This is a genomic window from Lysobacter sp. ISL-50, from assembly GCF_018612875.1.
Classification (GTDB): domain Bacteria; phylum Pseudomonadota; class Gammaproteobacteria; order Xanthomonadales; family Xanthomonadaceae; genus Lysobacter.
In genome coordinates this window covers 57,672-112,178 of sequence record NZ_JAGGRI010000038.1, presented here as the reverse complement: position 1 = coordinate 112,178, position 54,507 = coordinate 57,672, and the positions used below count along the sequence as shown (strand labels likewise).

Annotated in this window: 43 protein-coding genes and 1 pseudogene (1 of these 44 cut by a window edge); 18 read left to right on the top strand and 26 right to left on the bottom strand. The window is 65.8% G+C overall.

Translation table 11 applies throughout. The features are described from left to right. The 5 genes and pseudogenes from J7J50_RS20375 to J7J50_RS20355 all read left to right on the top strand — a co-directional run. Nucleotides 1-268, top strand: a pseudogene (locus tag J7J50_RS20375) (hypothetical protein); the annotation flags it as partial. Beyond that, nucleotides 265-1,788: a hypothetical protein gene (locus J7J50_RS20370; RefSeq protein WP_215057103.1), complete on the top strand. Its 1,524-nt coding sequence runs from the start codon at nucleotides 265-267 to the stop codon at nucleotides 1,786-1,788. The pseudogene J7J50_RS20375 and the gene J7J50_RS20370, both read left to right, overlap by 4 nt. Before the next feature lie 57 nt (nucleotides 1,789-1,845). Next, entirely contained in the window at nucleotides 1,846-2,415 is a 570-nt protein-coding gene (locus tag J7J50_RS20365; RefSeq protein ID WP_215057104.1) for a relaxation protein, read from the top strand. A gap of 268 nt (nucleotides 2,416-2,683) precedes the next feature. After that, entirely contained in the window at nucleotides 2,684-3,181 is a 498-nt protein-coding gene (locus J7J50_RS20360) for an SRPBCC family protein (protein WP_215057105.1), read from the top strand. Continuing rightward, entirely contained in the window at nucleotides 3,181-4,044 is an 864-nt protein-coding gene (locus J7J50_RS20355; RefSeq protein WP_215057106.1) for a sterol desaturase family protein, read from the top strand. Before J7J50_RS20360 ends, J7J50_RS20355 begins: the two co-directional genes overlap by 1 nt. A 9-nt stretch (nucleotides 4,045-4,053) precedes the next feature. Here the strand turns inward: J7J50_RS20355 and J7J50_RS20350 are convergent, their stop codons facing one another. The 3 genes from J7J50_RS20350 to J7J50_RS20340 all read right to left on the bottom strand — a co-directional run bounded on the left by J7J50_RS20350 (nucleotide 4,054) and on the right by J7J50_RS20340 (nucleotide 6,853). Further along, nucleotides 4,054-4,527, bottom strand: coding sequence for a hypothetical protein (locus J7J50_RS20350; RefSeq protein ID WP_215057107.1), 474 nt, complete (start codon nucleotides 4,525-4,527; stop codon nucleotides 4,054-4,056). A 156-nt stretch (nucleotides 4,528-4,683) separates the two neighbouring features. Next, nucleotides 4,684-5,301: a glutathione S-transferase gene (locus J7J50_RS20345; RefSeq protein WP_215057108.1), complete on the bottom strand. Its 618-nt coding sequence runs from the start codon at nucleotides 5,299-5,301 to the stop codon at nucleotides 4,684-4,686. A gap of 58 nt (nucleotides 5,302-5,359) precedes the next feature. After that, a complete protein-coding gene (locus J7J50_RS20340; protein ID WP_251044054.1) occupies nucleotides 5,360-6,853 on the bottom strand; it encodes a M20/M25/M40 family metallo-hydrolase in 1,494 nt (497 codons plus the stop codon). A 143-nt stretch (nucleotides 6,854-6,996) separates the two neighbouring features. On the opposite strand from J7J50_RS20340, the gene J7J50_RS20335 reads away from it, so the two are divergent. Both J7J50_RS20335 and J7J50_RS20330 read left to right on the top strand, forming a co-directional pair. Next, nucleotides 6,997-7,473: an Lrp/AsnC family transcriptional regulator gene (locus J7J50_RS20335; protein ID WP_215057109.1), complete on the top strand. Its 477-nt coding sequence runs from the start codon at nucleotides 6,997-6,999 to the stop codon at nucleotides 7,471-7,473. 94 nt (nucleotides 7,474-7,567) lie between these two features. Then, on the top strand, nucleotides 7,568-8,611 hold the full coding sequence (locus J7J50_RS20330) for a pyridoxal-phosphate dependent enzyme (RefSeq protein WP_215057110.1): 1,044 nt from the start codon (nucleotides 7,568-7,570) through the stop codon (nucleotides 8,609-8,611). 81 nt (nucleotides 8,612-8,692) lie between these two features. Here J7J50_RS20330 and J7J50_RS20325 read toward each other — a convergent pair whose 3' ends face one another. After that, the gene (locus J7J50_RS20325) at nucleotides 8,693-9,607 is read right to left on the bottom strand and encodes a LysR substrate-binding domain-containing protein (protein WP_215057111.1); all 915 of its coding nucleotides are present in this window, start codon (nucleotides 9,605-9,607) and stop codon (nucleotides 8,693-8,695) included. Between the two features lie 119 nt (nucleotides 9,608-9,726). Here J7J50_RS20325 and J7J50_RS20320 point away from each other — a divergent pair, with 119 nt between their 5' ends. Continuing rightward, nucleotides 9,727-10,431, top strand: coding sequence for a glutathione S-transferase family protein (locus J7J50_RS20320; RefSeq protein ID WP_215057112.1), 705 nt, complete (start codon nucleotides 9,727-9,729; stop codon nucleotides 10,429-10,431). Nucleotides 10,432-10,673: 242 nt separating this feature from the next. Here J7J50_RS20320 and J7J50_RS20315 read toward each other — a convergent pair whose 3' ends face one another. Together J7J50_RS20315 and J7J50_RS20310 are read right to left on the bottom strand one after the other, a co-directional pair. After that, nucleotides 10,674-11,813 carry an acyl-CoA desaturase gene (locus J7J50_RS20315; RefSeq protein WP_215057113.1) on the bottom strand — a complete coding sequence of 380 codons (1,140 nt, stop codon included), beginning with the start codon at nucleotides 11,811-11,813 and terminating at the stop codon, nucleotides 10,674-10,676. Between the two features lie 7 nt (nucleotides 11,814-11,820). Continuing rightward, complete coding sequence (locus J7J50_RS20310) at nucleotides 11,821-12,927, bottom strand: ferredoxin reductase (RefSeq protein WP_215057114.1); 1,107 nt, start codon at nucleotides 12,925-12,927, stop codon at nucleotides 11,821-11,823. A gap of 125 nt (nucleotides 12,928-13,052) precedes the next feature. Here J7J50_RS20310 and fabR point away from each other — a divergent pair, with 125 nt between their 5' ends. Further along, a complete protein-coding gene (fabR, locus tag J7J50_RS20305) occupies nucleotides 13,053-13,706 on the top strand; it encodes an HTH-type transcriptional repressor FabR (RefSeq protein WP_215057210.1) in 654 nt (217 codons plus the stop codon). A 116-nt stretch (nucleotides 13,707-13,822) separates the two neighbouring features. Here fabR and J7J50_RS20300 read toward each other — a convergent pair whose 3' ends face one another. Beyond that, entirely contained in the window at nucleotides 13,823-14,293 is a 471-nt protein-coding gene (locus tag J7J50_RS20300) for a hypothetical protein (RefSeq protein WP_215057115.1), read from the bottom strand. 135 nt (nucleotides 14,294-14,428) lie between these two features. Further along, on the bottom strand, nucleotides 14,429-15,250 hold the full coding sequence (locus J7J50_RS20295; protein WP_215057116.1) for an ATP-grasp domain-containing protein: 822 nt from the start codon (nucleotides 15,248-15,250) through the stop codon (nucleotides 14,429-14,431). A gap of 586 nt (nucleotides 15,251-15,836) precedes the next feature. Here J7J50_RS20295 and J7J50_RS20290 point away from each other — a divergent pair. After that, entirely contained in the window at nucleotides 15,837-17,486 is a 1,650-nt protein-coding gene (locus J7J50_RS20290) for an alkaline phosphatase (RefSeq protein ID WP_215057117.1), read from the top strand. A 29-nt stretch (nucleotides 17,487-17,515) separates the two neighbouring features. Continuing rightward, a complete protein-coding gene (locus J7J50_RS20285) occupies nucleotides 17,516-18,220 on the top strand; it encodes a hypothetical protein (RefSeq protein WP_215057118.1) in 705 nt (234 codons plus the stop codon). Between the two features lie 57 nt (nucleotides 18,221-18,277). Here the strand turns inward: J7J50_RS20285 and J7J50_RS20280 are convergent, their stop codons facing one another. After that, the gene (locus tag J7J50_RS20280) at nucleotides 18,278-18,745 is read right to left on the bottom strand and encodes a hypothetical protein (RefSeq protein WP_215062854.1); all 468 of its coding nucleotides are present in this window, start codon (nucleotides 18,743-18,745) and stop codon (nucleotides 18,278-18,280) included. A gap of 207 nt (nucleotides 18,746-18,952) precedes the next feature. Here J7J50_RS20280 and J7J50_RS20275 point away from each other — a divergent pair, with 207 nt between their 5' ends. Beyond that, nucleotides 18,953-19,336, top strand: a complete 384-nt coding sequence (locus J7J50_RS20275) for a VOC family protein (RefSeq protein WP_215057120.1) — start codon at nucleotides 18,953-18,955, stop codon at nucleotides 19,334-19,336. Nucleotides 19,337-19,413: 77 nt separating this feature from the next. On the opposite strand, the gene J7J50_RS20270 is transcribed toward J7J50_RS20275, so the two are convergent. The 4 genes from J7J50_RS20270 to J7J50_RS20255 form a co-directional block, all read right to left on the bottom strand. After that, the gene (locus tag J7J50_RS20270; RefSeq protein ID WP_215057121.1) at nucleotides 19,414-20,112 is read right to left on the bottom strand and encodes a hypothetical protein; all 699 of its coding nucleotides are present in this window, start codon (nucleotides 20,110-20,112) and stop codon (nucleotides 19,414-19,416) included. 295 nt (nucleotides 20,113-20,407) lie between these two features. Continuing rightward, nucleotides 20,408-20,863 (bottom strand): hypothetical protein, encoded by a 456-nt coding sequence (locus J7J50_RS20265; protein WP_215057122.1) that lies wholly within the window; start codon nucleotides 20,861-20,863, stop codon nucleotides 20,408-20,410. A 235-nt stretch (nucleotides 20,864-21,098) separates the two neighbouring features. Beyond that, nucleotides 21,099-21,890 carry a hypothetical protein gene (locus tag J7J50_RS20260; RefSeq protein WP_215057123.1) on the bottom strand — a complete coding sequence of 264 codons (792 nt, stop codon included), beginning with the start codon at nucleotides 21,888-21,890 and terminating at the stop codon, nucleotides 21,099-21,101. Between the two features lie 130 nt (nucleotides 21,891-22,020). Next, entirely contained in the window at nucleotides 22,021-23,718 is a 1,698-nt protein-coding gene (locus J7J50_RS20255) for a M28 family metallopeptidase (RefSeq protein ID WP_215057124.1), read from the bottom strand. A gap of 1,101 nt (nucleotides 23,719-24,819) precedes the next feature. Here J7J50_RS20255 and J7J50_RS20250 point away from each other — a divergent pair. Continuing rightward, a complete protein-coding gene (locus J7J50_RS20250; RefSeq protein ID WP_215057125.1) occupies nucleotides 24,820-25,266 on the top strand; it encodes a hypothetical protein in 447 nt (148 codons plus the stop codon). A 19-nt stretch (nucleotides 25,267-25,285) separates the two neighbouring features. Beyond that, a complete protein-coding gene (locus J7J50_RS20245) occupies nucleotides 25,286-26,821 on the top strand; it encodes a S1 family peptidase (RefSeq protein WP_215057126.1) in 1,536 nt (511 codons plus the stop codon). A 230-nt stretch (nucleotides 26,822-27,051) separates the two neighbouring features. Here the strand turns inward: J7J50_RS20245 and J7J50_RS20240 are convergent, their stop codons facing one another. Next, nucleotides 27,052-27,894, bottom strand: coding sequence for a LysR family transcriptional regulator (locus J7J50_RS20240; RefSeq protein ID WP_215057127.1), 843 nt, complete (start codon nucleotides 27,892-27,894; stop codon nucleotides 27,052-27,054). Between the two features lie 329 nt (nucleotides 27,895-28,223). Here J7J50_RS20240 and J7J50_RS20235 point away from each other — a divergent pair, with 329 nt between their 5' ends. Further along, on the top strand, nucleotides 28,224-29,774 hold the full coding sequence (locus tag J7J50_RS20235; RefSeq protein WP_215057128.1) for an MFS transporter: 1,551 nt from the start codon (nucleotides 28,224-28,226) through the stop codon (nucleotides 29,772-29,774). 15 nt (nucleotides 29,775-29,789) lie between these two features. Here the strand turns inward: J7J50_RS20235 and J7J50_RS20230 are convergent, their stop codons facing one another. After that, a complete protein-coding gene (locus J7J50_RS20230; RefSeq protein ID WP_215057129.1) occupies nucleotides 29,790-30,701 on the bottom strand; it encodes a hypothetical protein in 912 nt (303 codons plus the stop codon). A 157-nt stretch (nucleotides 30,702-30,858) separates the two neighbouring features. Between J7J50_RS20230 and bla the strand changes: the two genes are divergently transcribed. Next, entirely contained in the window at nucleotides 30,859-31,755 is an 897-nt protein-coding gene (gene bla / locus J7J50_RS20225; protein ID WP_215057130.1) for a class A beta-lactamase, read from the top strand. Nucleotides 31,756-31,918: 163 nt separating this feature from the next. Continuing rightward, complete coding sequence (locus tag J7J50_RS20220; RefSeq protein ID WP_215057131.1) at nucleotides 31,919-34,021, top strand: NHL repeat-containing protein; 2,103 nt, start codon at nucleotides 31,919-31,921, stop codon at nucleotides 34,019-34,021. Nucleotides 34,022-34,122: 101 nt separating this feature from the next. Here the strand turns inward: J7J50_RS20220 and J7J50_RS20215 are convergent, their stop codons facing one another. Further along, complete coding sequence (locus J7J50_RS20215; RefSeq protein ID WP_215057132.1) at nucleotides 34,123-34,914, bottom strand: QsdR family transcriptional regulator; 792 nt, start codon at nucleotides 34,912-34,914, stop codon at nucleotides 34,123-34,125. A 76-nt stretch (nucleotides 34,915-34,990) separates the two neighbouring features. Between J7J50_RS20215 and J7J50_RS20210 the strand changes: the two genes are divergently transcribed. Further along, nucleotides 34,991-36,793: an acyl-CoA dehydrogenase gene (locus J7J50_RS20210; protein WP_215057133.1), complete on the top strand. Its 1,803-nt coding sequence runs from the start codon at nucleotides 34,991-34,993 to the stop codon at nucleotides 36,791-36,793. A 980-nt stretch (nucleotides 36,794-37,773) separates the two neighbouring features. On the opposite strand, the gene J7J50_RS20205 is transcribed toward J7J50_RS20210, so the two are convergent. The 10 genes from J7J50_RS20205 to J7J50_RS20160 form a co-directional block, all read right to left on the bottom strand. Next, nucleotides 37,774-38,937: a hypothetical protein gene (locus J7J50_RS20205; RefSeq protein WP_215057134.1), complete on the bottom strand. Its 1,164-nt coding sequence runs from the start codon at nucleotides 38,935-38,937 to the stop codon at nucleotides 37,774-37,776. A gap of 258 nt (nucleotides 38,938-39,195) precedes the next feature. Next, nucleotides 39,196-42,330: an efflux RND transporter permease subunit gene (locus J7J50_RS20200; RefSeq protein WP_215057135.1), complete on the bottom strand. Its 3,135-nt coding sequence runs from the start codon at nucleotides 42,328-42,330 to the stop codon at nucleotides 39,196-39,198. A gap of 15 nt (nucleotides 42,331-42,345) precedes the next feature. After that, nucleotides 42,346-43,515, bottom strand: coding sequence for an efflux RND transporter periplasmic adaptor subunit (locus J7J50_RS20195; protein WP_215057136.1), 1,170 nt, complete (start codon nucleotides 43,513-43,515; stop codon nucleotides 42,346-42,348). A gap of 11 nt (nucleotides 43,516-43,526) precedes the next feature. Further along, nucleotides 43,527-45,554, bottom strand: coding sequence for an acyltransferase family protein (locus J7J50_RS20190; RefSeq protein WP_215057137.1), 2,028 nt, complete (start codon nucleotides 45,552-45,554; stop codon nucleotides 43,527-43,529). An 84-nt stretch (nucleotides 45,555-45,638) separates the two neighbouring features. Further along, complete coding sequence (locus tag J7J50_RS20185) at nucleotides 45,639-46,829, bottom strand: hypothetical protein (protein ID WP_215057138.1); 1,191 nt, start codon at nucleotides 46,827-46,829, stop codon at nucleotides 45,639-45,641. Beyond that, nucleotides 46,804-48,225 carry an MBOAT family O-acyltransferase gene (locus J7J50_RS20180; protein WP_215057139.1) on the bottom strand — a complete coding sequence of 474 codons (1,422 nt, stop codon included), beginning with the start codon at nucleotides 48,223-48,225 and terminating at the stop codon, nucleotides 46,804-46,806. The genes J7J50_RS20185 and J7J50_RS20180 overlap by 26 nt, the downstream gene beginning before the upstream one ends. Before the next feature lie 84 nt (nucleotides 48,226-48,309). Continuing rightward, nucleotides 48,310-49,716 carry an NAD(P)/FAD-dependent oxidoreductase gene (locus tag J7J50_RS20175; protein WP_215057140.1) on the bottom strand — a complete coding sequence of 469 codons (1,407 nt, stop codon included), beginning with the start codon at nucleotides 49,714-49,716 and terminating at the stop codon, nucleotides 48,310-48,312. Next, entirely contained in the window at nucleotides 49,713-50,516 is an 804-nt protein-coding gene (locus tag J7J50_RS20170; RefSeq protein WP_215057141.1) for a DUF6875 domain-containing protein, read from the bottom strand. The genes J7J50_RS20175 and J7J50_RS20170 overlap by 4 nt, the downstream gene beginning before the upstream one ends. 131 nt (nucleotides 50,517-50,647) lie before the next feature. Next, on the bottom strand, nucleotides 50,648-51,979 hold the full coding sequence (locus J7J50_RS20165) for an MFS transporter (RefSeq protein ID WP_215057142.1): 1,332 nt from the start codon (nucleotides 51,977-51,979) through the stop codon (nucleotides 50,648-50,650). A 64-nt stretch (nucleotides 51,980-52,043) separates the two neighbouring features. Then, on the bottom strand, nucleotides 52,044-54,507 hold the 3' portion of the coding sequence (locus tag J7J50_RS20160; protein WP_215057143.1) for a non-ribosomal peptide synthase/polyketide synthase. The gene runs 12,743 nt beyond the window's last position; 2,464 of the gene's 15,207 nt are visible here — the last part of the coding sequence; its start codon lies off the right edge, out of view; it ends in the stop codon at nucleotides 52,044-52,046.

The window sequence follows — 54,507 nt, the reverse complement described above, 5'->3', positions numbered from 1 at the left end:
CCGCTGGAAATTGATGCAAGCGCGCGCCACTCTGAAGGCGACGGGTGCAAAGGGCGAAACGCGGTTCGTTCCGAATATTTATCCTGAAAAGCTAGTCGCGCAGCAGGCTGAAATCACGTACTTCGCGAAAGCTAGCTATTTGGATGATGAAGTCACCACTCTGGACAATCCGGTGAGCTATGGTCGAACCGACCGTTCAAAAATGACCCACCTCCGGGATGACGAGTTGTTCACCATCACTCTCACGCCCAAGGCGGCTACGCCATGACCATCCCAACCCAGCAGTACGCCAATCTGGCGGAGCAATCCTACGGCGACGATATCAATGGCCTAAAAGGCCAATGGCAACATCCGATCGATCAAGTGTTCGAACTGGAGGGTGTGAAATACAAAACGTTGGAATACATGGACCGTCCATCCGGCTACCAAGGCGCAATCTATCAGCGCGTGGACACCGGCGAGATCGTAGTTGCCCACCGCGGTACCGAGTTCGACCGTGAAGCCAAGCAGGATGGACTCATCTCGGACGGCGGCATGGTGTTTAAAGGCGTCAACGCCCAGGTTAACGATGCTATGGCATTGACCAGACATGCACTGGATCATGCCAAGAAAAGTGCTCACGATTATGGCTTCGCACCCGAAGTCACCACCACCGGCCACTCCTTAGGCGGCGGCCTGGCCCAGATCACCGCGCACAAATTCGGCCTGCGCGGCGAAGCCTTCAACCCTTACGGCGCCGCCAGCCTCGACTACGGCGTGCCCGAAGGCGGTAACCGTTTCGTCAATCACGTCATGGCCGGCGATGCGGTCAGCGCGGCGAGCCCGCACTACGGCCAGGTGCGCGTCTACGCCAAGCCGGAAGAAATCAACAGCCTGAAAGGCGCGGGCTACAACAACCATGAAGGCCTTTCGACCGACGCACTGCATCGCGCTCCGATCGTGGCGGCGGTGCTGTCCGGAACCAAGGGCACCTCGCACAACATGGATAACTTCCTCAACACTAATGGCGACCAAAAGGTGGACGTGTCCGTACTCAGAGATCCCAGAACCCAGGCCTTGGCGAAGCAATACGAGCCGATGATCGACAAGTACCGGGATGATGTTCGCCACCTGCGCGGCGGCATTACCACGACGATCGAAATCGGCGAGAAGGTGGTCGATCTTCACGAAAAGGCCGCCAAGAGAGCGGTCGAGGCCGGCGCACAGACCGGCAAGGCGGTCGTCGACACCGGCGAGAAGATTCTTGAGCTGCACGAGAAAGCCGGCAGAAAAGCCGCCGAGGTGGGCGTGCAAGCCGGAAAGAAAGCCGTCGAAACCGGCGAGAAAGCGGTCGATCTGGGCGTTCATGCCGGCAAGAAAGCCATCGAGGCGGGCGAGCAGGTCGGCAGGAAGGTCGTCGAGATCGGCGAAAGCGTCGGCCGGAAGGCCGCGGAGGTCGGGGAGACCGTCGGCAAGAAGGCGCATGAAGCGGCCGACGGCATCGGCGACTTCCTGCATTCCAAGGCCGCCGCTCTCGGCGCGGGCACCGCGCTGCTCAGCAAAGACCCCTTGGCCTTCGTCAAACAAATGACCCAGGCGCATGCCTCCGGCGATCAGGACACCTTCCGCGCGATGACCCAGTCCGCCGCGAACCACGGCGCCGGGCAACAGCTACGCCAACAGGCCATCGCCACCGTCGATCGGCAAGAGCAGCAGGCGGCCGAACACCTGGCCGCGCAACAGCGCGAACAGCAGCAACGCGAACAGCAGCAAGCCGCACCGCACAGCCACGGCGGCCGCTCGCGCTGAGCAGCCCGCCATCGCTGGCAATTGCCGTGACCGTTCGTCAAAGGAGCAACACCCCGTATGGACCAGCAGGAAATGACCCAGCTGATCAGCGCGACCGCCACGCTGATGGAACAGTTCGAACGCAACTGCACTCAGATCGAACAGCAGCAACGTGCGTTGTCGCAACAGTTGCAAACGCTGTCGCTGCAGCTCCCGCAGGCCGTCCGGCAATCGGCCGACGCCACCTTGAGCCATCTGCCCGGCGCACTGATGGGCAAACTGCAAAGCGGCCTGGAACAGCCGGTTGACGACTATCAAAAGCGCTTGAGCCAGGCCGGCGCGCTTTTGGGCAACGGGTCGCAGGCGCTCGCCCAGCAATTGCAGCGCATGGAAGCTCTGCACAAGAACCTGCTCTGGAAAACGTCCGCCGTGCTTATCGGTTGCATCGGGCTGCTGCTGGTCGGCGGCGCCTGGCTGTCGATGCACTATGCCGGCGTGATCCGCGACAACCAGATCGCGGCCGACAAACTCAAAGCCATCAACAACGCCGATATCACCCTGTGCGGCGGCCGTCTGTGCGCCAACATCGATCGCAAGGCCCAGGGGTACGGCGACAGGCGTCAGTACCTGCCGGTGCAACAACGATAATCGACGACACGGCCGCTACTTCGCCCCGATTGGGAAGCGGACAGGCAGTGGTGCTGATCGCATGTAACGCACGGCAGATGGGTTCGCGGGCATGACCGCATTCCGGAGTGTCCGCGGCAACCTACGAACACCCGCCCACATCCAGACAGCGGCGGCGACTAACCTGACAAGAGCAGCGGATCGCACCGATCGCGCAGAACCGGCTGGCCCGCCCCAAAACATACGCAAGCGTGTGGACAACCCCCTGAGCCGCTCCTAGACTCCGGCCATGCGCCTGTCCCTCACCGCCGAACGCAGCATCGCCGCCGCGCCCGAGGCGGTGTTCGCCCTCGCCCTCGACAGCGAGCGTTTCCCGGCGCTGTTCGACGGCTACGGGCCGATTCCCGGACTCAGGCGCATCACGCCGCTGGCGCCGGCCGCGGTCGGCAGTCTGCGCGCGCTGGAAAACCGCGACGGTTCGAAGTTGATGGAGCGCATTACCGCGCTCGATCCGCCGCGCCGGCACGCCTATGTGCTCAGCGGCTTGCGGCCGCCGCTGTCGTGGCTGGCGCGCGAAGGCCACGCCGACTGGCGCTTCGAAGCCGAGCACGGCAACGGCAGCGAAGCGACGCGGGTGGTGTGGCGCTACGAATTCGAACTCACCAGCGTGCTGGCGTGGCCGCTGGCCGCGCCGCTGCTGCGCGGCTTCATGCGCGCGGCGATGCGGCGCTGCCTGGACCGCATGGCGCAGAGCCTGGAAGGCGCATGGCGCAGGGAGCGCGACTGATGCAGGACTGGATTCTGCTGGCGCTGGCGCCCGTGTTCTTGTTGCTGATCGCATTGGAGGCCTGGTATTGGCGCAAGCGCCGCCCCAACCAGTACAGCCTGCGCGACACCTTGTCGAACGCGGCGCTGGCGCTGATGCACCAGGCCAGCGACGCGGTCGCGTGGCTGATCGTGATCGGCATCTACTACGCGGTGTACGCGCACCGCTTGTTCGAACTGCCGCCGGCCTCGCTGTGGACCATCGCCACGCTGTTCGTCGCGCAGGATTTCTTCTATTACTGGTTCCATCGCGCCAGCCACCGCATCCGCTGGATGTGGGCCTCGCATGTCACCCATCACTCTTCCGAACGCCTGAACCTGTCCACCGCGTTCCGCCAGAGCCTGACCTACCCGATCTCGGGCATGTGGCTGTTCTGGTTGCCGCTGGCCTGGATCGGCTTCGAGCCCAAGCACATCGTCGCGGTGGTGGCGATCAATCTGGCCTTCCAGTTCTTCGTCCACACCCAGGCGGTGGGCAAGCTGGGCTGGCTGGAGAAAATCTTCAACACGCCCTCGCACCATCGCGTGCATCACGCCCGCAACGCGCAGTACATCGATCGCAACTACGCCGGCGTGCTGATCGTCTGGGACAAGTGGTTCGGCACCTATGTGGAAGAAGACGAGCAGGTGCCGTGCGAGTACGGCATCGTCGGGCAGGTGCACGGGCACAATCCGATCCGGCTGACCTTCCATGAATGGATCGCGATGTTCCGCGATGCCTGGCGCGCGCGCGGACTGCGCGGCGTGTTCGGGCAGTTGTTCGGGCCGCCGGAACGCTCGCTGTCGCATCTGGATGCGGCCGCGGGAAACGAAGGCGGCCGCTAGGATCGGCCGCTATTCGCGACTATCGCCGCGGCCGGCGGATGGGCTCAGACCGAAATAGGCATAGGCCGCCGACACCGCCAGCCCCAGCCAGGCCTGGCCGTGCGTGGTCAGCACCGGCAGCGCGGTCGGGTGATACAGCCCGACCAGGAACGCGGTGAGTCCGGCGCCGATCCACACCAGCACGAACAGCACCGACACCACCGTTACCGTGCGCACCGCGCCGGTGGAGGCATCGCTGTCCAGCACGCGCGCGCCCGGCGCCTCGCCGGGCTTGGCCAGGGCCAGCTCGGCGATGACCAGCGCCGAGATCAGGCCGCCGATCACCGACAGCGCCTGCGCCATGCCGTCGTTGAAATAGGCCGCCACGTAGGTCTTGCAGCCGACGGCGCCGACGCAGTTGGCGACGTTCACCGCCACGTAGATCAGATGCACGTAGATGCCCAGCAGGATTACCGAAACAAATCCTCCGAAGATCTTCTTCATCTCGCCCTCTGGCATGGCCCGGTTCGCGGATCCTACGCAGGAACGGATACAACCGCGATCGTTCGCGGACGCGCATCCGTCGCTGTCGTCTGGTTCAACGCGGCGCAGGCGGCCGGCAGGACAGCGCCGGCCCGTTACGAGGGGCGCGGGCCCGCCTCAGTCCTGGGTTTCGCCCGACAGCGGCGTCGCCCGCATCGATTCGCGGCGCTCGAACGCATCCAGCCATGCGCTCAGCCGCGGCCGGCCGGCGCGGAAATCGGGCAGCTCGCGGAACTCCAGCCAGCTCAGCGCCGTCGCCACCGCGATATGGCCCACGTGCACGGCCGCGTCGGTGTCGAGCTCGCGTTCCAGCCAGTCGTAGCTTTCGATCAGCTTTTGCGTGTAACCCGCGCGCAGCGGCTCATAGCGCAGCGCTTCGGGCCGGCGCACGGTTTCCCAGCGCACCTTGATGCCGAAGTCGGCCAGGCCCTGCGCCAGCGCCTGCAGTTGCAGCACGTGCCAGCGCGCTTCGCCGTCGCGCGGAATCAGCGGCGCGCCATCGTGCAGCGTGTCCAGATAGGCGCAGATCACGTCCGAATCGAAAATCGGCGTTTGCCCGGAGCGAATCAGCACCGGCACCTTGCCGAGCGGATTTTGCGCGTAGACCGTTTCGTTGCGCAGGGTCGGGCTGGTCTCGTGATGCACGACTTCGATGCGATCGGCCAGACCGGCCTCGTGCGCGAACACCAGCGCCTTGCGCGCATACGGCGAGTGGGTTTGATAGAGCAATTTCATGGCGGGCCTGTGGGTGTGCGAAAACGTAAAGGTGGACGCGAACGATCGCGGCGAGGCGCTACGCGACAACGCTCAGGCTATCGGTTCGCGCCGCGTCGTGGGCGATATGCGCCGCGTCGTGCAACAGCTGCGCCAAGGCCGCGGTGAGCCGGCGCGCGGTGGGCAGGTGCAGGAATTCGTTCGGCCCGTGCGCGTTGGATTGCGGACCCAGCACGCCGGTGACCAGGAACTGCGCGCGCGGATAGCGCTCGCCGAGCATGGCCAGGAACGGAATGCCTCCTCCTCCGCCGATCAGCGCGCTGGCGCGGCCGAAGGCGCGTTGCGAAGCGCGCTCCAGACTCTCGGCCAGCCACGGCGCCGCCTCCGGCGCATGCCAGCCGCGGCTGGCGAAATCCAGTTCGAAGCGCACTTCGCTGCAATACGGCGGATCGGATTCGAGCAAGGCCTGCAAGCGTTTGGCCGCCGCGTCCGGGTCCAGGGTCGGCGGCAGGCGCAGGCCCAGCTTGAGCGCGGTAAACGGCTGCATCACCGCGGCCGCGTCGACCACGCGCGGGACGCCGTCGATGCCGGTGATCGCCAGCTGCGGCCGCCAGGAACGATTGAGCGCGAGTTCGCACAAGTCGTCCTGCACCGGCCGCGTCTGCGCGTGGAACGGAAAGCTATCGAGCAGCCCCTGCCCCAATGCGGCCGCCGCCACGGCGGCCTGTTCGCGCCGGTGACGCGGAATCTCGGCGTGGAAGTCGGCGACGATCTCGCCGGTCGCGGGATCTTCCAGCCGCGACAACACCTGCCGGGCGATGCGGAAACTCGACGGCACGATCCCGGACGCATCGCCGGAATGCACGCCTTCATCGAGCACCCGCACCGTCAGCGTGCCGGCCACCTGCCCGCGCAGCGAAGTCGTGGTCCACAGCTGCTCATAGTTGCCGCAACCGGCATCGAGCGCGACGATCAGCGCAGGCTCGCCTAAACGCGGCGCGAGTTGCTCGATATAGGCCGGCAGATCGACGCTGCTGGATTCTTCGCTGGCCTCGATCAGAATCTGGCAGCGCGGATGCGCCAGCGACTGTTCACGCAAGGCCAGCAATGCCGCGATCGCGGCGAAGATCGCATAGCCGTCGTCGGCGCCGCCGCGGCCGTAGAGGCGATCGCCCTCGAACACTGGCGTCCACGCATCGCGTCCCGGCGCCCAGCCCGGCATCGGCGGCTGTTTGTCCAGGTGGCCGTAGATCAGCACCGGCGCGTCGGCCGCGGCGCGGCCATGCGCCGGGATATCGATGAAGATCAGCGGCGTGCGGCCGGGCAGATGCAGCGCTTCGACGCTGGCGCCGGTCACCGCGGCCAGATGCTCGCGCGCCCAGGCGGTCATCAGGTCGACCGCCTGTTGCATATGGCCGTGCGCGGCCCAGTCGGGATCGAAGGCCGGCGACTGGCAGGGAATGGCGATGTAGTCGCACAGCGCCGGCAGGATCCGCACCTGCCAGACGCTATCGACATGGCGTTGCAGCGCGGCGAAATCCAACGCGGCGGAATCCAGCTTGGGAGCATCCATGACGGCACCTCGGGGGGAGGCGGAAAGGCTAACGGCGCCGGCGCGCGTTTGCGCCGCATAGCGACAGCGCCGGACGCGGTTTTTCCGCGACTGCCGCCCGCGCCGGGTGATTTTTCGCCGACGCCTGGATTTAAGATGCGCGCATGAAACTCGACCGCTTCGATCGCCAACTGCTCAATCTGGTGCAGGAAGACGCCGGCCAGACCGCCGAGCGCCTGGCCGAACAGGTCGCGCTGTCGCCCTCGGCGATCCAGCGCCGCCTGCGGCGCATGCGCGAAGACGGGGTGATCGTGCGCCAGGCGGCGCTGCTCGACCCCAGGCAAGTCGGCAAGCCCACCTTCTTCATCGTCTCGCTGCAGGTCGAGCGCGAACGCCCGGAACTGCTGGCGCAACTGCGCCGCTGGCTGTCCGCGCAGGATCAGGTGCAGCAGGTGTTCTACGTCACCGGCGAGGCCGACTTCGTCCTGGTGGTGACCGCGCCGGATACGGAGAACTTCGACGCGTTGATGATCCGCATGGTCGAAGACAACCCCAACATCAAGCGCTTCACCACCAATGTCGCGCTCAGCCTGGTCAAGCGCGGGCTGACGATTCCGGTGTCGCTGGACGAAGACGACTGAGCCGCGCGCACGGCGGCGCGATCGCGCGGTTTTTCCGCATCGCGTCGCTCATGGATGCGGCGCAAGCGCGCGGCCGCGCCGCCACACTTTCGGCATGAACGACTCCTGGCTTACCGACCCGGCGCAACTGTGGCCGGATTACCGCCCCACTTCGCTGCTCGATCTGCCCGAACTGGCGCGGCGCTGCGGCGTGCGGCGCGTGCTGGCCAAGGCCGAGAACGAACGGCCGCTGGGTAATTTCAAAGTCCTCGGCGGCATGGTCGCCGGCCTGCGCGCGTTGAGCCGGCTGACCGGCGCGCGTTCGCTGGAGCAATTGCGCCGGGCCTGCGGCGACAGCGCGGCGAGGCCGCGATTGATCTGCGCCAGCGACGGCAATCACGGCCTGTCGGTGAGCGCGGCGGCGCAGCGCGCAGGCGCGGCGGCGCGCGTCTACTTGCCCGCGGCGGTGTCGCCGGCGCGCGCCGCGCGCATCCGCGCGCTCGGCGGCAAGGTGGTGCGCGTGGACGGCAGCTACGACGACGCGGTGTTGGCCGCGCACGCCGCGGCGGCACGCGGCGACGGCGTGCTGATCGCCGATACCAGCGCCGACCCGGCCGATCCGGTGGTCGCCGACGTCATGGCCGGTTACGGCCTGATCGCGCGCGAACTGCATGAACAGCTGCGCGAGCGCGCCCACGAACCACCCAGCCACGTCTTCGTGCAGGCCGGCGTCGGCGGACTCGCCGCGGCGATGGCCGAAGGCTTGCATGCGCAGCTGCGCGCGCCCGCGCGCATCGTCGGGGTCGAGCCGCGATCGGCCGCCTGCGTCACCCGCGCTTTGGCGACGGCGGCGCCGGTGCGGATCGACGGCGACCTCGACACCTGTGCGGAAATGCTTTCGTGCGGTCTGGCGTCGGCCTCGGCGCTGGCCGTGCTGCTGCGTCATCGGGTGAGCGCGTTGAGCGTCGATGAAGCGCAGTTGTCGGCCGCGCCCGCGCTGCTGCGTGCCGGCGGCGGGCCCGACAGCAGCGCATCCGGCGCCGCCGGATGGGCCGGGCTGCTGCACGCGGCGACCGATTCCGCTCTGCGCGACGCGCACGAGCTGGATGCCGACAGCAGCGTGCTGTTGCTGATCACCGAAGGCGCGGTGCGCGAATAGAGCGGCGAACACGGCGCGCAGCCGCTCGCAAGTCACGCACGAACCGGCGACGACGCGGCCGCGGACGGCCGCGCCGCGGCCTCACCGCCGCGACAGGCAATCGAGCAGAAATTCCACGGTCGCGCGCACGCCGGGCAACTGGCCGCGGCGATGCGGCATCACCAGCGTCGTCGTCACCTGCCCCGCGCTCCATTGCGGCAGCACCCGGCGCAGGCGACCGTCTTCGAGTTCGTCGCGGCACATGCGCTGCGGCAGCACGGTCACGCCGAGCCCGGCGACCGCGGCGGTGCGCAGCACGCGGCCTTCGTTGGCGGTCATGCGCGCGATCGGCTCGACCTCGATGCGAGCGCCGGCCGCGTCTTCCAGCGTCCACGCCGTGCGCCCGGACAGACCGGTCAGCAGCGCGTCGTGGCCGGCCAGATCCTGCGGCCGCTGCGGTTCGCCGCGCTGCGCCAGATACGCCGGCGCGGCGACCACGACGATGGTTTCGACCAGCGCCTGCCGCTGGATCAAGCCCGAATCGGGCAACGGCGCGAAGTGGCTGCGCACGCCGATGTCGTAGCCCTCCTGGACCAGATCGACCCAGCGGTCGCTGACGTCCAATTGCACATGCAGGCGCGGATATGCCCGCGCCAGCGCCGGCAGATGTTCGGCCAGATAGTCCTGCGCGGTCGGCACGCCGCAGGTGATGCGGACCTTGCCGCTGGGTTCGGCGACGCGGCGGCGCACGATGTTCTCCGCCGCCTCGGTTTCGATCAGCGCCGCGCGCGCGTGCTCGTGGAAGTCGCGGCCGGTGTCGGTGAGGGTGAAGCTGCGCGAGGTGCGGTGGATCAGGCGCACGCCGAGTTCCTCCTCCAACGCCGCCACCCGCTTGCTGACCGTGGACTTGGGCACGCCGAGCCGGCGCGAGGCCGCGGCGAAGCCGCCGTGCTCGACGGCGGCGGCGAACAGGACCAGATCGTTGAGGTTGAGCATGCCCGCAAAGTACACACGCATGGACTTTGAGTCCACTTTTGGCCGACTACACAGCCAAAGTCCACGAATCTACAGTGACTCCACCGCCGCGACACGCGCACCGCCTGTGGCCCGGCCCACTCACTTAAGAAGGAAGCCCCATGTCCCCGATCCTTTACTACGGCGTCCCCTCCGGCTGCTCGTTCGGCTCCATCGTCGCGCTGGAATGGTCCGGCCTGCCCTACCGGCTGGCGCGGGTGGAGATGCCCGAGATGATCCACACCGCCGCCTACCGCGCCATCAACCCGGTCGGCGAAACCCCGGCGCTGCTGACCGAGTCGGGCGACGCCCTGGTCGAAAGCATGGCCATCCTCAACCACATCGGCGCCAATGCCGTCGCCAGCGGCATCGCCTACCGGCAGGGCACGCGCGAGTTCGACGAGCTCAACCGCATGCTCGCTTTCCTCAACACCACTTTCTTCAATTCCTTCGCCTCGCTGTGGCATGTGCTGGAGCACGAAGTGGACGAGGCGACGAAGGCCGCGCTGACCGAGTACGGTCGCGGCCGCGTGGTGCGGGCGCATGAGGAGTTGGAGCGCATGCTCGGCGAGCGGCCGTGGCTGCTGGGCGAACATCGCACCTTGGCCGATGCGTATTTCGTCGGCATCGCCCGCTGGACCAAGTATCACGAGGTCGTCGATCGTCGCGACTATCCGAACTTGCAGCGCCTGTACGACAAGCTGCAGGCCGATCCGGCGGTGGTTTTCGCGCATGCGATCGAACAGCAGCAACCGGCTCGCAGCAGCGGCGGGTTTCTGGGCGAGGTCGCTTTGGATGAGGCGGTTCGGTACAAGCGGGCGGCTTGATCGGCGCTTGGAATAAGAGCAAATCCCCCCTACCCCCCTTTTTCAAAGGGGGGAACGGCAACAGCGGGGGTGCGGCGATCATCGCGATCGTTGTCGCAGCCGCAGCCGTGGTTATCGCTGCAGTTGTTGCGGCCGTTGCCCTTGCCGTTGCCCCCTTTAGAAAAGGGGGCGAGCATCCGCGAAGCGGATGCGGGGGATTTGAGCTGTTGCTGCTGCTGTTGCTGTTGCCGCTGCTGTTGCTCTCAAGCCTCAGCAACCGCCTCAGCCCGCACCAGCGGCCGCCGCTTGCCCGGCCGGCTAGGCCACGCATGCCGCAAGATCCGCCAAATCACCTGTGCGAACTGCTTAGGCAGCGAACCAGTATCGTAATGCTGGCCATAACGCCCGCAGATCTCCCGAACCTCCACCGCCAGCGCCGCATAGCGCCGCGCCGGAATGTCCGGATAGAAATGATGCTCGATCTGATGACTCAGATTGCCCGTCATCAGATCCATCCACTTGCCCCCGGTGAGATTCGCAGAGCCGCGCAACTGGCGCAGATACCAATGCCCGCGCGACTCGTTGCGCACCGATTCCTTCGGGAACACTTCCACATCCGTAGTGAAGTGACCGCAGAAGATCACCGTGTAGGTCCAGATGTTGCGCATCACGTTGGCGATCAGATTGCCGATCAGCACCGGCAGGAAAAACGGCCCGGCCAGCGCCGGAAACAGCACGTAGTCCTTCAACAACTGCTTGCCCATCTTGCGGCCGACCGGCGCGAACTTGCGCCACATCGCCCGATGCGTGGTCTTGCCGGCCAGCCAGCGGCCCACGCGCAGTTCCTGGATCGCCACGCCCCACTCGAACAGGATCGCGAACACCACCGCGACGAACGGCTGCAGCAGATAGAACGCGCGCCAGCGCTGCTCGGGGAACAGACGCAACAGGCCGTAGCCGATGTCGTCGTCCATGCCGCGCACGTTGGTCCAGGTGTGATGCATGTAGTTGTGGGTTTTGCGCCAGTTGTCGCCGGTGGCGACGATGTCCCACTCGTAGGTCTTGCCGTCCAGGTGCGGATCGCGCATCCAGTCGTACTGGCCGTGCATGACGTTGTGGCCGACTTCCATGTTCTCCAGGATCTTCGCCAGGCCCAGCAGCACGGTGCCGGCGATGCACGCCGGCCAGAACAGCCACGACACGAACGCGCCGCCGATCGCGCCGACGAACAGCAGCAGGCGGCCGAACAGGCTGATGTAGCGCACGGCCGCGACCACGCGGCGGATGTAGTCGGCATCGACCCGGCCCAGTTGGGCGACGGTGCGCGCGCGCAGCGCGTCGAGTTCTTCGCCGAAGCGGTCGAGTTCGGTCGGGGTCAGCGGACGATTGCGGGCAGTGGTCATGGGCGGATCACAGATCGAGGACGAGATGGCTGGTCGCGCTGTTCACGCACAGACGCAGCGAAGACACCGGTTCGGCCTGGACATCGCCGGTGTGCAGATGACGGGTGGTGCCGGAGGTTTTGCCGCACGAGCAGGTGTTGCACAGGCCCATGCGGCAACCCGAGGGCAGCTTCAGGCCTTGCGATTCCAGCGCGGTCAGCAAGGACTCGCCGCGCGGCAGTTCCACGGTGCGGCCGCTGCGCGCGAGCAGGACTTCGACCGTGCCGGTCTCTTCCAGCGTGCGCGGCGGCGGAGTGAAGGCTTCCGCGGCGAAGGCGCGCGCCTGCGCGGCGCCGGACTCGCGCGCCTGCACGATGAAACCACCCGGGCCGCAGGCATAGACCTGACGCGCGGACAGATCGCCGACGTGCCTGGCCAACAGCGCCGGATCGATGCGGCCAGCGTCTTCGTCCTCGTCGCGCGGTTCCTGCCGGGTCAGCAGGAAACGCACGCGGAAATTCGGATGCCGGGCCGCGATCTCGCGCAGCTCATCGACGAAACACAATTCTTCGCGGCGACGCGCCCAATACAACACGGTCAGCGGCGCCGGCATGCCTTGCGCGGCCAGTTCGCGCGTCATCGCCATCAACGGCGTGATGCCGCTGCCGGCGGCGAGAAACAGCCACGCGCCATCGACGCGTTCGGGCAGCACCATGTCGCCGAAAGCGGCGCCGAGTTCCAGCACGTCGCCGACCTTGGCCTCGCCGTGCAGATGACGGCTGAGCTTGCCGCCCTCGATCGCCTTGACCGTGATGGCGATGCGGCCATCGCCGCGCGGCGCGTCCGACAGGCTGTAGCTGCGCTGCACCAGGACGCCGTCGATGCGCGCACCGACCATCAGATGCTGGCCCGCGCGGGCGCCGCGCCAGTGCCGGTTCGGCGCCAGCAGCAGGGTCACCGCGTCGGCCGAGGCCTCGCTGCGGCCGACGATGCGCGCCAGCGAGCGCTCCCAGGACCAGGTCGGATGGAGCCTGGAGGCCCAGAAATCAAAGACTTGCGGAACCACCAAGGGCGCGATGAGCCGTCGCAGACGGCTGTGGGGGCGGCGGGCGGAGGGGCGGATGGCAGCGTTCATGGGCGGAACTATACACATATCCGCACAGATGTGTGCACAACCGTATATTAATTCCGTAACAGAGGTATCATGTGCGCTGCCCGTCTTCGCGCCAGCCATCCGTGAGCCAACGCCTCCATACCGATATCGACGCCGATACGCACCCGGGCCGCAAGGCGACAATCTCCCGTGAGGACCTGATCGCCGCCGCGCTGAAGCTGATCGGACCGCACCGCAGCGTGTCCAGCCTGAGCCTGCGCGAGGTCGCGCGCGAAGCCGGCATCGCCCCGAACAGTTTCTATCGCCAGTTCCGCGACACCGACGAGCTGGCGGTGGCGTTGATCGATCTGGCCGGCCAGTCGCTGCGCCAGATCGTCGGCGAAGCGCGCCAGCGCGTGGCCGCGCGCCGCAGCATCGTGCGCACCTCGATCGAAGCGTTCATGGACCAACTGCGCGCCGACGACAAACTGCTGCACGTGCTGTTGCGCGAAGGCACGGTCGGCTCGGACGCGTTCAAGCGCGCGGTCGATCGCGAGCTCTCATTTTTCGAAGAAGAGCTGCGGGTCGATCTGATCCGCCTGGCCGCGATCGACAAGGTCACCTTGTACGAACCGGCCCTGGTCGCGCGTTCGATCACCCGCCTGGTGTTCGCCATGGGCGCCACCGCGATGGACATGCCGCGCGAGAAAGACCCCGAGCTGATCGAGCAGATGAGCGTGATGGTGCGGATGATCCTGGCCGGCTCGCGGGCGATGTCGATGGCGGCGAAGAACGCGGCCAGAAGCGCGGCCAATCGCTGAGTGCGTTCCGGCGCGGCCGGCGTCGCGCGCGGATCAGCGCAGCGGCAATTCGAAGGGCGCTCCGAGGCCTTCGCCGGACCCGAGCCGAGGCGCGGCCGCGGCCCCCACCGGCGCGACTAGCGCAGATCCTTGACCACGATGCCGCGCTTACGCAGGCGCTCGATGATTTCCCAGCCGTGGTACTTCCACAGGTCGCCGGCCACCACCGCCTCGGTGCTGCCGTCGTCGTACCTCGCCGTCCACACTTCCTCGCTCACCCGCCGGCCGCGCCGCGCCGTGCGTTCGCGCACGCTGATCGCGATCTCGCGCACCCGCGCCAGATCGAAACCTTTCGGCCCGTAGCCGGGCATGAACCAGATCCCGTGCGGCTGCTCCAGGCGTCGCTGATCGAAGGTCACCCGATCGAGAAACATGCCCGGCGCCATCACCCCGCCGACCAGCGCCGCCATCAGGAAACATACGAAGGCGAAACGCAGCGCCAGCTTTTGCTTATGACGCCGCTTGACGAAGAACACGCCCAGGGCGGCCAGCGCCAGGGCAACCGCGGTTACGGCCAGCGGGATGTAGAGCGCGAGCTTGTAGGTCATTGCGGGTGTTCCTGGGCAAGGCTGGCGACAATCCGGCGCGGATGTTCGCATGCGTGCTGAAGCAACGCCGCTAGGGAAAACCCCACGCGACAGGCATCCGCCAAGCATCATGTTCAGACCTCGCCGCACCCCCGACTACGCCAGCTCGATCCGTTCGAGTATCGCGCTCCAGATCGCACGGGGCGGCGCCGCGGCGTAGCCCGACTCCTGCGCGTCGTTGCATTCGATGACGATCCAGCGGCCGTCCGCGGTCCTGGCGATATCGACCACCAGGAACGGCACTTGCAGGCGCCGCGCCGCCTCCTGCGCCAACGCGAGTCCGGCGTCGATGTCGTCGCAGGCATAGTCGGCCGCCTGATACCAATAGCGTCCCCAGCCCACGCAATGCCCGTGCCACCAGAAACTGCGGAACTCCATCGACGCCGGCACTTTCCCGGCGATACCGCCGGCCACCGGTTGCAGCGGCACGAACTCGCGCACGACCGGCCTTTGCCAATGCAGCACCGGATCGCGGCGATATTGCTCGGCCGCCCAAACGTATTGATCGCGATCGCGAATGATCGACAGTTTCAGATTGTGCTTGTTGGTCTGACGCGAGCCCTTGAGGAAGATCGGCCAGGCGAACTCGCGTTCTATCTCCGCCGCGTCCGGCAATTGTTCGAAAATCCGCGTGCGAGGCGTCATGTCGGCCAATAGCGGATACCACACCGCCAACTCGCTGGCCCGCTCGTGCTGCTCGGGTGTGTTCACCGGACGCAGGCCCCAATCGAGCTTTTCCTGGTACTGCGCGGCATAGTCCTCGACCGCGCCGATGCGCAGGACGCAGGGAGTGTCGCCTTCGAAAAATGCCGGATGGCTGCAGCGGAAATATAGTTCGAAATCGAAGTCGTAGACCGCGACGCCGACCGGCGCGCTGACGACCGTCAACTTGTCTTCCAATAATGCGATCCGCAGCATGGCTCGTGTCCCTACGATGGCCGCGGACGCCGTCCGGCGTCGCGTGCTCTGGGGGGAACGATAACGTCTGGTCTGGAAAAAACCACTGTGGCCGGGTTTGGTCCGGTCTGTGGCCTCGTCATGCGGATGTCGTTAAGAGCGAATCCCCCGCGCGGCGGGTGTTCCTGTACTTCGGTCTTCCATCGCGCGCAGCCCCCTTTTTCAAAGAGGGCGAATTTGTGTTTCGGGGCTCTGTCGAACCGCGGTCAGGGCAGGTACTTCAACGCATTATCCGCATCGGACTGCGAGAGCCGGCCGGCCTTCACCGCATCGCCGATCGCGGCCCGGGCGTCGCCGCTCCACAGATCGCCGTAGCCGGAAATGAACTGGGTGAAGCTTTCCAGCCGCCCATCCTGCCGCAGCCGGCCGTTCGGGCCGCATCGGGACAGCGCGCGATGAGGTGCGCAGTACGGCGAATACGTAGTGCGATGAACATCGCGCTCGTTTTTTGCCGCGTCGCTCGGCGCCGTGATCCCAGGCGGTCATGCGACTGAAACGCGGGTCCCGCAAAGTGTGGCTCCCTCGATCCCCCGATCCCGAGCCCTCCATGCGCCAGACTCCCAATTCCGTCGCCGCCACCGTTCTCGGCGGCGCCATCTTCACCGCCCTCATCGCCCTGCCCGTGCTGGCCGCGCCCAAGCAGGCCGCGCCCAAGGCGCCGGCCCGCCAGGAAAGCGCCCAGCGCTGGTTCGAGGAAGGCGCGCAGACCGCGCGCGACGGCGCCAACCTGCGCCCGAGCCCGTTCAAGGCCAAGAACGTCATCCTGTTCGTCGGCGACGGCATGGGCATCTCCACCGTCGCCGCCGCGCGCATCCGCGAAGGCCAGCTCAAGGGCGGCAGCGGCGAAGAGAATTCGCTGTCGTTCGAACGCCTGCCGTATGTGAGTCTGTCCAAGACCTACTCGGTCGACGGCCAGACGCCGGACTCGGCGCCGACCATGACCGCGATGGTCACCGGCATCAAGACCAACCAGGGCGTGCTCAGCGTCACCCAGAAGGCCAAGTACGGCGACTGCGCCTCCGCGCGCGGCCAGGGCGTGGTCACCATGCTGGAACTGTCCGAGGCGCTGGGCCTTGCGACCGGCATCGTCAGCACCGCGCGCATCACCCACGCCACGCCGGCGGCGACGTATTCGCACGCGCCCAACCGCGATTGGGAAAGCGACGCCGAGCTGACCGCCGAAGCCAAGGCCAACGGCTGCAAGGACATCGCCCGCCAGCTGGTCGAATTCCCCTACGGCGACGGCCTGGAAGTCGCGCTCGGCGGCGGCCGCGGCTACTTCCTGCCCAACACCGTGAGCGATCCGGAAGACGCCGGCGCTGCCGGCCGCCGCAAGGACGGCCGCAACCTGACGCAGGAATGGGCCGCGCGCTCAGCTTCGCCTTACGTGTGGAACAAGGCCCAGTTCGACGCCGTCGATCCGCGCCGCACTCGCCATCTGCTGGGCCTGTTCGAACGCTCGCACATGGAATACGAGCAGGACCGCCCGAACGACAGCGGCAAGGAACCGAGCCTGGCCGACATGACCTCGAAGGCCATCGACGTGCTGGAAGCCAACAGCCGCAAGGGCTACTTCCTGATGGTCGAAGGCGGCCGCGTCGATCACGCGCATCACGCCGGCAACGCCAGCCGCGCCCTCACCGACACCATCGCGCTGTCGGACGCGGTACGCAAGGCGCTGCAGAAAACCTCCGAGCGCGACACCCTGATCATCGTCACCGCCGACCACAGCCACACCTTCACCCTCGCCGGTTATCCCGACCGCGGCAACGACATCCTCGGCAAGGTCGTCACCAACGGCCAACTGGCGCTGGACAAGAACGGCAAGCCCTACACCACGCTGGGCTACGTCAACGGCCCCGGCTACCGCGGCCCGAACGCGCGTCCGGACCTGACCGCGATCGACACCGCCCAGCCTGATTACCTGCAGGAAGCGACCGTGCCGCTGGGCGATGAAACCCACGCCGCGGAAGACGTCGCCATCTACGCCCGTGGCCCCGGCGCGCATTCGTTCCAGGGCGTGGTCGAGCAGAACACGATCTTCCACGTGATGGCGCAATCGCAGCGCAACACCAGCATTTTCCTGTGCACCCTGCTGGGCCAGTGCGGCAACGGCCGCGGCCGTTCCGCGATCGCCGCGCCGCTGATGGAAGAAGACCTGCGCGCGGGCATGGCGCGTCAGTCGGCCAAGCTGTGATGCGCTGCGGATCGACCACGCTGGCAGCGTTGTCGCTGTCCATCGTGGTGTCCTTCGCGTTCGCCGGTCCCTCGCGGGCCGGCGGCGCGACGCAAAGCGGCGACGATACGAAGTACGTCGCGCCGGCGCCGGCGTCCGCTTCGCAAGCGCTGATCGCCGAGTACCAGGTCCGCGACGCCAAGGGCGAGCGGACCCTGGTGCTGGTGCGCTCGGCCGACCGCATCGAATACCGCATGCAGGGCGAACCGGTGGAGCAGTGGCGCAAGACGCCCGACGGCATCGCGCGGCTGGAGCTGTTCGCCAAGGAACAGCGCAGCGTTTCGTGGTCTCCGGGCGATCTGCGCACCATCGGGCAGATGCCGCAGTGGCCGCAACTCGCCAGCCTGATCAGCCCCGAACTGTGCACGGCGCTCAAGCGCGACGGCCAGATTAAAGCGTTCGGCACCACCGCCGCGCGTTACAGCGGCGAAAGCGCCGAAGGCCAGCCAATCGCGCTGGAATGGATCGAAGCCGACGCCCTGCCCGCGTATTACCGCACCGGTAAGCGCAAAGCCAAGACCGGCGAACCCGGTCTCTACGAACTGCGTCTGCGCAAGCTGGAACGGGTGAGCGCGGATGCGGCGTTCACCGCGACGGTCGACTATCGCGAGACCGATTACGCGGATCTGGGCGATATGGAGCTGGATCCGTTCGCGGCGAATTACGTGAAGCAGCACAGCGGTCATACGCACTGAAACAACCGGCCTGCCGGCGGCATCGAACCGCCCGCAGGCCGATACCGCCGCATCCGGTCAATCCGCGGCAGCGTCCCGCAGCGACCAATTGGCCACGAAAAAGCCGGAGGAATCGCCGGGCACGTGCCTGCGCTCGCTGTCGCCGGCGACCACGGCCTCCATCCTCCACGGCGAACGCGGGTAGTGGAACTGCGCCAGATGCCTGCCGTGTTCGTCGAACGCGCCCAACTCCGGCATATCCGCGCAATACGGATTTAACGGCGGCTTGTATTCGCCGGGCCGTTTTTCCCCGGCCTGGAAATCCCCGTGAAGGCAGCGGCTGCTCTTGCGGGGCACCCAGCCCATCGCCAGCGCCGCCTTGCGGAAATCGGCGTAGCCGTCTCCGGCGTTGAGGCTATTTTTTGACCTCTCGACGAAGCCCTGGAGGGTTTCGGCGTGGGATCGACGCGGCTTCTTGTCGGCCGCGGGCTCGCAGGCGGTCAGCGCCAGGCAAATCAGCGCCAGCATCGGCAGACGGAAATTCATCGGTCACTCCCCAGGCATCTTTCTTTCGTCGAAAATCGAGCACGTGCCCGGACATCGCACCGGCGGGTTTGCGCGTACCGGCAGCTGCTGGGTGCGCAAGGTCAAGCCACTTAGCGAAGGCCCCGGCTGTGGGCTTGTCGCAACCATATTCGCATCAGCCCGGCATCGTCTACGATCTGCCGAACGCCCTCAGCCGATCGCCCGCCAATGACCGCGCTCAACCTGCGAACCGTCGAAGCCAAAGCCTTCGTGCCCGCCCGCGACTTCGACTTGTCGAAACGCTTCTACACCGCGATTGGTTTCTCGATCCCCTGGTCGTCGGACGATCTGGCCTACGTCCATCACGGCGACTGCGGCTTTCTGCTGCAGAAGTTCTACCTCGCCCAGCATGCGCAGAACTTCCAGATGCATCTGCTGGTGGAAAACGCCGACGACTGGTGGCGGCATCTGACCGAGCAGAACATCGCGCGGACCTTCGGCGTGGGCATCGGCGCGCCCGAGGATCGGCCGTGGATGATTCGCGATTTCACCCTGGTCGATCCGACGGGGGTGTTGTGGCGGATTGGGCATAACTTGCCGGAAGGAAACTAGACGCCGACACAGCCAAGGTTTGCCCTCGTCTGCAACGCGCTGTCGCATCGCCTCCAGAAATACTCATAGCCACGAAGTCACTTCGGCGATGCCTCGTACTCGCGTTGCTTGCGACACTCATCCGGCCATTTGCAATCGACGATCGACTCCTGCTCCCAGCGCTGGCTGAAATACCAGCAACCCGAATTCAATTTGTAGGTATCGATATCGCTCTTGTCGTACTCAACGTCGTACTGAGCATCAGAGACCCGATGAATCCGGAAGTTGCGCAACTGCGCATAAGACGTCGGTTTCTCATCGATATCGATGCTGGTCCAGCGCTGTCCCTGTCTGAGCTTCTTGCTCACCCATACGAACTTATCGGTGGCGGCGTCATATCGATACTTCACCCTCGCCGGGCCTGGCTCGTCGTCGATCACCCACTTGGGATTAGCCGGGTCACCCGGTTGGCTGTTGTGCTTCCAGTAGTACGGATACTTGTGCTTGACCGGTTTGGAAGAGAACGCGTCCTGGAGGTTCGCGTCGTTAGCGAACTGCTTGATGAATTCTTTGAAATCCGCGGATGGGCAAGTAACCGCAACCACGGTCTGCACTGGTGGGGAATCACCGATTCCGCCGGGCGCCGTACCCGTTACAGCCTCATTAGAAACGGCGTTTTCTACTGCATTGCCATTGCATCCCAACAGGCCAATCGCAGCCAGAGCACTGAACGGACAGAACGCCCTCCAATGCATCACCGACCGGGATTGAGCCGAGCACTTCTCCAAGCGGTCCATTCACTTTCCCCTCTGGCGCCAGAGGAAACCTTACGCCGCCTCTGGTGGCGGCGTAAGCACCTGTTGAATGCGAATGGAGTGGTACGTATCGCATGCACACATCGTGCGTATACCACCTTCGTTTAACGCGACAAAGGTAGAAAGTTTCGCCATCCATCACCCGATCCGCTGGAGCAAGCTCACAACATCGGAAATAAAAATTCCCGCCTTGTTGCAGATCTGTGCTTGGCAGCGTCAACAGATTGAAGCAAGGCGCCACAGAAGCACAGGAAGATGCACAATTGGTATAGGTCAGCTATTTTTTCGCCGACAACTCTCTCTCTTCCGGGCCCGAATTTTGGCCGCGCACTTTAAGCACCGCAGACATGATCAAAATCGCCAGAGCGATCACATAAGTCACCGCCCCAAGATCCTGGGCGAGATATGCCCACCCTCTTAGCTCAAAAAAAACATCCTCCGCCACCTTATTGGCCAGAACATCAAGCGCGGCCTCAGCGGTGAGATAATTGAGATAGATACCTAGGCCACACAACACCAGCGACATGGCGAACAACGTCCATGAAATGAAGACTGTGCGACGCTGGAGTTGATTGCCGGCCTGATAATTGATTATTTTCTCGGAAAATGTAACGGAGAAGACCAACGTTGCTGAAATGAGTGTCAGGAAATGCTTGAGCAGATCTTTTATCTCGGGATAGTTGAACTGGACATAGATTTTATAAGGGGAGTCCAATAACGTTAGAGCATCCATATCCGTACCGCCTCTTTGACTTGAGAGTGCGAACGACCGGCCTATGCGTTAAACAAAGAATTATGGATATACACGGAGTTACCGCCGGATTACGGACATCCAAACTCAAAGAACGATCCAATTCGGGATCAGACAAGAATCCCAAAGCCACAGTCGCATTCGTTCGCTACTGCCGATTCGTTAATCACCATCCGGCGCTCGGTGCATACTGGCGCTGTGCTCTTCCGCCGTCACATCAACCCTGTGAGACAAGCTCCAGCCGAAGGCCCCCGGCCATTTGACTGGCCACAATCTCCACCCCCTCCCCCGAATCCAGATCGAACCCCACCGTGGCCGACTCCATCCGATCCGGCTTCTCCGGGTCCCACTCGCGCAAGGTGACGGTGTGCGAGCCAGCGGACAAACGCACGTATACGGCGTTGGCCGGGGCGTGGTCGGCGAGGTAGCTCGGGGTGCGGGCGATGTTGCGGTCGACGTAGAGCTTGTGTTCGGCCAACAACAGGCCGCCGACGGCGCGCACCAGCAGGCTGCAGGTCTGCGAGCGTTCGGCAAGTTTGTGCCGGCTCGGCAAGGGCGGCGGCCATTCGCCGGGTTTCAGGTCGCTGCCGCGGACGTAGCGGTGGCCGCGTTCGAGTTCGAACAACCAGTGCTCGCGCGCTTGTACTTGACCGTCCTTCACCGGGACGTAGGCGCCGGGGCCGCCGAAGCGTTCGCTCATGCACAGCCAGAAGTCGCCCGGCATCGCTTCGTTGACGATGTCGGCGGGGCGGCCTTCGTGGAAGGGATAGTCGAAAGCGACCAGCGAGATCCGCGCGTCGGCATCCACTCGATACACGCAGCGATAGCCGGCCCACAGCGCCGAGCACAGGAAGCGCCGGTCGGGCGTGGCCTGCGCGTGCGGGCGGTAGAGATCGCCCCATTGCCGCGGCGCGTCGGGGTCGCACAGCAATACGTTGCGCAGGTGCAGGCCGTCGAAGTCGAGGGCCTCGCATTCGTTGAGCAGGACGTGGGGCGTTTGCGCGGTCATCGGGGCCTGTCCGTGGCGGGTGTGTCGCCCTTGCGGGCGACGGAAACGAACGCGGCCGCGCGGAGGCAAGCTCCGGCGCGGCCGCGACGTCCAGCGTCGCGCCGGCATCGGCCGGCGCGATTGAACCGTGTTACTTGGCGCCGCGCTCGGCCGCGCTCGCATCGCGCGCCGCGCGGAACTCCGAATCCTGGCTCCAGTTCGGCCAGCGGTTCGAATTGGCCAGATCATTGCCCAGGGTGTAGAGCACCTGCAGGTCGCGCGCCATGCCGGCGAAGGTCCAGGTGGACTCCCACTGGTCGGCGGGCTGGTGGTAGCGATCGCGGGTGTAGGCCTCTTGCTCGGCCTTGCCCGCCGCTTGCCCGCCATCGACCTTGTCTTCGCCTGAACCGAACGAGATCGCCGGGACGCCGCGCTTGGCGAAGGGGAAGTGATCGGAGCGGAAGAAGTGGCCGGCTTCCGGCTTCGGGTCGGTGACGTAGTTGAGGTTCCAGCGCTGGCCGGTGGCGATCAGCTCATCCAGCAGTTCCTGCTTGGCGCTGCCGGAGGTGGTGAAGTCACGCGACGGGCCGGTCGGATCGAGCGCGTCCATGTTGATGACGGCGACGGTCTTGGACAGCGGGTACAGCGGACGCGCGGAGTAGTACTCCGAGCCCAGCAGGCCCTTTTCTTCCGCGGTGACGTTGAGCAGCACCACCGAGCGCTGCGGCTTCTTGCCCTTGGCGAAAGCGCGGCCGATTTCGATCAGCGCGGCGGTGCCGGTGGCGTTGTCCACCGCGCCGTTGTAGATCTTGTCGCCCTTCGCATCGGGCTGACCGACGCCCAGGTGATCCCAGTGGGCGCTGTAGATGACGGTCTCATCGGGCTTCTTGCTGCCTTCGATGCGGCCGACGATGTTCTGCGAGGTGATCACCGCGCTGTCGACGACGTAGTTGGCCGAGAGGGTGACGTTCTTCAGCGTGACCGGCTTGAACTCGCGGGTCTGCGCCTGCTTCTTGAGCTTGTCGAAGTCCAGGCCGGCGCTCTTGAGCAGGCTCACGGCGAAGTCGCGCTGAATCCAGCCTTCCATGGTCGGGTGCGAGGCGCCGGGCTTGTCGCGGACCACGTCGAACATGGTGTTGGTGTTGGAGTTCTTGACCGTGGCCCAGCCGTAGGAGGCCGGATCGGTCTCGTGCACGATCAGCAGGCCGACCGCGCCGCGGCGCGCGGCTTCCTCGTACTTGTAGGTCCAGCGGCCGTAGTAGGTCATGGCCTTGCCGCCGAAGTCGCCCTGGCCGGATTCGAAGTCCGGGTCGTTGATCAGGACGATGGCGATCTTGCCTTTCAGATCGACGTTCTTGAAGTCGTCCCACTGGCGCTCGGGCGCGGTGATGCCGTAGCCGGCGAACACCAGCGGGGCGTTCTTGATGGCGACGTTGGTGGAGCCGTCGAGCGCGGCGCGCACGGCGATCTCGTTGCCCTGGGTCAGGGCGCGGGCTTTCTTCTTCACCGACACCGACAGGCTCGGCGTGCCGGCGATTTCCGCGCGCAGCAGCGGCACCGGCTGGGTCCACAGGCGCTTGCCGTCCTTGAGCTCGCCGCCGGGCTGGACGCCGGCCGCCTTGAGCTGGGCGACGACGTAGTCGATGGTCCTGGTCTCGCCGGCGGTGGCCGGGCCGCGGCCCTCGAACTCATCGGAGGACAGCACCTTCACTTCCTCCGACAGGCGCTTGGTATCGAAGACGGGCGCTTTCGGGGCCTTCGGGGCTTTGGCCGGCTTGGCGGCGATGGCCGGCATCGAAAGAACGGCGGCGCAGAGCACCGCCAGCGGGGTGGCGATTGGGAACTTCATGGGGAGGCCCTCGGATGGTCCGGCCGATACTAGCCAGGAGGGCGTGATGGGTCTATCGGCCGTTGGGCATTTGTGGCGTGGGGCGGAGGTCGGGTTGGCGGCTGGTCTGGCGGGGGCGGGGTGGGCCGCGGCTTTGCGGCAGCCGGATGCGGCGCAGGCCGTGATGGGCGCAGAGCGGTGCTGTGAGGCTCGACTTGGCTGGCGTTGGTCGCCGCTTGCGCCGCTCAAGGGGCACGCGGATTGGCGCGAGCCGCGACCGCGCGGCGACCAGGTACGCCCGCATGGGCAACGCCGCGAAACGGGATTCTGCCTTCGCTGGATCGCCGCGATGATGTCGTGAACTTCGGTGAGCGCGAAGCACTGTCCGACCGTCGCGCGCGAACCGCCGCATGACCGTTCGCCGGATGCTTGCGCATTGATTAGATACAAACACAGCGCATCTGCCCTGGAGGCTTCGTGTAGCACAACCTCGCTGGCCGTGCATGCCATTACCGCTGCCTCGACGCTATCGGCCGCAATGCGCAAGCGGTTCGCGGACTAGTATCCGAACATGCATTCGAACCGGCTCCGCCTGCCCGCAGCGGCAGGCCATGCAGTCTCCACTGCGAATTGTCGCGCAGCGACGATCGACGCCTGCCGCCGAGCAAACCCTCCGTCTCACACGGCGAGAACATGCGGCCAGCCTGGAGGCGGCAGGGGATCGAAGTGAAAAGCTCCCGATTGAACTTTGGCGGACGTCGCTAATCGTGACAAGCAATCCCTCGGGTAAGGTCGGCAACCCACTGCCTAGCTGTACCGCGGCTGGCGTCACTGAATCCGGACAATGGCCACTGAGAATCCCGCTACAAGGATGAGACCGTCTAGGGATACCATCTAAGTTAGGCTGCACATGAAGAACTGAGCAACCGCCTTCATGCCCACACGATCAGGCATGCGCCTGCATATTCACCAACGACCAAAATCCCAGGAGCTTTTATTGACCATAGCGATGTAAATTGACTCCCCTCCTTAAAATTAGGCCCATGCAACTAGCCGCACTCGTAGGAATCACCTTGGCCAGGTCACGAGGGATGAGTCCAACATTCGAATGGAGAGATCAGGATGCGCTTGCGCTTGAGATTGCTCAACTCGGTGCTTTCTACCGGCCTTTTTACTTTTTCTTTTGTGCTTGCGGCACCTTCCGCCCACGCGAGTGATGGTCCAACTCAAGAGCATGTGACCCTAGTCCGCCTAAAACCGGACCCGAACGCCGTCTCACTGACGGCGCGACTGGAAGGCAGATTGCAGATACGCAATGGCTGCGTCTATTTAATTTCAAAGAAAAGCAAGCTTCCCGTACTGACGGTCTGGCCATCAACTTATCGTTTGCTCAGCCCCAAAAGCGTGGCAACTGGCGTAATCGATACGCTGACTGGGAAATCATTGAAGTTCGGAGTCAACGCGGTATTCGGCGGTGGCGGAACCCGATCGCTGCCGACAGATATATTGGAAACGCCAGCACCTGCTGGTTGTGACGGGGAAATCGCTTTCGTGGAGTTCCCTGACTAACATATGGAGATGTTTTCTAATGGAAATCACGCACAAAAAGGTTGCAGCGCCCCAAAAAGCACTCTTGCTCACAGCTCTGTTGTGCGCAGCGAGCATCGCTAACGCGAGCGACGGCGATCCTATCGCTGTGTCATATGCGCAGATGCACGGGGTTTCTCTTGTCGAAGCAAAAAGGCGACTCGCGCGAGTGCCCTACATAGGGCAACTGGATAAACGGCTACAGCGGGAGCTTCCTGACACCTTCGCCGGCCTTTACATCGAACACGAACCCTCATACAGGGTCGTGGTGAGATTTACCAAGGATGCCCAGGCACAGCTCGCGCGCTATACCTCTGACTCTATCTTCGTTGCGGAGACTGCGCCGTATTCGCTCGAATTTTTGTTGAGTGCACAGGACGAGTTAGGGGAACAGCTCGCGAGTTCTAAAACCGAGTTCCAATCAGGCTTGGATCTAAGCGCTTCGGCCATTGACATGTTCGTTCGTGACCCGACTGCCATATCTGCTCAACTTGCCGGATTCAAGTCAACGAAAGATTTCCTCAGGTTGCACCGAGCCGAAGGCTTTATCGAGCCAACAGCCGACATTGTTGGTGGCGGACAACTCGATGGCGCTAATCTCCGCTGCACGGCCGGATTCAATGTTGTCAACTCCGTGAAGATACTTGGCCTCGTTACAGCGGGTCACTGCGACAACGCCGCCACCTACATGACCGGCCTCTCTGTCCCGTTGATTCACGTCACCGAGATGGACAAAGGGTCGTATGATCTCCAGTGGCACACGCAATCCTCTAGCGGGGTTCGACGAACGCAACCGAACCAGATCCGCATCCCAGGCGGACCCGTGGTCACCATGTCGATAACCAGCGCCCCTGACTCAACTACTCTCCCGGTGGGGACTACCGTTTGCAAGAGCGGGATCACTACACGGTACACATGCGGAGAAATCGCAGACAAGAATGCTCAAGCCATGTACAACGGCGAAATCGGCAGCTACATCCGAGTTCATAACGCTCAAAACAAAGTCATGAATGAAGTCGGCGATAGCGGTGGACCTGTATTTGGGACCAATGCCGCCTATGGCATAGTCCATGGCCGCGGTGGCTCTGGCACACCGACTCGCAACGATTTGTATTACATGCCCATTGAGCGCCTTTCGATACTTGGCCTGTCGGTGGTGACGGCGCCCTTTGCTATTTCCAGCATCCCCAACGTCGCAGGGCCGCAGAATGTGAACATCCCGGCGAAGGTATTTTTTACGGGATACACTCACTTCCCAGTGTTGCGGCATACAGCGATAGTTTCATGCCCCTCCGGCTGGAGCTGCAGCGACTACGATGCGACTTATCAGAGCGCGACTGCGTCGCCATTGACCTTCAACTTCCTATGCTCTGCTTCTAGCCCAACGGCTACCTTTCGTTGGAAGACGACGTTGAAGGGCGCTGATGGCGTGGAATCTAACGCCGTCGAGCACACGAGTACCTGCACAGCCAATCCCGGAGTCGTTGCGAAATCCCGACGCGCTACTGGTCGGCCAAAGATCGAGATCGTTCCCTGACCAAGAACACCTGATCAGTTTTGGCAATGGAGCCGCATCTTGCGGCTTCATTGTTTCATGCAGGTTCGCCAAGAGCGCGCAGATCAGCCAGGAGGCGCGCCGGCAAAGGCGACCCGCGGAAGATCGAATACGCGCGACCGGATACGCCGCAAGTTCGAATCAGGCGCCTTGCGAAGATGCCGCGCCGGCGTAAGCCGCATGGCCGGACATGGCGCGGAACGCAACCGCGCCTACGGCAACTCCAACACCAACTTGCCGAACTCCGCCACCGCCGGCGTGCATCCGCCCGGCCGGCGCAGCAGCACGAATTCGGCCGGCGGAAGCGACGGCAGGCCGTATTGGCCGTCGACGATGCGCATGCCGGGCAGGACGTCGTCCTCGATCATCACGGTGATGCCCAGGCCGGCGGAGATCGCCGCGTTCAAGCCTTGCGGGCTCGGCGAGGTGAACATCACGTGCCACTCCACGTCGGTGCCATCGAGCGCGGACACGCCGATCTGGCGGTTGATGCACGGCGAGGGGAAAAACGCGAACGGCAGCGAGCGGCCGGGGGCGACGTCGAAGGTCTCCGACGCGACCCAGACGAAGCGCGTGCGCCGCAGCACCGTGTCGGCGGTGCTGTCGGGCAAGGCGACGACGACGGCCAGATCGAGTTCGTCGGCATCGACCATCTGCCGCAGGTCCATGCTCATGCTCACGCTGATGTCCATGCGCACTGCCGGAAACGCGCGGGTGAACTGGCACAGCAGGTTGGGCAGGCGGTCGCCGATGAAATTTTCCGGCACGCCGAATCGCACCACGCCGGTGATCGGCGAAGGCTGGAAGCGCCGCGACAGCGCGTCCAGCGATTGCAGGATCTGTTCGGCGTGGCGCAGGAAGTCTTCGCCGTCCTCGGTCAGGGTCAGCCGGCGCGTGGTGCGGTGAAGCAGCGAGCAGCCCAGTTGTTCCTCCAGGCGGCGGATCTGGTGACTGACCGCGGACTGGGTCAGGTGCAGGCGCTCGGCGGCGCGGGTGAAGCCGCCGGATTCGGTCACGGCGACGAAGGTCCGCAGCAGGATCGGGTCCAGGTCCATGCCGCCAGCATACGTCGATTGATGATTGCGATTAATAGACCCTACAAAATTAAATCATTTCCCTCATGAGTCGGGTTTGGCCAGAATCGTCGCCATCGATTCGTCTCTTCTGAGCAAGCCGCTGTTGTGGGAGGGGCTTTAGCCCCGATGCTTTCCGATCAGTGCTTGCATTTAATCGGTATCTGATCGGAAAGCATCGGGGCTGAAGCCCCTCCTACAAGAGCCGCCAGCCCTCCCACTTGCCTAATCCCCGAACCGCGCCGCCCCGGCGTGCGCGGCGACGCTGCGCCGTGGCCTCGCCATCGGCCGCTTTCACGAAGGACGCTGCAATGACCTTGTCCCCCGCCGCCCGGAACACCCTCGCCCTCGCCGCCGTCAGCCTGGCCGCGCTGATGTTCGGCCTGGAAATCTCCAGCGTGCCGGTGATCCTGCCGACCCTGGAGCAGCAACTGCACGGCGACCTGCGCGACATGCAGTGGGTGATGAACGCCTACACCCTCGCCTGCACCACCGTGCTGATGGCCGCCGGCACCCTCGCCGACCGCTACGGCCGCCGCCGCGTGTTCGTGATCAGCGTGATCGCCTTCGGCCTGACCTCGTTGTTGTGCGGCTGGGCGCAGAGCATGCCGGTGCTGATCGGCGGGCGCTTCCTGCAAGGCCTCGCCGGCGGTGCGATGCTGACCAGCCAGTTCGCGATCCTCTCGCATCAGTTCCGCGAAGGCCGCGAACGCAGCCGCGCGTTCGCGGTGTTCGGCATCGTGTTCGGCGCCGGGCTGGGCTTCGGGCCGATCATCGGCGGCGCGATCGTGGCGCTGTCGAACTGGCATTGGGTGTTCCTGGTGCACGCGCCGCTGGCGCTGCTGACCTGGGTGCTGATCGCGCTGGGCGCGCAGGAATCGCGCGAGGCGCAATCGCACAAGCTCGACCGCGCCGGCCTGCTGACCTTGTCGCTGGGCGTGCTCGGGCTGACTTGTTACATCACCCAGGCGCCGGAATCGGGCTATGCCGATCCGCTGCTGCTGGGCGTGCTCGCGCTCACCGCGCTGAGCCTGATCGCGTTCGTGCGGGTGGAAAAACGCCATCCGCATCCGATGTTCGACTTCGGCGTGTTCCGCATCCGCGAATTTTCCGGCGCGATCATGGGCTCGATCGGCATGAACTTCAGTTTCTGGCCTTTCATGATCTACCTGCCGATCTATTTCCAGAGCGCGCTGGGCTACGACACCGTCACCGCCGGTCTGGCCCTGCTGGCCTACACCTTGCCGACGCTGGCGATGCCGCCGTTGGCCGAGCGCTGGTCGGCGCGCTATCGCCCGGGCTGGATCATTCCGCTGGGCTTGTTCGCGATCGGCCTGGGCTTCGTGGCGATGCGCTACGGCAGCGCGCGATCCGACGCGAGTTGGTTGACGATGTTGCCCGGCGCCCTGCTCGCCGGCTGCGGCCTGGGACTTACGAATACGCCGGTCAGCAACACCACGACCGGATCGGTGCCGGCCTCGCGCACCGGCATGGCCTCGGGCATCGACATGAGCGCGCGGCTGATCACGCTGGCGATCAATATCGCGCTGATGGGTTTGATCCTGATCGCCGGCATCGCCGCGCATCTGCGCTCGGTGTACGGCGCCGCGCTCGACGGCGCGCAGTTGCGCGCGTTGGCGGGACGGGTGGCGGCGGGCGATCTGAGCGCGGCGCAGGCCCTGCACTTGCCGGGCCAAGGATCGGAGATAGCGCGCGAGGCCTTGATCCACGGCTTCGGCTGGGTGCTGTGGTACGGCGGCCTGGGCGTGTGGGTGCTGGCGGCGCTGAACCTGGCGCTGTTCGCGCCCGCGCGCGCGGCGACGCCGGCGGCGGGCGCGAAGGCGGAGGCCTGCGGTCAGTAGACGCCGATCGCCTGATCAGAAGAACGCGATCCCCGGCCGCAACGCGAACTGGAAGATCAACAGCTGCGCCACCACCGTCAGCGCCGCGCCCAGCGCCGATGGCGCGGATTCGACCTGCCCGATCCGTTGCGGCTTGGCGAACCAGGCATAGGCCTGCAGCCAGAACACGCCGATCACGAACTCCGCCACCGGCACGATCGCGACCTGATCCAGACTGCCCGGCACCCGCATCGCCACGATCACCGGCAAGGCCAGCAACGCCGGCAAGGTCGCGGTGCGCAGCATGAAACCGCTGCGGCGCAGCGGCGTGGCGACATCGCCCGCGTTCGCGGCGAACTCCAGCAACGGCCGGGCGAACCGCGTCGCCAGGATCACGATGACCGGCAGCGCGATGCCGGCCAGCACGAGCTTGGTCGCTTCGCTCAACTGCAGATAGTCGAAGGCCATGCCGACATCGTTCTGCGGAATCACCGCGCCCACCACCACCTGCGGCAGCGATTGGAAGAAGCCGTGGAAGGCGGTCCACAGCACGAACAATCGCAAGGTCGCCGAACGCGGCGGGCGCAGCTTCAACCACAGACTGAAGCCGATCGCCGTCAGCAAAATCGCCAATGCGCCGGTGCCCTGGAACAAATGCGCGAGCGGGTTGTCGCCGTCCCAATGATGATTGTTGTGGAACAGCGTCGCCTTCAATCCCGGCGTCAACGCCTTGGGCAGCACCAGGAACAATTCCTGGATGAAAAAGATCAGGCTGAAGCTGAACGCGTACATCAGGCCCGAGTTGAGCGACAGCCGCCAATCCCAGCGCGCGCGCGGCGGCACCGGCCCGCGTTCGCGGCGCAGCAGGCCGAACAGCGCGAACGCCAGCGGCGCTGCGACCACGGCGAACAAAGAGGCGTAGACGACACAGGCGGTACTTGCGTTCATGCGGGCGCTCGCAGGATGTTCACAGGTGTTGATGCGAACACCGCCGCCGCGGTTGCAGGTGCTGCAAGGATTTCTTTTGCCTGCCGCGAGAAATCCTCGTTTGTCGGCGCCGCAGCGGCTGCGAATAATCCAGGCTCGCCCCGAAGGAGATCCCCCGATGCAACGACGTCACTTTCTGCAATGCGCCAGCGGCCTGCTGCTGGCCGCCGGCACCGGCGCCGCGTTCGGCGCCGCCGCGCCCAAGGTCGCGCCCGAGCCCGACTGGAACGCCCGCCTGCGCGCACTGGAGAAGCCCACCGGCGGCCGCCTCGGCGTGGCCGCGCTCGACACCGGCAGCGGCCGGCGCATGCAATGGCGCGGCGATGAGCGCTTCCGCATGTGCAGCTCGTTCAAGTACCTGCTGGCCGCGGCGGTGTTGCGTCAGGTCGAACTGGGCAAGCTGACGCTGGAGCGGAAAATTCCGATCACCGCCGCCGACATGATCTCGCACGCGCCGTTCACCCAGCCGCTGGTGGGCTCCAGCGCCACCGTCGCGCAGTTGTGCGAAGCCACCACCACGCTCAGCGACAATCCGGCGGCGAACCTGCTGCTGCCGCTGGTCGGCGGCCCGCAGGGGCTGACGCGTTTCTTGCGCGACATCGGCGACACCGTCACCCGTTGCGATCGCACCGAGCCCGAGCTCAACCGCGGCGCGGCCGACGATCCGCGCGACACCAGCTCGCCGCTGGCGCAAGTGGCGACGATGCGCGCGCTGCTGCTCGGCGATGCGCTGAAGCCGGCGTCCAGGGACCAGCTGACCGCGTGGCTGATCGCGAACAAGACCGGCGACAAGCGCCTGCGCGCGGGCCTGCCGGCGGGCGTGCGGGTCGGCGACAAGACCGGCACCGCCGGCGAGGCCAACAACGATGTCGGCATCGTCTGGCCGCCGGGGCGCGCGCCGATCCTGATCGTGAGTTATGTGCAGACCGCCAAGCTCGACGACGCCGGGCGCGATGCGGTGCATGCGCAGGTGGCGCGGCTGGTGTACTCGGCCTGGGGCGGCGCGGCGGCTTGACCTCGCATTGCGTCGAGCGCAAGCGACCGATGGCGTCGCTTGCGCTCGCCGTAACGGCGTTGGCGCGCGGCAGCGATGACGGCGCTCGTCCGGACCGAGTGACTTAGAATCCAGCTCAGGAGGACAGCGCCGCGACGGCGCCGTCCACGCGCCAAGGAACCGCATGACCCGCAAAACCTGGATCTGGCTCGCCGCCGGCCTCACCGCCGCGGCGCTCGCCGCGACCTTCGTGTTCGAACCCGGCACCCGCCGCCTGATCGCAACGGTCGCGGCGCCGCCGGCGCCGACGCCGATCGGCTGGATCGCGCAACTGGAACTGGTCGCCGGCGACGGCGTGCGCGGCCTGCGCGACGGCGCCGCCGCGCAGGCGCGCTTCGCCGATCCCTACGGGCTGGCGCGCAGCGGCAACGGCACGCTGTATCTGAGCGATGCCGGCGACAGCAATCGCATCCGCATGATCCGCCCCGACGGCAGCGTGGCGACGGTGGCCGGTTCGCGGGAAGGCTTCACCGACGGCGTCGGCACCGCCGCGGCGTTCAACACGCCGTCGGGGCTGGCCCTGGACAGCGCGGGCAATCTGTATGTGGCCGACACCGGCAACCATGCGATCCGCAAGATTTCCAAGCTCGGCGCCGTCACCACGCTGGCCGGCACCGGCATCGCCGGTTATCGCGACGGCCCCGGCGCGCAGGCGCAGTTCAACGGGCCGATCGGCGTCGCCGTGGATCAGCGCGGCCGCGTGTTCGTCGCCGACACCTACAACGACCGCATCCGCGTGATCCAGCCCGACGGCACGGTCGGCACCTTGGCCGGCGGCGACAGGCCCGGATTCCAGGACGGCGCCGCGGCGATCGCGCGCTTCGACACGCCGACCGCGCTGGCGCTGGACGCGCAGGGCCTGCTGTGGGTCGCCGACACGCGCAACAAGGCGCTGCGCAAGGTCGAGCCCGACGGCGACGTGATCACCCTGACCCTGGTGCCGGACAGCGAAGGCGGCAATCCGCTGTATCGGCCGTCGGCGCTGGCGATCGCCCACGACGGCGTGATGTACGTCGGCGACCTGCTGTCGGGCCTGACCTTGCAGATCCGCCCCGACGGCAACTGGACGGTGCTGACCGGACAGGCGCAGGAGCAACGCCTGTCGCTGCCGGCCGCCATGACCCTGGATCGCGACGGCGCGGTGTACGTGACCGACGCGGCGAGTTATCGCGTGCACCGCATCGCCCCGGCCGCGGCGCAACCAATCGCCAGCGTGGCCGGGCCGTCGCCGCAGGACCCGCTGCCGTTCACCGCCGGACGCTGGCCGTTGCAGCCGCAGGACGGCTGGCACGAAGTGGTCGGCACGCTCGGCGAAGTGCGCGGCGACGGCCAACACGAAAGCCGCGACCATCTGCACGGCGGCCTCGACATCCGCGGCGACATCGGCCAGCAGGTGCTGGCGATCGCCGATGCGAAGGTCAGCAATCCGTCCAGCGCATGGGGCTTCGGCAATCTCGGCGAAGGCGCGGCGCTGGATCAGATCAGCTACATCCACATGCGCGTCGGCCGCACCGCCAAGGGCGAGCCGATCGACCCGGCGCGGTTCCAGCCCATCATCGACGACGCCGGCAAGATCGAACGCATGCGCCTGTTGCGCGGCACCCGCTTCAAGGCCGGCGATGCGCTGGGCACCATCAACGCGATGGCGCACGTGCATCTGAGTCTGGGCGCCGCCGGTTACGAGCGCAACGCGATCAGCCTGGACTTCAACCACTACGCCGACCACTACCCGCCACGCATTCAGCGCATCGAATTGCTGGACGCGCTGGCGCAGCCGCTGCATACGAAGCTCAAGGGCCGCGTGCTGGTGTCGCGCGCTCTGTCGGGTTTGCAGATCGTCGCCGAAGCCTGGGACCAGGTGGACGACAACCTGCCGCGCCGGCGCCTGGGCCTGTATGCGCTGGGCTATCAGTGGCTGGACGCGACCGGGCAACCGCTGCCGGGCTATGCAAGCCCGCGCATGAATATCGAATTCAATCGCCTGCCCTCGCAGGCCGACGCGACCAAGACCGTGTACGCGCCCGACAGCGGCATCACCGTGCACGGCAGCGCGATCACCCGCTTCCGCTACGTGCTGACCAACACCGTGCGCGACGGCAAGTTGAGCGCCGGGCTGTGGCTGCCCAGCGAACTGCCGCCGGGCGATTACACCTTGCGCGTCACCGCCCGCGACTACAGCGGCAACGAAGCGGCGGCGAATCGCGATCTGGCGGTGACCTTGCAGTAAAGCCTGATTCCACCCTCTCCTGCTTGCGACCCGAGACGACTATCCTTGAGCGCGACAGGGATCTTGATTCATGCGGTCGATACCGGCGACCGCTGCGCGAACTATGTCCGACTGTTTCCGCCGCCGCCACGACGGCGTGGCGATGAAGCCTTGTCCGGCTCGCGCGGCGATGTCTTCGCCCGCGACTCGACCTTGCCCGACAACAGCAACTCGATCGCCAACCCCGCCTCGGCCGCATCCACGCGTTGTCCGCTGATCACATCGGCATACAGGAACGACTCGCACAAGCGCACGATCAGGTACGACAAGGTGTCGACATTGAGCGGCAGCACCAGCGCGCCCTGATCGGCCTGATGGCGCAGCAGTTCGCGCACCTGGCCGATCACCCGCTCCTGCACCGGCCCTTGTTTCGACGTCAGCAGGCGCAGGGCGAATTCGGCGTCCTGCTCGATGAAACGGCGCAGCGGCGGATACACCAGCATCGCCCGGATCGCGTATTCGCAGATCGCCGCGACGCGGCGCGGGCCGCGTCCGGAGGTCGCCGCCGCGGCCTGTTGCAGCAAGGGCTCGCACAGCGACCACACCACTTCGCCGAGCAATTGCTCACGGCTGCCGACCCAGCGGAACGCGGTGGCGCGGCCGATGCCCAACTCGGCGGCCAATGCGCCGATGTCCAGTCGCTCGCCCGCGATCCAGCCGCGGCGCGCGGCGCGGAACAGGTCCAGCGGCGTGGCGCGACGCGGCGTGGGTTCGCGCAAGACCTGCCCGAGCCGGGTCCGGGCCGCGCGCGGCGCCGGCGCCGGTTCGGCCTGGACCGCGGCGCGCTTGGCCGAAACCGGCCTGGACGGGCCTTTCGGCGGGGCTGCGGGCTTGCGCGCGGGCGACTTGGGCATGGTCTGGGCGAATTCACGGCTTGACTCCCAATGAGTCACATGTGAAGAATGACTCACCCAATCCCGGAGCGCAAGCATGAGTTCCAGTCCGCTGATCGACCGCCGCCATCTGGATTTCATGCTGTACGAGCTGCTCGACGTGGAGCGCCTGGCGCGCTATCCGCGCTTCGCCGAGCACGGCCGCGAAACCTTCGACGCGGCGATCGAACTGGCGCATCAACTGGCGGTGAGCAAGTTCCTGCCGCACAACCGCAAGAGCGATCTCAACGAACCGCGCATGGTCGATGGCCGGGTCGAGCTGATTCCGGAAATCGGCGAAAGCCTGCAGGCCTTCAACGAAGCCGGCTTCATGGCGGTGCTGGCCGACTTCGAGGACGGCGGCATGCAATTGCCGTTCGTGATCGGCGCGGTCTGCGACTGCATGTTCTCCGCGGCCAATCCGTCCACCGTCGCCTATCCGGCGCTGGCGCGCGGCGTGGCCAACCTGCTGGATGTTTATGCCAGCGACGAACAGAAACGGCTGTACATGAAGCCGATCGTCGATGGCCGCTACTACGGCACCATGTGCCTGTCCGAGCCGCAGGCGGGCTCGTCGCTCGCCGACATCAAGACCCAGGCCGAACCGCAGGCCGACGGCAGTTATCGCCTCAGCGGCGCGAAGATGTGGATCTCCGCCGGCGACCACGAGCTAGGCGAAAACATCGTGCATCTGGTGCTGGCGAAGATTCCCGGCGGGCCGCCCGGCGTGCGCGGCATCAGCTTGTTCATCGTGCCGCGCTGGCGCGTCGATGGCGACGGCGCGCGCGGGCCGCGCAACGATGTCAGCCTGGCCGGACTGAACCACAAGATGGGCCAACGCGGCAGCGTCAACACCTTCCTCAAGTTCGGCGAGTCCGGCGACTGCCACGGCTATCTGGTCGGCCAGCCGCACCAGGGCCTGACGTACATGTTCCACATGATGAACGAGGAACGCATCGGCGTCGGCCTGGGCGCGGTGCAGCAAGGCAGCGCGGCGTATCTGTATTCGCTGCAGTACGCGCGCGAACGCCATCAGGGACGTCATCCGGACCAGAAAGATCCGGCCTCGCCGCCGCTGCCGCTGATCGAGCACGCCGACGTGCGGCGCATGCTGCTGTTGCAGAAATGCTGGGTCGAGGGCGCGCAGGCGCTGGGCTTCTACACCGCGCTGCTGGTCGATCAGGCGCGCGATCCGGACGAAACCGTGCGTGGCGAAAGCGCGCTGCTGCTGGATCTGCTGACGCCGATCATCAAGGCCTGGGGTTCGGATTACTCGCTCAAGGCCAACGAACTGGCGATCCAGATTCTCGGCGGCTATGGCTACACCCGCGAGTATCCGGTCGAGCAATGCTATCGCGACAACCGCATCAACCCGATCCACGAAGGCACCAACGGCATCCAGGCGCTGGACCTGCTCGGGCGCAAGGCGATGATGCAAAACGGCGCGGCGTTGAAGCTGCTGTTGCGCGAGATCGGCGCGAGTTGCGCGCAGGCCGCCGCGTTGCCGGAACTGCAGGCGCTGGCCGCGCAACTGGGCGCCGCGGCGAAGCTCGCTGGCGCCACCACCGCCGCGGTAGGCCAGCGCATGGCCGCCGGCGAGGTGCGCCTGGGTTTGGCCAACGCCGGGCACTACATGACCCTGCTCGGCCATGTCGTCATCGGCTGGTTGTGGCTGCGTCAGGCGACGATCGCGCAAGGCGCGCTGGCCACCACCAACGAAGCCGATACCGCGTTCTATCAAGGCAAGCTGCAGGCTTGCCGGTTCTTCTTCGCCCATGAATTGCCACAGGTGGAACTGGCGGCGAAGCTGGTGAGCGAAGCCGAGCCGAGCGCGCATGCGATGCGGGCGGAGTGGTTTTGATGGTGGCGCCGGCGGCGCGGCCCGGGGGCTTTTGTGGGAGGGGCTTCAGCCCCGATGCTCTTGGCTCAAATCGCCTTGAACTGTCCGCGGATCTGGCCGAAAAGCATCGGGGCTGAAGCCCCTCCTACAAAAGACCTCGAGCTATCGCCGCAACTCGAAATCAACGCCCGGCGATGCCGATGCCGTCGATCCTCAGCATTTGATCGTGACGCCGGCCGACGCGGCTTGGACGTCTTTTGTGGGAGGGGCTTCAGCCCCGATGCTCTTGGCACAAATCGCCTTGAACTGTCCGCGGATCTGGCCGAAAAGCATCGGGGCTGAAGCCCCTCCTACAAAAGACCTCGAGCTATCGCCGCAGCTTGAACTCAACGCCCGGCGATGCCGATGCCATCGATCCTCAGCATTTGATAGTGGCGCCGGCCGACGCGGCTTGGACGTCTTTTGTGGGAGGGGCTTCAGCCCCGATGCTCTTGGCACAAATCGCCTTGAACTGTCCGCGGATCTGGCCGAAAAGCATCGGGGCTGAAGCCCCTCCTACAAAAGACCTCGAGCTATCGCCGCAGCTTGAACTCAACGCCCGGCGATGCCGATGCCGTCGATCCTCAGCATTTGATCGTGGCGCCGGTCGACGTGGCTTGGACGTCTTTTGTGGGAGGGGCTTCAGCCCCGATGCTTTTGGCTCAAATCGCCTTGAACTTTCCGCGGATCTGGCCGAAAAGCATCGGGGCTGAAGCCCCTCCTACAAAAGACCTCGAGGTATCGCCGCAGCTCGAAATCAACGCCCGGCGATGCCGATGCCGTCGATCCTCAGCATTTGATCGTGACGCCGGCCGACGCGGCTTGGACGTCTTTTGTGGGAGGGGCTTCAGCCCCGATGCTCTTGGCTCAAATCGCCTTGAACTTTCCGCGGATCTGACCGAAAAGCATCGGGGCTGAAGCCCCTCCTACAAAAGACCTCGAGCTATCGCCGCAGCTTGAATTCAACGCCCGGCGATGCCGATGCCCACCGGCGCGCCGTTGCCGAATACGATCGGCGCCCGCGCCGGCTTCAGCGTGTCGCCGTCGATCCTCAGCACATGCAGCGCGCGATCGTCGATGCTCTGCGCCAGCACGGTCCTGGAATCCTCGCCGAATACCAGGCCCTCGGCCCAGGCGCCGATCGGCGCTTCGGCCACGCGCCGCAGCCGGCGGTCTTCGAGCTTCAACAACACCACCAGGCTGTTCGGCGAATAGAAGGGATGATCCTTCGGCCGGTTGCTCATGTTCTGCACCGTCGCCGCCGCATAGCGGCCGTCGGGCGAACAGGCGACGTCTTCCGGCGCCGAACCGACAGCGACGGTGTCGATCACGCGCGGCTTGGCGCCGGTGGTGTCGATCAGGCTGACCGTGTCGATATCGCCGTTGCCGGCATCGGGAATGCCGAAGTTGCCGACCACGGCCAGTCCGCTGTCGCCGCAGTAGGCGACGGTGAACGGCGTGACGCCGGCGACCATGTCGCGGATCGGCGGGGTCTTGATGCGCTCGTTTTCCAATGCATACAACGACACGCGCTGGGCGTCGGCCTGGGCGACCAGCATGCGCTTGCCGTCGGCCGAGAACGACGCGGTGAGCGGCCCGCGCCCTGCGTCCAGGATTTGCTTGCCGGCGATGGCGACCTTGCCGTCGCGGATCGACAGCCACACCAGCGCGTTGTCGGGATTGGACGCCACCACCGCCATCGCGCCGCCGGGATGGAACTTGACCGAGGACGGCCGCACGCCGAGCGCCAAGGTCTGGGTCACGCGCGGGGTCTTGCCGGACAGATCGACGACCGACAAGGTGTCATCGTTGGCGTAAGCCTTCGGGTCGGCCGCATCCACGCGCGAGGACGACACCACCAGCGCCAGATCGCCGCGTGCGGACACCGCCAGCGATTCGGGCGGGCCCAGGTAACTGGTCGGCAGCTTCACTTCGCCGAGCCTGCGCAGCTGGCCGTCGTCGAGCTTGAAGAACACCGCCGAATCGCCGGCCGGCCTGGCCGCGATCACGCTCTGGCCATCGACCAGGATCGCCTTGGAATCCACGGCGACACCGACGACCTGCGCGTTGGCGGCCAGCGCGGCGAGGATCAGGCTCAGGGCGAGCGGCAGGCGACGTGCGTTCATGCGGGCATCCTTCGGGGGCGGGGAATGCCGATGATCGGCAACGGGGCTGCGCAAGGCCCCTGTCGAATGTCACGTTGGGGTCATGCGATCTTGGCGAATCCGGACAAAACCGCATTTCGTCCGCAACGCCCGCCGATGAAACTCTCCGTGCGGCCATACCCGCTGGTGCCAGCCACCGGCGAGGTGCGCATCGCGACCCGCCTGGACGCGGCGCGAGCCTGAGCCGCGGCGACCGCGCGCAGCGGTCGCCGCATGCCGTCACTGCGCCGGCGCCGCCGCGGCGGTGCGGTGGAAGCTGTGGAACACCCGCTGCACCAGCACGAAGAACAGCGGAATGAAGATCACGCCGAGGAAGGTGCCGGCGAGCATGCCGCCGAACACGCCGGTGCCGATCGCGCGCTGGGCGCCGGCGCCGGCGCCGGTCGCGACCGCCAGCGGCAACACGCCGAAGCCGAACGCCAATGACGTCATCAGGATCGGGCGCAGGCGGCTGTGCGCGGCCAGCACCGTGGCTTCGATCAGCGACTTGCCCTGCTCGACATAGTGCTTGGCGAACTCGACGATCAAGATCGCGTTCTTCGAGGTCAGCCCGACCGTGGTCAACACCGCCACCTGGAAGTACACATCGCGTTCCATGCCGCGCATCGCGGTGAACACGACGACGCCGATGATGCCCAGCGGCACCGCCAGCAGAATCGCCACCGGCATCGACCAGCTTTCGTACAAGGCCGCCAGCCACAGGAACACCACCAGCAGCGACAGCGCGTACAGCAGCGGCGCCTGCGACACCGCCTCGCGCTCCTCGAACGACTGGCCGACGAACTCGGCGGCGAAGCCCTGCGGCAATTGCGCGACCAGGCGCTCGACTTCCTGCATCGCCTCGCCGGTGCTCAGGCCTTCCACCGCTTCGCCGTTGAGGTTCATCGCCGACACGCCGTTGTAGCGCTCCAACTGCGGCGGGCCGTGTTCCCAGCGCGAGGTCGCGAACGCCGCCACCGACACCATCTCGCCCTGCGTGTTGCGCACGTGCCAGCGGCCGAAATCCTCCGGCCGCATGCGGAACGGCGCGTCGGCCTGCATCACCACGCGCTTGACCCGGCCGCGATCGATGAAGTCGTCGATGTAGCGCCCGCCCCAGGCCACCGACAGCATGTCCTCGACATCGCTCATCGACAGCCCCAGCGAGGCGACCTTCTGCGGATCGATGTTGATGTACAGCTGCGGCGTGTCGTCCTGGCCGTTGGCGCGCACGTTGGCCAGCAAGGGGCTTTTGGCCGCCAGCTCCAGGAACTTGTCGCGCGCCGCGGTCAGCGCCTTGTGGCCCTGGCCGTAGCTGTCCTGCAGATAGAAATCGAAACCCACCGAATCGCTGAGCTGGACCACCGGCGGCGGCGCGAAGGCGAACACGCGCGCATCGGTGATCTTCGACAGTTGCTTGGCTGCGCGCTGCTGCACCGCCTTGACCCCGAGCTCGGCGGGCTTGCGCTCGCTCCAGTCGCGCAGCTGGATGAAGCCGAAGCCGGCGTTCTGGCCCTTGCCGCTGAAGTTGGACCCGGCCACGGTGAAGGTCGCCGCCACCGCCTTGCTTTCGTCCTTCAGGAAGATGTGTTCGACCTGATCGAGCACCTTCAAGGTCCGCGCCTGGGTCGCGCCGACCGGGCCTTGCACCATCGTCAGCAGATAGCCCTGGTCCTCGGCGGGCAGGAACGCGGTCGGCAGGCGGAAGAACAGCACCGCCATCAGCACGCCCAGGCCCAGGTACACCGCCACCCAGCGCAGCGGCCGCTTGAGCATGCCGGCGATAAAACCCTCGTAACGCCGCCCGCCCTGGTCGAACTTGGTGTTGAACCAATGGAAGAACCCGCGCTGGCGCCGCGGCGCGGCCGGATCATAGGGCTTGAGCAAGGTCACGCACAGCGCCGGGGTGAGCACGATGGCGACGATCACCGACAGCACCATCGCCGAGACGATGGTGATCGAGAACTGCCGGTAGATGACCCCGGCCGAGCCTTGCAGGAACGACATCGGAATGAAGATCACCGACAGCACCGAGGCGATGCCGATCAGCGCGCCGGTGATCTGCCGCATCGACTGCGAGGTCGCCTCCACCGGCGTCATCCCCTCTTCGTGCATCAGCCGCTCGACGTTCTCGACCACGATGATCGCATCGTCCACCAGCAGGCCGATCGCCAGCACCACCGCGAACATGGTCAGCATGTTGATCGACAGCCCGACCACGGCCAGCACGATGCAGGTTCCCAGCAGCACCACCGGCACGGCGATGGTCGGGATCAGGGTGGCGCGGATGTCCTGCAGGAACAGGTACATCACCACGAACACCAGGAAGATCGCCACGAACAAGGTTTCGATCACGCCGAGGATCGACATGCGCACGTAAGGCGAGGTGTCGAACGGAAACACCGCGGTCAGCCCGCGCGGCATCTGCGGCTTGAGCCGGTCGAGCTGGGCCTTGACGCCTTCCACCATCGCCAGCGAGTTGGCGCCGTTGGCCAGGGTGATGCCGATGCCCGAGGTGGGCTTGCCGTTGTAGCGCGCCAGGCGGCTGTAGTCGGCGCGGCCCAGTTCGATCCGGGCGACATCGCCCAGGCGCAGGCTCGCGCCGCTGCCGCTTTCGTTGCGCAGGATGATGTTGCGAAACTGCTCCGGCGTGCGCAGCCGGCCCAGCGCGATCACCGAGGCGTTGAGCTGCTGGCCCTGCACCGACGGCGTGTCGCCGAGCTGGCCGATGGAGGCCTGCGAGTTCTGCGCCTGCACCGCCGCCGACACGTCGGCGGGGGTGAGCTTGTACGAGTTGAGCTTGTCCGCGTCCAGCCAGATCCGCATCGCCCGCTTGGAGCCGAACAACTGCACGGTGCCGACGCCGGGCACGCGGCTGAGCGAATCGAACACGGTGGTGGCGACGAAGTCGTCGATTTCATCCGTGCGCAGATTGCCGTTGGTGGAGACGAAGGCGACCACCAACTGGCGCGCGCCGCTGGCCTTGGTGACCGAAATCCCCTGCTGCTGCACGATCTGCGGCAGCAGCGGCGTGGCCTGCTGCAGCTTGTTCTGCACCTGGATCTGGGCGAAGTCCTGATCGGTGCCGTTGACGAAGGTCAGGCTGACGGTGACGTTGCCGTAACGGTCGCTGGTGGAGACGATGTCCTTGAGCCCCTCCAGCCCGGTCACGTTCTGCTCGATGATCTGCGTGACCGACTCCTCCACGGTTTCGGCCGAGGCGCCCGGATAGCTGGCCTCGATATCCACCGACGGCGGCGCGATATCGGGATAGCGCGAAATCGGCAACCGCGTCAGCGCATACAGCCCGGCCAGCACGGTGACGATCGCGAGCACCCACGCGAGGATGGGACGCTTGATGAAAAAATGCGACATCCAGTCTTCCCTGAGTTAACGGCCGGCGCTCGCGGCCGGCGCCGGCTTGGACGCCGGCACCGCCTGCACGAGCATGTCGGGCTCCACCTTCTGCCCGCCTTCCACGATCACGCGTTCGCCCGCCTTGAGCCCGTCCTCGACCAGCCACTGGTCGCCGACCGTGCGCGACACGCGCACGCTGCGCAGCTTGACCTTGTTGTCCTTGTCCACGACCCAGGCGCTGGCCTTGCCGTCGGCGTCCAGGGTCACCGCCTGCTGCGGCGCCAGCAAGGCATCGGCGAGCGTGCCCTCCTTGACGATCGCGCGCACGTACATGCCCGGCAGCAAAGTCAGCTTCGGATTGGGCACCACCGCGCGCAGCAGGAAGTTGCCCGTGGTCGGGTCGACGGTCACGTCGGAGAACTGCAACTTGCCTTCGTGAGCGTAAGCCGCGCCGTTTTCCAGCTGGATGCTGACCGCCGCGCCGGCGTCGCTGGATTGCAGCCGGCCCGAATCGATCGCCTGCTTCAATGCCAGCCAATTGGCGCTGGGCTGGTTGACATCGACGTAGATCGGATCGAGCTTCTGCACCAGCGCCAACGGCTCGTCCTGGTTGGCGGTGACCAGCGAACCTTCGGTGACGTTGGACTTGCCGATGCGCCCGCTGATCGGCGCGACGATATTGGCGTAAGCCAGATTGACGCGCGCGCTTTGCAAAGTGGCGCGCGCCACGCCGACTTCGGCCTGGGCCTGGTCGGCGGCCATGACGGCGCTCTCGTTGTCCTGCTCGCTGACCGCGTGGATCTTGTTCAACTCGCGCGAACGCTTGGCCGCCAGTTGCGCGGCATGGGCGGTGACCTCGGCCTTGCGCAGATTGGCCTGCGCGCTGTCGAAGCTCGCCCGGTACACCGCGTCGTCGAGCTGGTACAGCGCCTGCCCGGCCTGGACGAATTCGCCCTCGACGAACAAGCGCTTTTTCACGATGCCGCTGACCTGCGGGCGGATGTCGGCGACCTGCATCGCGCGGGTGCGGCCCGGCAGTTCCTGGGTCAGGACCAACGGGGCATCGACGAGCGTGACCACACCGACCTGCTGCGGCGGCTTGCTGCCGTCCTCCTGCGAGCGGCTTTCGCCGCAAGCAGGCAACACAAGCGCGAGCGCGCATCCGGCGGCGAGCGCCATGGCATTGCTGACTGACGAACGCACTGCAGTTTCTCCTAGCGGCTGCCGGGCATGGAATCATGTCCGGTATCGAGAACGACGGGATCGATGTAGCTCACGCTCTCGAGAATGTAGAACTTGCGCAGATGGAACGCGTCGCGATAGATCGGCTCGTCGTTCTTGGTGATCGAAGGGCATTCGCCATCCGGGCACAGGCCGCCGAGCGGATCGATCAGGGTCGCGTTGTTGTCCTTGGCGATCTGCCGCAACCGTACCAGGAACGGCTCGTACGCGGTCAACAGGTGCTGCTTGCTCGCCGGCTCGCTGTTGACGCGGAAACCAGGCGCAAAAATGGTGCGCTGAACCATCTGCCGCGGCGCGAAACCGGGGTTGAGCGGCGCGTTCTGCATGATGTAGACCTTCTTGCCCGAGGCGGCGAATCCCTCGACCATGCGGCGCACGTTCTCCAGCGCCGGATCGGCCACCGGCAGCAGCGGGCGCACTTCGCCGACGTGATCGCTGTCGCGGTTGCCGGTCAGGTACGAATACCAGGAGAAGCCGATCACCACCGATTCGATCGGCGCGGTCTTGGCCATGGCGATGGCATCGACCAGCAGCTGCCGGCACTTGGCGTGGGCGACGCGGGTGATTTCGTCGTGCGGGGCGCAACCCGGGCGCCAGGCGAAGATCGCGCCGCGGCTGTTGCCCGGATGCTCCTTGAGCACCTTGTCCACGCGCCAGTGGTACTGCGCCAGGGTGCTGTCGCCGATGAACAAGACCTTCTTCGCGCCGGTGCCGACATTCAGGAAGCCCGGCTCCTTCGGATACGGGAAGTCCTCGTTCTCGGCGGCGAGGATCTTGGCCACATCGGCCGGGATCGGACGCGCCGGGATCTGGGTCTTGTAGGTCAGCCAGCCGCCGACCGCGCACACCGCCATCGTCGCGAACAGGCCGCTGGCGACCTTGAGCGTCTTCGTCGAGCCGCGCAGCGGCCGCTCGATGTAGCGATAGGTCAGCCACGCCAGCACGAACGACAAGGCCAACACGCCCACGCGCAGGGCCGGGGTGTAGTCGCGCCAGTCGATGGTGTGGGCCAGCGACAGCAGCGGCCAATGCCACAGGTACAGCGGGTAGCTGATCAGGCCGACGAACACCATCCAGCGCTGGCTCAGCACGCGGCGGCTGATGAAGCTGCCGGGGCCGGCGGAAATCAGCAGCACCGAACCGATCACCGGTGCCAGCGCCCACCAGCCCGGGAACTCCATCTTGTTGTGCAGGAACGCGAACGAACCGATCAGCAGCACCGCGCCGAGATTGGCGCGGGCGTTGTCGCCGAACACACCGTTGTGCGGAATCCACGACGGCAGGCTTTCATGTCCGCCATGGGCGGCCTTGTTCTGGGTGGCGAAGGCTAGCAGGCCGCCGAGCGACAGCTCCCACAGGCGCGCGGTCGGCAGATAGAACGACTGCAGCGGTTCTTCGTGCACGGCCGAGACGTTCAGGTAGAACGACACCACGGTGATCGCGCCGAGCAGCGCCACCTGCCAGCGGCCCAGCCGCCACGTAGCCCACAGCAGCAGCGGCCACACCAGGTAGAACTGCTCTTCCACGCCCAGCGACCACAAATGCACCAGCGGCGCCTCGATCGCGCCGAAGTACAGGTTGGTGTCGATGAACAGACTCAGATTGAGCACGAAGGCCGCGCCGGCCGCTATGTGTTTGCCCAGTTGCTCGAATTCGTCCGGCAACAGCACCAGCCAGCCGAGCAGGAACACGGTGATCATCATGGTGATCAGCGCCGGGAAGATGCGCTTGATGCGGCGGCCGTAGAAGCCCAGCAGGCTGAACTGCTGCTTGTTCAAGGCGCGCAGCAGGATGCCGGTGATCAGATAACCGGAGATGACGAAGAAGATATCCACGCCGACGAAGCCGCCGGGTATCAGCGCCGGGAACGCGTGGAAGATCACCACCGGCAATACCGCGATGGCGCGCAGGCCATCGACGTCGGGTCGGTAATCCAGGTGCGGCGCCGCGGGTTTTTCCTTGACCGGCGCGATGGCGTCGGTTGTGACTGCAATGGACATGGGGCTACCTGTGCTTGGCAAGAGTTGAATGGAATCCGCTAAAGGCCCGCGCGTTGGCGCCGGGCCGGCATGGACCGTCCGGGTTCATCCGTCGCCGGGTTTGCGCCTGCCCTCCTCTTGCCAACGCTTGCTGTGCACCTTCAGCCACTCCACCCGGTCCATCAGCACCTTCACGTAGGCGTCGGTGTAGACCTGCGCCCCGGATTGCGAGAGGTGCGACCACTCGGGAATGTCGAGGTTGTGCATCTGGGTGTAGTCCTCGAAATGGATGCCGAACGAGTTGGTCTCGCGCATCAATCGATCCCAGCCCACCGCGCGCGGGAAGCGCACGCGCTCCACATCCAGCAGATGGCCGGCCGAAGGCGTGCGCAACCACACCACTTCACCGCCCCTGGCGCGGATGCGATCGATGTCGGGCTTGGTCTTGGCGATCACGCGATCGACCAGGTCCTTTTCGATCGGATCGCCGATCCAGTACTGGCCCCAGACGTAGCGCGCGTGTTCGTTCAGGCGCGGATCGGTCTCGATCCGGTTCCACAGATACATCTGACGGTCGTCGTAGGACTCGGCGATCTTCCATACCGACAGCGGCGCCACGCCTTCGCGTTGCGGCCAGTCGGCCCGTTCGAGCAGCTTGAACAAGGTGTAGTTGCTGTCCAGGAACGCCATCTCGCGCGAGGCGGCCTTGTACAGCAGATGGCCGGACTGCTGAGAAGGCGTCTGGTGATCGATGTACTTCAGCACCGTCACGCGCCGGCCCAGCTCATCGCTGAAATAGCTCGATTCGCTGATGCCGACCACCACCAGCCCGGCGAAGCGCTCGTCGGAGGCCAGATCGTGCAGGAACGGCTGCGCGCTGGTCGCAGGCAAGGCGAGCTGCAGCGGCTTGCGTCCGGTGAGTTCCTCCCACTTGCTCAGCTCGGTGCCGAACAGCACGCGCGAGTCGCCGATGATCACCACCGAGTCGGCCGGCATCTTGTCGAGCCGGCGCCGTTGTTCGACCCAGTAGTCGCGATCGTCGTCCAGATCGCCCGCCTGCAGGCCGAGTTGGCGCATCGCGATCTCCCAGCCCAGCACCAGCAGGAAGGTGCTGATCAGCACCTTCAGCATCAGCTTCGGCCAGGGCTGATCCGGTACCGGACGCGCCAGCCCAGTGCCGAAGCTGCTCTCCGAATCGGCGGTGGAAATCGCCGAATGCGGACGCTGCGACGGATCGGGCCCGAGCAGATCGGGGGCGACGGCGCCAGCGTCAAAACTGGAAGTAGATGAAACCATCGCCATTCCCTTGCGTAATGATGGTCAGAAACAGCATGCCGCTCATGGCCGAAACCAGCAGCCATTGCGGAGCGCGCGCAACCACGTGTTCCAGCTCCTTGTCGCGCATATGCCAATGCGCGAACAGGGTCAGGACCACGCAGACCAGGCTCAGAACGATCTGATACAGCGACAGGATCGGCGCGGCATCGGCATGCAGGCCGATCATGCTGCGGTAGATCGACATCGCCTCGGCCAGCGTCGGCGAACGGAACAGCACGCGGGTGCAGGTGACGATCCAGAACGTCAGCAACATCATGCTGACCTGGAACCACAGCCCCGTGGGAATGTTCCAGGCCTTGGTCTTGCGCCGCATCCAGCGCTCGCCGCACAGCAGCAGGCCGAATACGCCGCCCCAGATCACGAAGGTCCAGTTCGCGCCGTGCCACAGGCCGCTGATCAACAAGGTGATCATCAGATTGAGGTAGGTGCGCGCTTCGCCGTCGCGACTGCCGCCCAGCGGGTAGTACACGTAGTCGCGCAGCCAGGTCGAAAACGAAATATGCCAGCGCCGCCAGTATTCCGCGATGCCGATCGCCGCCAGCGGCGCGCGGAAGTTGTTCGGAATGCTGAAGCCCAGGCACATGGCCGCGCCGATGGCGGTGACCGAGTAACCGGCGAAGTCGAAGAAAATCTGCGTGGCGAACGAGGCCGTTCCGACCCAGGCGTCGATACCGGTGATCGGCTCGCCGTTGCCGTAGACCGCATCCACCGCCGGCGCGAACACGCCGTCGGCCAGCACCACTTTCTCGAACATGCCGAAGATCATCAGCGCGAACCCCCAGCACAGCTGATTGGCCGTGGCGGTGCGCGGACGCTGGAACTGCGGCACCAGATCGGCGGTGCGCAGGATCGGGCCGGCCACCAACTGGGTGAAGAACGACACGAACAAGGCGAAGTCGAACAGCTTCGCGATCGGCTCGACCCGCTTCCAATAGATGTCCAGCGTGTAGGACATCGAATGGAAGATGTAGAACGAGATGCCGACCGGCAGCAGGATGTTCCACTTCGGCGCGGTGTACTGCACGCCGATCAACTGCATCAGCGCATGCCAGTTCTCCTGCGCCCAGTTGCCGTACTTGAAGAAACCCAGGAAGCTCAGGTTGAAGATGATCGACACGATCAGCCAGGCCCGTCGCCGGCCTTGATCGGTCTGGCGATGGATCTTCAGCGCCACGGCCCAATCGACCACGGTGGACGCCCACAGCAGCAACAGGAACGGCGGGTTCCAGGCGGCGTAGAACAGAAAACTCGCCACCAGCAGATTGGCTTTCTTGACCGACCACGGCAGCCGCAGGTTGTGCAGGAACAGCACCACGGCGAAAAACACCAGGAACGTGAGCGAGTTAAAGACCACGGCGAGCCTCCATTCCCTGTGAGCGCCGATCCATCCGCGACCGGCCCGTGCGCGGGCCGGTGCGGGCCATTACGAGCACGGCCGTCATCGCAGCCACCACCAGGCCGCCGCGGCGACGCCGCACACCGCGACCGCGGCCAGCGCCTTCGCCGAGCGCAGCAGGATCGCGTCCTGCTGGCGGGCGCGGGCGCGCGCTTCGCCGTAGGGCATGGTCGTGTGCGCGATCATCGAGTACAGCGGCAGCCAGCGCTTGGGCCACACGCGGTTGAGGGCGATGTCCAGGCGCTTGCGCGCGACGAACCACGGCGACTGCACCTTCTTGCGCAGCTCGACGAAGTTCTCCTTCGACAGCTCGCAAAGCACGTCGGTGTGCTGGCGCCGGGACTGCTCGTAGGCGTGGAACGCCGCGGCGGTGTCGCCCGGGTTCGCGCCCAGCGCGGACACCAGCACGCAGCAATCCTCGAACGCCGAGTTCATGCCCTGGCCGTAGAACGGATACACCGCATGGCAGGCATCGCCGACCAGCACCGCCCAATCGCCGAAGGTCCACGGCGCGGTGCGGGTGGTGATCAGCGAGCCGACCGGATGCTTCATCCATTCCTCGATCAGCCCCGGCAGCAACCGCACCAGATCGGGGAAGTACTTGCTGATCAGCGCGGTGATTTCTTCCGGCGTGCGCACCGTGGCGAAGCTGTCCTCGCCTTCGAACGGCAGGAACAAGGTCAGAGTGTGCGAGCCGTCGCGGTTGGGATGGGAGACGAACAGGCAATGGCTGCGCGGCCACACGTGCAGCGCGGTCAGCTCGATCACCGACTGGCCGTCGGCGCCGGGCGCCAGGGTCAGTTCCTTGTAGCCCCACTCCAGGTATTCCTGCTGGTAGTTGGCGCGCTCGCCGCGCTGCAGTTCACGCCGCGCGCTGGAGAACGCGCCGTCGGCGCCGACCATCCACTGCGGATGCGCGACCACGCGGCCCTGCGCGGTTTCGAACTCGACCGTGCGCGCGGCCTTGTCTACCTGCGCCAGACGATGGCCGAAGTGCAGGCGCACCTGCGGATGGCGCTCGGCGTGATCCAGCAGCAGATGGCCCAGCTCGTTGCGGTCGATCGAATGCAGGACTTCGCTGGCGTCCTTGCCGTAGGGCTGATAGCGCGTGCTGCCGTCGGGCGCGTGGATCACCCGGCCGCTCATCACCACCGCGGTATCGAGCACGGTCTGCAGCAGGCCGACCATCTCCAGCGCCTGCATGCCGCGCTTGGACAAGCCCAGGTTGATCGAACGGCCGGCGCGGCCGCCCTGCGTGCGCGGATCGGGCTGGCGCTCGTACAGATCGACCGCGTAGCCCTTCTGCGCCAGCGCCAGGGTCAGCATCGAACCGGCCAGGCCGCCGCCGACGATGGCGATACGCTCGCTGGATGGCGTGTCGCTGGCGATCGTCTCGGCCTTGCCCAGGCTGGCGCTGCCATCGGCGTGTTCTCGCGTATGCAGGTTCATGCCGGCTCCACCGCCGCTTCGGCGGCGTCGGCCGGCACGGCGCGCATGGCGACCTCGGCGACGATCAGCTTCTCCAGCGCTTCGTTGAACTTGGACGGCTTGAGCGATCCGCCCAGGCGATACAGGTACGAGCGCAGGAACGCGGCACGCTCTTGCGGCGCATACAGATCGCGGGTCATGAACGGCAGATCCGATTCGACCATCAGGCGGATGGCGAGCATCGGCACCGGGCTGCGCAACGGACGGAAGTCGGGATTGCGCAGGCCCGGGCTTTCGTTCATCGAATGGAACTCGCCCAGCATCATGCCCTGATCGACGAAGTACGGCTTGAGCCGGTACTGCACCTTATCGACCAGCGCCGCGCCTTCCGCGCCGCGCGCGGTCAGGGTCGGGAACGCGACCAGGAACGCCTTGTTGATCGAGTCCGGCGACTTGGTCGGCTCGGTCGCCAGGAATACGTTGCGGTATTCCTTGATGATCTGCGAGATGCTGTCCACGGTGGGCTCGGCGTCGGCGACCTCGGAAATCCAGATCGTGTCCATGTTCAAGGCGCCCGGGACGAACGGGCAGATCGAACCGGAGCGGCCGAGGTCGGGATGCGGCGCGCCGATGAATTCGCGCACCCACTTGAGCATGCCGGCCAAGGTCGAAGACGGCTCGCATTCGCGCTCCACTTCCGAGACCCGCATCAGTCGCGGCACCGCCGACGACTGCACCGCCGCCGGCGCCTGGTCGTTGTGTCCGGCGGCCGCGGCGGCGTGCTTGCACGGCGCCGGGGATTGCCCTGACTCAGTCTTCATTTCGCACTCCTTGCCTTCACGTTGTCGCGCCAGCCTTGCTGACCTGCTCGATACTTCCTGTTCATCGCTGCACTTCCTGTCGTTGTGAACCGGCCGTCCCCTAGAGGCCGCCTGGTGACCCGCGCCGCGCCTCAGTAAGAGGGCTCGGCGATGATTTGATTCTTTTCTTCGGCTGCCGCCACGTCTTCGAGTTCGTCGATGCGGCGGATCGCCGGCACGCCGTAGGCCCACAGCGCGACCAGGCTCATCGACACGCCCAGCAGCACGAACATCAGGCCGATGCCGCGGCCGGGGCCCACGCCGATCACGCTGCCGACGCTGTCGGCCAGCCATCCGTTTTCAAGCAGGGCCGGGCCGAACACGTAATCCGACAACGGCCCGGCCAGGCAGTAACCGATCGCCATCGCCACGTTGAGCACCAGGTCCTGGATCGCGAAGCAACGGCCCAGCAACTGCGGCGGAACCTTGCTCTGCCACAGCGAGTTGTTGGAGGCGTCGATCGCCGGCAACATCGTGAACAACACGAAACCCGCCACCGCGACCAGAAGGAACGTGGGATGCAGCCCATGCACGGCCAGGAACACGCCGCCGAGCATCGAGAACACCAGCACCCCGTTGATGCGCTTCTTCGGCCCGCCCAATACCGTCATCGCCAGTCCGCCGAGCAGCAGGCCGCAGCCGCTGATGGCGTATTGCATGCCGACCCGCTCCGGCGTGGAGAACGACAGCAGCAAGGGCGCGATAAGCACGCTGGCGATGGCGAACACGAAATGGTTATAGCCATACACCTTCAACAGGCCGAGCAGCCCTGGTCGGCCGTGCACGTAGCGCCAGCCGATCATCGCTTCGCGCAAGGCGCTTTCGGGAGCGGCGCCGGTGGTCGCCGGCGCGCGCGGGATCGTCACCAGCAACAAAGTCACGATGCCGACGGCGAAGGTCGAGGCGTCGATCAACAGCACGCCCTTGAAATCGATGGCGCTGACCAGGAAACCGGCCAGCAGCGGCCCGCAGATCGACGCCGCGGCTTCGCCGGAGTGGACCAGCCCGTTCGCGCGCGGCAGATGCTGCGCCGGCACCAGCAGCGGCACGCTGGCGAGGAAGGCCGGCTTGCGAAAGGTTTCCAGCAGCGAGGCCGTCGCGGCGACCGCGTACACGTGCCAGACTGCGAGTTGGCCGGCGGACAGCAGCAAGGCCAGCGACGCCATCAGCGTCATCGCCGCCACGTCGCAGACCATCAGGATCGTGCGCCGGTCCCAGCGATCGACCAGCGCGCCGGCCCAGGGCGCGGCGAAGATCGCCGGCAGCGCGGTGACGATGAAGGTGATCGCGAACTGGGTGGTCGAGCCGGTGGTGCGCAGCACCCACAGCCCCAGGGCGAAGCTCGACAGCTTCGAGCCGATGCCCGAGAGCATCTGCCCGATCCACACCAGCAGGAAATTCCGCGACAGCACGAACCGGCTCATACCCGTATTGCTCCCTTGCATGACTGCACCGGCATGCGGCCGCGCCATCGCTTCGTGATGGTTCTCATAGCGGCAGCTCCGCCGGTGCGTCATCGGCTTGGAAATCGACTGTCGACGTCTTCGCACAGGCGCCGGTACGCGTCGCTTGCGCGCGTGCGCGGCGGTCGCTTACGCGTGACGCCAGCGCGGCGAGCGTGGGTTGTTCGAACAGATCGGCCAGGGCCAGATCGAAACCGGCCGCGTGCATGCGGCCTTGCACCTGCAAGGCCAGCAGCGAATGGCCGCCGAGATCGAAGAAGCGATCGTTGCGGCCGACGCGGTCTAGCTTGAGCGCGTCGGCCCATAGCTGCGCCAGCAGGGTTTCGGTCTCGCCCAGCGGAGCTTCGTAGTCGCGGCGGCGGTAAGCATCGGCGTCGGGTGCCGGAAGCGCCTTGCGATCGAGCTTGCCGTTGAAAGTGCGCGGCAGGCTCTGCAGATGGAGATAAGCCGACGGCAACATGTAGTCGGGTAGCGTCGCGCTCAGGTGGGAGCGCAACGCATCCGAGTCCATGGCCGCGCCGTCTTCGGTGACGACGTAGGCCACCAGGCGCTTGTCGCCCGGCTGGTCTTCGCGCGCCAGCACCACGGCGTCGCGCACGGATTCGTGTTCGACCAAGCGCGATTCGATCTCGCCCAGTTCGATGCGGAAGCCGCGGATCTTGACCTGGAAATCGTTACGGCCCAGATACTCGATATTGCCGTCGGCGCGCCAGCGACCCAGGTCGCCGGTCTTGTACATCCGTTCGCCGTCGATGAACGGATTCGGCAGGAAGCGTTCGGCCGTCAGTTCATCGCGATTGAAGTAACCGCGGGCCACACCGGCACCACCGATATACAACTCGCCGCTGGCGCCCATCGGCACCGGCTGCAAGTGGCGGTCGAGCAGGTAGACCTGGGTATTCGCCAGCGGACGGCCGATGTGCGGGGCGAAGCCGCTGTCGCGGTCCATCGCGACCCAAGTCGAATAGGTCGTGGTTTCGGTCGGGCCGTACAGATTGCACAAGCGCTGTATCGGGGTCTGCGCGAACAGGCGTTCGGCGAGTTCGTGCTTCAGGGCTTCGCCGGCGACGTTGACGACTTCGACCTTGGGGTCGATGGCCTGCGCGTCCAGCAGCGCTTGCAGTGCCGACGGCACGGTGTTGATCAGGCGGATGTCGTGTTCGCCTTCCTGCAACGCCAATGCGTCATCGACCACTTCCGTGCAACCACCGACCATCAGCGGCGCGAAGCATTCGTAGATCGACAGGTCGAAGTTCAACGAGGTCGAGAACAGGGTCTTCGCCAGCACCGACGAGTCGAACGACTCCTTCGCCCAGCTCAGGAAGTTCACCGCATTGCGGTGTTCGATCATCACGCCCTTCGGCATGCCGGTCGAACCGGAGGTGTAGATCAGGTAGGCCAGATGAGCCGACGTCAGGCCGCTGACAGCCGGCGAATCGGAAGATTCGCTCCGCCACTCTGCATTCGAATCAACCAGATCGATCAACGGCGCCGATACGACTTCCGGCAACGACTCCCGCGCCGTCGCCGAAGTCAGCACCGCCATCGGTGCGCTGTCTGCGAGCATGTGCGCGAGACGATGGCGCGGATACACCGGGTCCAGCGGCACGTAGGCGCCGCCGGCCTTGAGCACGCCGAATACGCCGATCACCATCGATAGACCGCGCTCGATGCTGATGCCGACGCGGTCATCGGGCTTCACGCCCAGGCCGATCAAATGATTCGCGAGTCGATTGGCCTGACGATCCAACTCGGCATAGCTCAGCGACTCGCCGCCATGCACCACCGCCGTCGCATCCGGTGTCCGCGCGACCTGCGCTTCGAACAACTGATGGATGCAGGCCTGCTCGGGATACGCCTTGCCGGTATCGTTGAAATCGGCCAGGACGCGCTGCCGCTCGGCCGCCGGCAACACCTCCAACTGCGTCAGCGCCGAACCCGGCGCCTGTTCCAGCGCCTGCGCCAACGACGCCAGCGCGGTGTCGAACATCGCGCAGATCAGACCCGGATCGACCGACTCATCGACCTGGACGTTGAAGCTCAAGCCGCCATCGGCCTCATCGTTGACCGACACGGTCAAGGGATAGTTGGTGCGCTCCGACCACTGCAGCAGTTCCAGGCCGGTCGAGAAACCGTCCTGCGCATCGCCGCCCTCGCCCGCCGCCTGATAGCGATAGTTGAGCAGCGAGTTGAACAACGGCAGCGGCGACGGCACCGCGCTGCAACGCTGGGCCAGATTGAACGGCGCGTGCTCGTGACGCAGCAACTCGGTCAAGCGCGCGTGCGCCAGCCGCACCTTGTCGCGCACGCTGCCCTCGCCCAGCGCCAGGCGTAGCGGCAAGGTGTTGATGAACACGCCCATGCCGCGATCGGCGCCTTCGCCGCCGTGCATGCGGCCGAACATCACCGTGCCGAACACGACGTCGTCGCGGCCGCTGACCCGCGCCAGCACCATCGCCCAGGCCAGATGGCACAGCGTCGCCGGGCCC

Coding starts and splice junctions, on each gene's coding strand:
- J7J50_RS20370 (WP_215057103.1), top strand. CDS start 265: ATGACCATCCCAACCCAGCAGTACGCCAATCTGGCGGAGCAATCCTAC.
- J7J50_RS20365 (WP_215057104.1), top strand. CDS start 1,846: ATGGACCAGCAGGAAATGACCCAGCTGATCAGCGCGACCGCCACGCTG.
- J7J50_RS20360 (WP_215057105.1), top strand. CDS start 2,684: ATGCGCCTGTCCCTCACCGCCGAACGCAGCATCGCCGCCGCGCCCGAG.
- J7J50_RS20355 (WP_215057106.1), top strand. CDS start 3,181: ATGCAGGACTGGATTCTGCTGGCGCTGGCGCCCGTGTTCTTGTTGCTG.
- J7J50_RS20350 (WP_215057107.1), bottom strand. CDS start 4,527: ATGAAGAAGATCTTCGGAGGATTTGTTTCGGTAATCCTGCTGGGCATC.
- J7J50_RS20345 (WP_215057108.1), bottom strand. CDS start 5,301: ATGAAATTGCTCTATCAAACCCACTCGCCGTATGCGCGCAAGGCGCTG.
- J7J50_RS20340 (WP_251044054.1), bottom strand. CDS start 6,853: ATGGATGCTCCCAAGCTGGATTCCGCCGCGTTGGATTTCGCCGCGCTG.
- J7J50_RS20335 (WP_215057109.1), top strand. CDS start 6,997: ATGAAACTCGACCGCTTCGATCGCCAACTGCTCAATCTGGTGCAGGAA.
- J7J50_RS20330 (WP_215057110.1), top strand. CDS start 7,568: ATGAACGACTCCTGGCTTACCGACCCGGCGCAACTGTGGCCGGATTAC.
- J7J50_RS20325 (WP_215057111.1), bottom strand. CDS start 9,607: ATGCGTGTGTACTTTGCGGGCATGCTCAACCTCAACGATCTGGTCCTG.
- J7J50_RS20320 (WP_215057112.1), top strand. CDS start 9,727: ATGTCCCCGATCCTTTACTACGGCGTCCCCTCCGGCTGCTCGTTCGGC.
- J7J50_RS20315 (WP_215057113.1), bottom strand. CDS start 11,813: ATGACCACTGCCCGCAATCGTCCGCTGACCCCGACCGAACTCGACCGC.
- J7J50_RS20310 (WP_215057114.1), bottom strand. CDS start 12,927: ATGAACGCTGCCATCCGCCCCTCCGCCCGCCGCCCCCACAGCCGTCTG.
- J7J50_RS20300 (WP_215057115.1), bottom strand. CDS start 14,293: ATGACCTACAAGCTCGCGCTCTACATCCCGCTGGCCGTAACCGCGGTT.
- J7J50_RS20295 (WP_215057116.1), bottom strand. CDS start 15,250: ATGCTGCGGATCGCATTATTGGAAGACAAGTTGACGGTCGTCAGCGCG.
- J7J50_RS20290 (WP_215057117.1), top strand. CDS start 15,837: ATGCGCCAGACTCCCAATTCCGTCGCCGCCACCGTTCTCGGCGGCGCC.
- J7J50_RS20280 (WP_215062854.1), bottom strand. CDS start 18,745: ATGAATTTCCGTCTGCCGATGCTGGCGCTGATTTGCCTGGCGCTGACC.
- J7J50_RS20275 (WP_215057120.1), top strand. CDS start 18,953: ATGACCGCGCTCAACCTGCGAACCGTCGAAGCCAAAGCCTTCGTGCCC.
- J7J50_RS20270 (WP_215057121.1), bottom strand. CDS start 20,112: ATGGACCGCTTGGAGAAGTGCTCGGCTCAATCCCGGTCGGTGATGCAT.
- J7J50_RS20265 (WP_215057122.1), bottom strand. CDS start 20,863: ATGGATGCTCTAACGTTATTGGACTCCCCTTATAAAATCTATGTCCAG.
- J7J50_RS20260 (WP_215057123.1), bottom strand. CDS start 21,890: ATGACCGCGCAAACGCCCCACGTCCTGCTCAACGAATGCGAGGCCCTC.
- J7J50_RS20255 (WP_215057124.1), bottom strand. CDS start 23,718: ATGAAGTTCCCAATCGCCACCCCGCTGGCGGTGCTCTGCGCCGCCGTT.
- J7J50_RS20250 (WP_215057125.1), top strand. CDS start 24,820: ATGCGCTTGCGCTTGAGATTGCTCAACTCGGTGCTTTCTACCGGCCTT.
- J7J50_RS20245 (WP_215057126.1), top strand. CDS start 25,286: ATGGAAATCACGCACAAAAAGGTTGCAGCGCCCCAAAAAGCACTCTTG.
- J7J50_RS20240 (WP_215057127.1), bottom strand. CDS start 27,894: ATGGACCTGGACCCGATCCTGCTGCGGACCTTCGTCGCCGTGACCGAA.
- J7J50_RS20235 (WP_215057128.1), top strand. CDS start 28,224: ATGACCTTGTCCCCCGCCGCCCGGAACACCCTCGCCCTCGCCGCCGTC.
- J7J50_RS20230 (WP_215057129.1), bottom strand. CDS start 30,701: ATGAACGCAAGTACCGCCTGTGTCGTCTACGCCTCTTTGTTCGCCGTG.
- bla (WP_215057130.1), top strand. CDS start 30,859: ATGCAACGACGTCACTTTCTGCAATGCGCCAGCGGCCTGCTGCTGGCC.
- J7J50_RS20220 (WP_215057131.1), top strand. CDS start 31,919: ATGACCCGCAAAACCTGGATCTGGCTCGCCGCCGGCCTCACCGCCGCG.
- J7J50_RS20215 (WP_215057132.1), bottom strand. CDS start 34,914: ATGCCCAAGTCGCCCGCGCGCAAGCCCGCAGCCCCGCCGAAAGGCCCG.
- J7J50_RS20210 (WP_215057133.1), top strand. CDS start 34,991: ATGAGTTCCAGTCCGCTGATCGACCGCCGCCATCTGGATTTCATGCTG.
- J7J50_RS20205 (WP_215057134.1), bottom strand. CDS start 38,937: ATGAACGCACGTCGCCTGCCGCTCGCCCTGAGCCTGATCCTCGCCGCG.
- J7J50_RS20200 (WP_215057135.1), bottom strand. CDS start 42,330: ATGTCGCATTTTTTCATCAAGCGTCCCATCCTCGCGTGGGTGCTCGCG.
- J7J50_RS20190 (WP_215057137.1), bottom strand. CDS start 45,554: ATGTCCATTGCAGTCACAACCGACGCCATCGCGCCGGTCAAGGAAAAA.
- J7J50_RS20185 (WP_215057138.1), bottom strand. CDS start 46,829: ATGGTTTCATCTACTTCCAGTTTTGACGCTGGCGCCGTCGCCCCCGAT.
- J7J50_RS20175 (WP_215057140.1), bottom strand. CDS start 49,716: ATGAACCTGCATACGCGAGAACACGCCGATGGCAGCGCCAGCCTGGGC.
- J7J50_RS20170 (WP_215057141.1), bottom strand. CDS start 50,516: ATGAAGACTGAGTCAGGGCAATCCCCGGCGCCGTGCAAGCACGCCGCC.
- J7J50_RS20165 (WP_215057142.1), bottom strand. CDS start 51,979: ATGAGCCGGTTCGTGCTGTCGCGGAATTTCCTGCTGGTGTGGATCGGG.